This window comes from Sinorhizobium sp. 8-89 (assembly GCF_030124325.1).
Taxonomy (GTDB): domain Bacteria; phylum Pseudomonadota; class Alphaproteobacteria; order Rhizobiales; family Rhizobiaceae; genus Sinorhizobium.
Genome location: NZ_JASKLR010000033.1, coordinates 1 through 50,376 on the forward strand (window position 1 = coordinate 1; position 50,376 = coordinate 50,376).

Annotated in this window: 41 protein-coding genes and 8 pseudogenes; 11 read left to right on the forward strand and 38 right to left on the reverse strand. The window is 58.6% G+C overall.

What is annotated here, in order from left to right; genetic code table 11:
* Window positions 1-55 precede the first annotated feature (55 nt).
* The 25 genes and pseudogenes from QN219_RS30330 to QN219_RS30445 all read right to left on the reverse strand — a co-directional run bounded on the left by QN219_RS30330 (window position 56) and on the right by QN219_RS30445 (window position 20,518).
* Window positions 56-520: a ThiF family adenylyltransferase gene (locus tag QN219_RS30330; RefSeq protein ID WP_284004183.1), complete on the reverse strand. Its 465-nt coding sequence runs from the start codon at window positions 518-520 to the stop codon at window positions 56-58.
* A 33-nt stretch (window positions 521-553) separates the two neighbouring features.
* Window positions 554-658: pseudogene (locus QN219_RS34355) on the reverse strand (shikimate dehydrogenase); the annotation flags it as partial.
* Between the two features lie 179 nt (window positions 659-837).
* Complete coding sequence (locus QN219_RS30335) at window positions 838-1,680, reverse strand: sugar phosphate isomerase/epimerase family protein (RefSeq protein WP_284004135.1); 843 nt, start codon at window positions 1,678-1,680, stop codon at window positions 838-840.
* Window positions 1,681-1,700: 20 nt separating this feature from the next.
* Window positions 1,701-2,531, reverse strand: a complete 831-nt coding sequence (locus QN219_RS30340; RefSeq protein WP_284004136.1) for an IclR family transcriptional regulator — start codon at window positions 2,529-2,531, stop codon at window positions 1,701-1,703.
* Window positions 2,532-2,629: 98 nt separating this feature from the next.
* Window positions 2,630-3,482, reverse strand: a pseudogene (locus QN219_RS30345) (electron transfer flavoprotein subunit alpha/FixB family protein).
* A 92-nt stretch (window positions 3,483-3,574) separates the two neighbouring features.
* Window positions 3,575-3,943, reverse strand: a pseudogene (locus QN219_RS30350) (electron transfer flavoprotein subunit beta/FixA family protein); the annotation flags it as partial.
* A gap of 22 nt (window positions 3,944-3,965) precedes the next feature.
* Window positions 3,966-5,597, reverse strand: coding sequence for a N,N-dimethylformamidase beta subunit family domain-containing protein (locus tag QN219_RS30355; protein ID WP_284004137.1), 1,632 nt, complete (start codon window positions 5,595-5,597; stop codon window positions 3,966-3,968).
* A 600-nt stretch (window positions 5,598-6,197) separates the two neighbouring features.
* A pseudogene (locus QN219_RS30360) lies at window positions 6,198-6,642 on the reverse strand (acetyl-CoA C-acetyltransferase); the annotation flags it as partial.
* The gene (locus QN219_RS34360) at window positions 6,599-6,781 is read right to left on the reverse strand and encodes a hypothetical protein (protein WP_405052291.1); all 183 of its coding nucleotides are present in this window, start codon (window positions 6,779-6,781) and stop codon (window positions 6,599-6,601) included. The pseudogene QN219_RS30360 and the gene QN219_RS34360, both read right to left, overlap by 44 nt.
* Before the next feature lie 566 nt (window positions 6,782-7,347).
* Complete coding sequence (locus tag QN219_RS30365) at window positions 7,348-7,776, reverse strand: CopG family transcriptional regulator (protein ID WP_284004139.1); 429 nt, start codon at window positions 7,774-7,776, stop codon at window positions 7,348-7,350.
* A gap of 1 nt (window position 7,777) precedes the next feature.
* Window positions 7,778-9,796 carry a conjugal transfer protein TraG gene (locus QN219_RS30370; protein ID WP_284004184.1) on the reverse strand — a complete coding sequence of 673 codons (2,019 nt, stop codon included), beginning with the start codon at window positions 9,794-9,796 and terminating at the stop codon, window positions 7,778-7,780.
* Between the two features lie 131 nt (window positions 9,797-9,927).
* On the reverse strand, window positions 9,928-11,670 hold the full coding sequence (locus tag QN219_RS30375; RefSeq protein WP_284004141.1) for a VirD2 family relaxase/mobilization nuclease: 1,743 nt from the start codon (window positions 11,668-11,670) through the stop codon (window positions 9,928-9,930).
* A complete protein-coding gene (locus QN219_RS30380) occupies window positions 11,667-12,137 on the reverse strand; it encodes a hypothetical protein (RefSeq protein WP_284004142.1) in 471 nt (156 codons plus the stop codon). The genes QN219_RS30375 and QN219_RS30380 overlap by 4 nt, the downstream gene beginning before the upstream one ends.
* A gap of 89 nt (window positions 12,138-12,226) precedes the next feature.
* The gene (locus QN219_RS30385) at window positions 12,227-13,306 is read right to left on the reverse strand and encodes an IS110 family transposase (protein WP_284004143.1); all 1,080 of its coding nucleotides are present in this window, start codon (window positions 13,304-13,306) and stop codon (window positions 12,227-12,229) included.
* A gap of 177 nt (window positions 13,307-13,483) precedes the next feature.
* On the reverse strand, window positions 13,484-14,341 hold the full coding sequence (locus QN219_RS30390; protein WP_284004144.1) for a lytic transglycosylase domain-containing protein: 858 nt from the start codon (window positions 14,339-14,341) through the stop codon (window positions 13,484-13,486).
* A 150-nt stretch (window positions 14,342-14,491) separates the two neighbouring features.
* Window positions 14,492-14,818 (reverse strand): DUF736 domain-containing protein, encoded by a 327-nt coding sequence (locus QN219_RS30395; RefSeq protein WP_284004145.1) that lies wholly within the window; start codon window positions 14,816-14,818, stop codon window positions 14,492-14,494.
* Window positions 14,815-15,366 (reverse strand): S26 family signal peptidase, encoded by a 552-nt coding sequence (locus tag QN219_RS30400; RefSeq protein ID WP_284004146.1) that lies wholly within the window; start codon window positions 15,364-15,366, stop codon window positions 14,815-14,817. Before QN219_RS30400 ends, QN219_RS30395 begins: the two co-directional genes overlap by 4 nt.
* Entirely contained in the window at window positions 15,363-15,881 is a 519-nt protein-coding gene (locus QN219_RS30405; protein ID WP_284004147.1) for a DUF2840 domain-containing protein, read from the reverse strand. Before QN219_RS30405 ends, QN219_RS30400 begins: the two co-directional genes overlap by 4 nt.
* 301 nt (window positions 15,882-16,182) lie before the next feature.
* The gene (locus tag QN219_RS30410) at window positions 16,183-17,043 is read right to left on the reverse strand and encodes a replication initiator protein A (protein WP_284004148.1); all 861 of its coding nucleotides are present in this window, start codon (window positions 17,041-17,043) and stop codon (window positions 16,183-16,185) included.
* 17 nt (window positions 17,044-17,060) lie between these two features.
* On the reverse strand, window positions 17,061-17,324 hold the full coding sequence (locus tag QN219_RS30415; protein WP_284004149.1) for a helix-turn-helix domain-containing protein: 264 nt from the start codon (window positions 17,322-17,324) through the stop codon (window positions 17,061-17,063).
* Between the two features lie 166 nt (window positions 17,325-17,490).
* A complete protein-coding gene (locus QN219_RS30420; RefSeq protein ID WP_405052292.1) occupies window positions 17,491-18,036 on the reverse strand; it encodes a DUF2285 domain-containing protein in 546 nt (181 codons plus the stop codon).
* A gap of 31 nt (window positions 18,037-18,067) precedes the next feature.
* The gene (locus QN219_RS30430) at window positions 18,068-18,280 is read right to left on the reverse strand and encodes a transcriptional regulator domain-containing protein (RefSeq protein ID WP_284004151.1); all 213 of its coding nucleotides are present in this window, start codon (window positions 18,278-18,280) and stop codon (window positions 18,068-18,070) included.
* Window positions 18,281-18,434: 154 nt separating this feature from the next.
* Window positions 18,435-18,698, reverse strand: coding sequence for a DNA -binding domain-containing protein (locus QN219_RS30435; RefSeq protein ID WP_284004152.1), 264 nt, complete (start codon window positions 18,696-18,698; stop codon window positions 18,435-18,437).
* 152 nt (window positions 18,699-18,850) lie between these two features.
* Entirely contained in the window at window positions 18,851-19,063 is a 213-nt protein-coding gene (locus QN219_RS30440) for a helix-turn-helix transcriptional regulator (protein WP_284004153.1), read from the reverse strand.
* Window positions 19,064-19,336: 273 nt separating this feature from the next.
* Window positions 19,337-20,518 (reverse strand): DUF932 domain-containing protein, encoded by a 1,182-nt coding sequence (locus QN219_RS30445; RefSeq protein WP_284004156.1) that lies wholly within the window; start codon window positions 20,516-20,518, stop codon window positions 19,337-19,339.
* Window positions 20,519-20,937: 419 nt separating this feature from the next.
* Between QN219_RS30445 and QN219_RS30450 the strand changes: the two are divergent.
* Together QN219_RS30450 and QN219_RS30455 are read left to right on the forward strand one after the other, a co-directional pair.
* Window positions 20,938-22,041, forward strand: a pseudogene (locus QN219_RS30450) (IS5 family transposase).
* Window positions 22,038-22,382 (forward strand): hypothetical protein, encoded by a 345-nt coding sequence (locus QN219_RS30455; protein ID WP_284004157.1) that lies wholly within the window; start codon window positions 22,038-22,040, stop codon window positions 22,380-22,382. The pseudogene QN219_RS30450 and the gene QN219_RS30455 overlap by 4 nt, the downstream one beginning before the upstream one ends.
* 14 nt (window positions 22,383-22,396) lie before the next feature.
* Here the strand turns inward: QN219_RS30455 and QN219_RS30460 are convergent, their stop codons facing one another.
* The gene (locus tag QN219_RS30460) at window positions 22,397-23,884 is read right to left on the reverse strand and encodes a hypothetical protein (RefSeq protein WP_284004158.1); all 1,488 of its coding nucleotides are present in this window, start codon (window positions 23,882-23,884) and stop codon (window positions 22,397-22,399) included.
* Window positions 23,885-24,089: 205 nt separating this feature from the next.
* Here QN219_RS30460 and QN219_RS34095 point away from each other — a divergent pair, with 205 nt between their 5' ends.
* Together QN219_RS34095 and QN219_RS30470 are read left to right on the forward strand one after the other, a co-directional pair.
* Window positions 24,090-26,489: an AAA family ATPase gene (locus QN219_RS34095; RefSeq protein ID WP_284004160.1), complete on the forward strand. Its 2,400-nt coding sequence runs from the start codon at window positions 24,090-24,092 to the stop codon at window positions 26,487-26,489.
* Entirely contained in the window at window positions 26,486-27,535 is a 1,050-nt protein-coding gene (locus QN219_RS30470; protein WP_284004162.1) for a hypothetical protein, read from the forward strand. Before QN219_RS34095 ends, QN219_RS30470 begins: the two co-directional genes overlap by 4 nt.
* A 60-nt stretch (window positions 27,536-27,595) precedes the next feature.
* Here the strand turns inward: QN219_RS30470 and QN219_RS30475 are convergent, their stop codons facing one another.
* The gene (locus QN219_RS30475) at window positions 27,596-28,531 is read right to left on the reverse strand and encodes an endonuclease/exonuclease/phosphatase family protein (RefSeq protein ID WP_284004163.1); all 936 of its coding nucleotides are present in this window, start codon (window positions 28,529-28,531) and stop codon (window positions 27,596-27,598) included.
* A gap of 194 nt (window positions 28,532-28,725) precedes the next feature.
* Window positions 28,726-28,821, reverse strand: a pseudogene (locus QN219_RS30480) (DUF736 family protein); the annotation flags it as partial.
* Here QN219_RS30480 and QN219_RS30485 point away from each other — a divergent pair.
* Window positions 28,813-28,893: pseudogene (locus QN219_RS30485) on the forward strand (DUF736 domain-containing protein); the annotation flags it as partial. The pseudogenes QN219_RS30480 and QN219_RS30485 sit on opposite strands and share 9 nt — an antisense overlap.
* Window positions 28,894-29,035: 142 nt before the next feature.
* On the opposite strand, the gene QN219_RS30490 reads toward QN219_RS30485, so the two are convergent.
* The 3 genes from QN219_RS30490 to hisD form a co-directional block, all read right to left on the reverse strand.
* The gene (locus tag QN219_RS30490; protein ID WP_284004165.1) at window positions 29,036-30,496 is read right to left on the reverse strand and encodes a M81 family metallopeptidase; all 1,461 of its coding nucleotides are present in this window, start codon (window positions 30,494-30,496) and stop codon (window positions 29,036-29,038) included.
* A 249-nt stretch (window positions 30,497-30,745) separates the two neighbouring features.
* A complete protein-coding gene (locus QN219_RS30495; RefSeq protein WP_284004166.1) occupies window positions 30,746-31,837 on the reverse strand; it encodes an ABC transporter substrate-binding protein in 1,092 nt (363 codons plus the stop codon).
* A 774-nt stretch (window positions 31,838-32,611) separates the two neighbouring features.
* Window positions 32,612-33,910: a histidinol dehydrogenase gene (gene hisD / locus QN219_RS30500; protein ID WP_284004167.1), complete on the reverse strand. Its 1,299-nt coding sequence runs from the start codon at window positions 33,908-33,910 to the stop codon at window positions 32,612-32,614.
* 181 nt (window positions 33,911-34,091) lie between these two features.
* Here hisD and QN219_RS30505 point away from each other — a divergent pair, with 181 nt between their 5' ends.
* Together QN219_RS30505 and QN219_RS30510 are read left to right on the forward strand one after the other, a co-directional pair.
* Window positions 34,092-34,640 carry a cupin domain-containing protein gene (locus tag QN219_RS30505; RefSeq protein ID WP_284004169.1) on the forward strand — a complete coding sequence of 183 codons (549 nt, stop codon included), beginning with the start codon at window positions 34,092-34,094 and terminating at the stop codon, window positions 34,638-34,640.
* Between the two features lie 280 nt (window positions 34,641-34,920).
* Window positions 34,921-35,619 (forward strand): hypothetical protein, encoded by a 699-nt coding sequence (locus QN219_RS30510; protein ID WP_284004170.1) that lies wholly within the window; start codon window positions 34,921-34,923, stop codon window positions 35,617-35,619.
* Between the two features lie 58 nt (window positions 35,620-35,677).
* Here QN219_RS30510 and panC read toward each other — a convergent pair.
* The 7 genes and pseudogenes from panC to QN219_RS30545 form a co-directional block, all read right to left on the reverse strand.
* A pseudogene (gene panC, locus QN219_RS30515) lies at window positions 35,678-36,510 on the reverse strand (pantoate--beta-alanine ligase).
* A 245-nt stretch (window positions 36,511-36,755) separates the two neighbouring features.
* Window positions 36,756-38,111: a Glu/Leu/Phe/Val dehydrogenase gene (locus tag QN219_RS30520; RefSeq protein WP_284004187.1), complete on the reverse strand. Its 1,356-nt coding sequence runs from the start codon at window positions 38,109-38,111 to the stop codon at window positions 36,756-36,758.
* A gap of 309 nt (window positions 38,112-38,420) precedes the next feature.
* Entirely contained in the window at window positions 38,421-39,389 is a 969-nt protein-coding gene (locus QN219_RS30525; protein WP_284004171.1) for an ornithine cyclodeaminase family protein, read from the reverse strand.
* A 12-nt stretch (window positions 39,390-39,401) separates the two neighbouring features.
* Window positions 39,402-40,259 (reverse strand): pyrroline-5-carboxylate reductase, encoded by an 858-nt coding sequence (gene proC / locus QN219_RS30530; RefSeq protein ID WP_284004172.1) that lies wholly within the window; start codon window positions 40,257-40,259, stop codon window positions 39,402-39,404.
* 83 nt (window positions 40,260-40,342) lie between these two features.
* Window positions 40,343-41,884 (reverse strand): class I adenylate-forming enzyme family protein, encoded by a 1,542-nt coding sequence (locus tag QN219_RS30535; protein ID WP_284004174.1) that lies wholly within the window; start codon window positions 41,882-41,884, stop codon window positions 40,343-40,345.
* 7 nt (window positions 41,885-41,891) lie between these two features.
* Window positions 41,892-42,662 (reverse strand): enoyl-CoA hydratase/isomerase family protein, encoded by a 771-nt coding sequence (locus QN219_RS30540; protein ID WP_284004175.1) that lies wholly within the window; start codon window positions 42,660-42,662, stop codon window positions 41,892-41,894.
* Window positions 42,663-43,062: 400 nt separating this feature from the next.
* Window positions 43,063-43,905, reverse strand: coding sequence for an IclR family transcriptional regulator C-terminal domain-containing protein (locus QN219_RS30545; protein WP_284004176.1), 843 nt, complete (start codon window positions 43,903-43,905; stop codon window positions 43,063-43,065).
* A 279-nt stretch (window positions 43,906-44,184) separates the two neighbouring features.
* On the opposite strand from QN219_RS30545, the gene QN219_RS30550 reads away from it, so the two are divergent.
* From QN219_RS30550 to QN219_RS30565, 4 genes are all read left to right on the forward strand, one after another.
* Window positions 44,185-45,174 carry a succinylglutamate desuccinylase/aspartoacylase family protein gene (locus QN219_RS30550; protein ID WP_284004178.1) on the forward strand — a complete coding sequence of 330 codons (990 nt, stop codon included), beginning with the start codon at window positions 44,185-44,187 and terminating at the stop codon, window positions 45,172-45,174.
* 779 nt (window positions 45,175-45,953) lie between these two features.
* The gene (locus QN219_RS30555; protein WP_284004180.1) at window positions 45,954-47,723 is read left to right on the forward strand and encodes an ABC transporter permease subunit; all 1,770 of its coding nucleotides are present in this window, start codon (window positions 45,954-45,956) and stop codon (window positions 47,721-47,723) included.
* 12 nt (window positions 47,724-47,735) lie between these two features.
* Window positions 47,736-48,806, forward strand: a complete 1,071-nt coding sequence (locus tag QN219_RS30560) for an ABC transporter ATP-binding protein (RefSeq protein WP_284004181.1) — start codon at window positions 47,736-47,738, stop codon at window positions 48,804-48,806.
* 80 nt (window positions 48,807-48,886) lie between these two features.
* On the forward strand, window positions 48,887-50,376 hold a 1,490-nt coding region (locus QN219_RS30565), incomplete at its 3' end, for a UDP-N-acetylmuramoyl-L-alanyl-D-glutamate--2,6-diaminopimelate ligase (RefSeq protein ID WP_284004182.1).

A 50,376-nucleotide genomic window follows, 5' to 3' on the forward strand; every position in this document is an offset into this window, starting at 1 on the left:
AGCGGCCGCTCATGATCGCGTGAAATACCTGCTCACGATCAGATGAAATGAGCGCTCACCATCGCGTGAAATGGCTGCTCACAATCAGCGAAATGCGCAAAGCTTGACACCTCGCCTGAATGAACTGACAACAATCATCGCCTGCAGACCCCACTAAACAGGGGGCGAGATCATCCCGGAAACCGGGGGCGCAATCATCTCGGAACAAAGGGGCGGCTTCATCGGAATCGGCAGGCGAAGCATTGATGACTACGTCGTAGTCCCAACCTTCCGAAACGTCGGCCGCTCTCGCGCATTCTCTTCCTCGAACGGCGTTGAACCTCTCAAGCGTAAAAGCAAGCGAGGACCGTATGGGATCGATGATATCGAGCTGACCGACACCTTCCGCTGCAAGGGCAAACGCGATGGCACGGCCAGCGCCGCCTGCCCCCACCATGAGCACCCGGGCATCGCGCAAACGGCTCTTCGCTTCGCCCAAGCCGTCGACAAAGCCCTGCCCGTCGAAAAGCGCTCCGTGCATGCGCCCGTCAGCGCCGCGTTGGACCGCGTTGACTGCGCCAGCCGCCTTTGCTGTGGCGGTCAAAGTTGCACAGCGTGCGCACGCGGCTACTTTGTGCGGGACCGTCACACCAATGCCAGCGAGATTGGACACCGCGGAAAATGCATTCCATGCACCATCGAATGTTCAGCCGTGACATGAAGGGCACCGCGTAAAGGTTGGCGCCGGCTGCTGCAAAGATTGGATTGATGAGGCGCGGCGTCTGCACATGCGCGATGGGATCGCCAAAAACCGCATATACGCGCGAGCGGCAGTCGAGATTGGGTATGTGTTTCATTCTAATTGCTCCGGAAGATCCGCTGACAACGGCTGAGTGCGATATCCAGGACTTCAGCGGGATCGCGCGCCCACCAATCGGTCGAGAAGAGTTCCACTTCGACAGGGCCTTCGAACCCTGCCCGGCGCATCATCCGGTCGATGGAAGCGAGATCGATGATCCCATCACCCATCATGCCTCTGTCGGTAAGAAGGTGTCTTGTCGGGACGAGCCAGTCGTTGACATGAAAGCCTAAGAGCCGGCCAGCTTGGCCAGCACGGAGGATCTCCGCTTCCAGCCGTTCATCCCACCAGACGTGATAGACGTCCACGACGACTCCGATGCCTGAGCCGAGCGCTTCGCAAAGATTATTTGCGTGGGAAAGACTAGCAATCACGGTACGATCGCCGACAAGCATTGGGTGGAGGGGCTCGATCGCGAGCTTGATCCCCACGGGCCTTGCCATCTCAAGCAATTGGGCAATCCTGTCTTCAGCACGTTTTCGAGCGGCGCCAAGATCGTGCTCCGTCTCTGCTAGGCCGCCGGTAAACAGGAAGACGTGGTCAGCGCCAAACCTTGCTGCGCGCTCGAGTTCAAAGGGCGCCCGGGCCAAACCTTCGTCGGTGAAAGGACCAATCCGGTTGTAGCCTGATACGGCGATGCCATGCGTCCGAAGCGCAGCAAGCGCCGTGGCCTCACCGACCCTTTCAATCTCATCCCCCCAAATGGAAACAGTCTCGATGCCTCGTTCGGCGCATAGACGCACGAAAGTAGGCATATCAGCACGATCTCGTACTGTGGCATGATTGATGACAATAGATCTACGAACGCTTTTACTCACGGACATGCCGACCATGACCTTCATCTGTCAGCGGTGGTCACTTATCAGCCGGAGATCATCGACGGCACACGCTCTCTGGGTCGCGCTGCGTCGCGTTGACGGCTGCGGAGTGGCCAGATCTCGCTGAGCTCAGCGGCCGCACGATGAAGTGCGCTCGCCAGCTCTTCCCACCGGTCCGGCGTTATTCGAACTAGCGGTCCGGCCACCGAAATGGTTCCAGCGACTGCGGCACTGCTGTCGGCGCTCGCGCGAAAAGGAACAGCGATTGCCGCGGTGCCGGCTTCGGCCTCCTCCACCGAAGTTGCAAATCCTTGGCGCCGGGTCTCCGCAAGCCGAACGCGCAGTTCATCGATGTTGCGCGCGCTGTTCGGCCCGAGCTTCCGACCACCGCCGAACCCCCGCGAATACGCGATTGAAAGTGCTTGTTCCTCCGGTAAAGTCGCAAGCCAAGCCTTACCGTTCGCCGTCGCGTGCAAAATTATCTCCTGCCCCATGTCGGGATCATACTTCAGACCGTGGGCGGCACCTTGCGCCCGCGCGACCCAAACGAGATCCTGACCTTCAAGTATGGCCAGCCGGCAATACTCCCGAGTTTGTAACGCCAACCGATCCAGGATAGACTGCACAACGTCCGGAACGTTTCGTGCATCGAGATTGCGAAACGCCAGCGTGCTCATCCGCAAGGACAAAGCATACTTCTGGCTCGCAGTTTCCTGTACCACCCAACCATGACCAGCCAGAGTGGCAAGCAGCCGGTGCACCGCACTTGCCGGCATATCAAGTCGATCGGCCAGTTCTGAAAGTTCAACTGCCTCACTCTCTCCAGCCAGGATTTCTAACAATGATAGGCATCTCGATACCGCCGCAACTGTCATCTAACATTCTCCGCTGTACCCAATAATCTTTCCAAAACGGAATTAATTTCCAATACCATTTTGAACGAACCAAATCCATGGCTGTCGACGGCAGCCCGTTAAACCACAGCTACTGTTGCAAGCTGCTGTTGGAGGTGCGGAAGAACCTCGAACAGATCGGCCGCGAGACCGTAGTCGGCTACTTGAAAGATCGGGGCATCCAGATCCTTGTTGATCGCGACGATCACTTTTGAGTCCTTCATTCCGGCCAGATGCTGAATTGCTCCGGAAATTCCGACCGCAATATAAAGATCAGGCGCGACAACTTTTCCGGTTTGGCCAACCTGCCAGTCATTAGGAGCGTAGCCGGCATCAACCGCTGCTCGAGGCGCACCGATAGCCGCGCCCAATTGATCGGCTACCGGCGCCAACAATTGGGTGAAGTTCTCGGCACTCCCGAGTGAACGCCCACCCGAAATAATGATCCGCGCCGTTGTCAATTTCGGGTCGGCTACTCTCAGCAATCTCTTGGCGCACGAACCGAGAATTGCGTCAGTTGTCTGGACCGTCTGGATCGCATTGCCGGCATATATGGGTCGTTCGAAAATGTCTGGAGAGACGACCTTAATCACGTCTGAGACCTGCATCACATCCAGTCGTGCCGCAATGCGAGGCATGAGGCTTTTTCGCGGGGGCGGTCGCAGGCGCGACGAAGGCATTGTAAGACGCAGAAAGCGAAAGGACGAGTTCCGCCATCGGCTCCGCAAGCTGATGCTCATAAAGCGGATGGTCGGCGAGCAGGACCTTTTCCACGCCAATGAGCTGCGCGGCTGCTTCGGCCGCCGGCCGGGCATGCAGACCAGCAATCAGGATGTGCACAGGCGCCCCAAGTGCGGTGACCGCGGAAAGGGCCCGATGCGAGCTCTCCTTGAGCTCAGCATTCTCGTGCTCGGCGATAAGCAGCGCAGTCACGTTTCTTGTTCTCCTAAAGCAAACCGGGCTCGGCCCGCAGCAGTGCAATCAACTCGCTGACTGATCCAACTTTGATGCCGCTGTTGCGGGTGGCCGGCGTCTACCTCTCGCGTAACATTGGCCATTCCATTATCGACGAGGAGTTCCGAGGCAAAGGTGGCTTGAGGCCAGTCAAGCAAGCCTGCAAGCATCTGACCAGTTTGACTGCAGTCGTCATCGACGGCTTGTTCGCCCATGAGAACAAGATCTGGAGCTTCTTTCGCCACCAGGCGAGCGAGAAGTTTAGCTACGGATAGGGGTTCGACAAACTCAGCGGTCTTAACATGAATTCCGCGATCGACACCCATTGCAAGTGCTGCGCGGATCGTATCGGCGGACTCTCCAGGACTAATGGAGACAGCGATGACCTCTGCGGCCATCCCCCTCTCCTTCAGTCGCACGGCCTCCTCCACAGCGATCTCCAACTCCGTTGGGGCTAACCTTTTAGCCGCGAATAAACCGATCAAGTACATTGCGCGTCACAATTTCGGTGCCAAGTTCGCGCGCGGCAAGGCCCGCAACCCAATCAGTTACACCAGTGTTGAAAACCTCTCCCGCACCTCTGGTGAAATGCACGATCATGCCGGTACCGCGGGCCGCCCGCTCGAGGTTTTCTGGAGAATTGTTTCCATATCGCAAAATAGCCATGCCATCCACATCATCGTCGCTCGCAGGGGCCATTGCCAATATCTGCAGGTTCGCGGGTGCGCCATCGCTGAACGTTGGGACCGGCAGACCGTCCTTCACGATGTTGTCGAGACCATCAACCTCGTAGCCGAAAATGCGGGCACTCGCGCCAAGTACATCGCCATAGTAAAAGTTACCCCCTTGGAATGCCCAATGATCCGGGCGGTAAATGGTAAAACCTCCCGAACCGCGTGGAGCGTGTACCCCATAATTGGCGTAGACACCTCCCCAGGCAGCGCTGAGACCAAACGTAGCAGCGCCTGACCAGTTGACCAAGGAATCTTCCCATTCCACTGTAGCTCGTCGCTGATTTTCAGTCCCCACAACAGGGTCAAGATCCCGAGCAAGCGACTTGTAACACACTTGGCGTGTGCCTCCGCCCTCAATACGAATCTGCCAAGCAAAGTTTCCGCCAAAGCGGGCCACCCTGCCACCAGCTTCCACGTAGCGGTCGATCGCCTCACGCATCTCCCAAGACCAATATTCATCGTGTCCGACGATCACGACGCAGCGATACGGCGTCAAAATATCCGGATCGTTGTGCAAGTCTGTCTGGGTCGCAAAATCAAAGCGATATCCTTCGCGCTCAGCCCAGAGTGCAAAATGCCGCTCATAGTTCGCCCACCCAGCATTCGCATAATAGCGTGTGTAGCCATTCAAAGCAGCGAACTCCTCCTGGGGATAGCGCGGCGCTGCACCAGGTTCAAGCGACCACGCGTTACCCTTCATTGGCGCGCCCGGAGACAGCGACATGAAACCACGTGCCCATGGACGATGGATGGATAGTATAGGCGCGATCGGCAAACCTCGCGGCTCATTGTGGGCAAGATAGTGGCATGATCCGCCCCAATCATTATAGGCTGCCCACGTGCTCGTCGCCAACACGAACAGGATCGGAGCCTTCTCGCCAGGGGAAGCGGCAAGCACGGTAAAGCCATGCTCCTGCTCTTGAATATTGCCCTTTGCGTCGGTGCCGCGCGCGATCATGAGATAAAAACCGCTCGGAGCGTCCAACGGCACAGTCAAGCGCGCCGCAACTGGCCAATTACAGCCCTGCGCAGCAAAATCATCAGGCACGGCGGTAAAGGGCGCACTGATCTTCTGAATAGTCGCCAGCGGCTTGGAGGTGCCGTCATCGCGGCGTATTTCGAGAGAGAAGTTCTGGGTATTCGTGCTTGCATGCACAATTACTTCATCACCTGGCCGATAAGACAGCCGGTCCGTGTAGCAAAAGAGCTGTAGGCGATCAGGGTCATTAACTAGCGTCTCGTATGCGTGAATCCGTCTTGCGTCGAAGCCTTGGGGACGCCGGACGAATTCGCTCCGAGGCTGGGCAACTGCCCGGCCCGGGCTATTTGATTTTTCCTTTTTTGCCTCATTCTCGACCATTGAATCTCCAGACCGGTACGTAGTTATCGAAACGCGTTATTAATGACTGGCGAGGCCGGAGGGGCTCGCACCTATTAGATAGTGATCATGCGCGATCAACAGCTGGAGCAAAAGGTCCACTTTTTGCATCGAAGAGGGCCAATTCTCGCTTCAACCGACCGTTTAATTGTGAGCCTCGAAAAACCCCCGTCAGGTCGGGTAATTGATCTCGTACCAGGCCCAGCAGCATGTATTTGAACGCCCTGCATTCTTGAGCACACTTCGCGTCGGCTGCTTGACGCTGCGATGCAGGTCGGCGCCCTTTGCCTTTGGGATTTGAGCGCGCGGGCGTAGTACTTCTCCGAGGCATCAGATGATGGTGATTGACATTGTCCCTTCGATTACCAACGGTACGGCGTGCCCGGTCACCGAATATGCTCAAGCGACGAGGCCGGAACCCGTAAAACATGCCAGAATTGCGCCTCGAAGTTGGCTCCAGAAGGTTTTGGCAGCGCATTGGACGACGCGGTCGTTTTACGCGTGCAACCCGTGTCCTAAACGAGCAATCGAGTGCGAATCAGGGAGACTTATAGTCGGCGCCGGTCAGGACAGTCGCCTCCCTCACATCGCTTCCACGCACATCGCAACGCCCATGCCGCCGCCGATGCCCAGGGTGGCAAACCCCTTCTTCTAGCCTCGGCGCTTCATCTCGAACAGCAGCGTGTTGAGCACGCGGGCACCGGAAGCGCCGATCGGATGGCCGATGGCTATCGCGCCGCGCTTGACGTTGACGATCGACGGATCCCAGCCGAGGTGTTTGTTGACCGCGCAGGCCTGGGGAAGGCCTCGTTCGCCTCGACGAGTTCGACGTCGCCGATCGCCCAGCCGGCTTTCGCCAACGCCTTGCGCGAAGCCGGGATCGGGCCGGTGCTCATGACCTGCGGATCGACGCCGGCCGTTGCCCAGAAAACGATAGGGGCGAGCGGCTGGATGCCGCGCTTGGAGGCCTGCGCTTGGCGCCGTCATTGAGTCCGGAGGCGTTGCCGGCGGTGACCGTGCCTTCCTCCGGCCTGCAGGCCCTGTCCGAGGATCACCTCGTCCACCTCGCCCGCTTCGACGCCTGCGCGCTCGAGCACGCCCTTGATCACGGCGGCGCCGAGCTCATGCGCCGGCGTGTTGGCGAGCACCGTTGAAGGAGCCGACACGGCGACCTCGTCAAATTCTCGGACATCTCGGTTCTCGACAAGGAAAGCTATTTCCTGATCAGCAAGGCGGCCCGGCGCAAGGCAGTGGCTGCCTTCTGCGATTGGTTCCAACAGGGCCGAGATCGTATTGAGCTGATTCCAGAGCTGACGAGCCGGCGACGGCGTCGCTTGATGGGGATATGCCAAGCCCGACCAACCGTCGATCAAGCTGCAGTTTCGCGTCGCGCTGTCGCTGGGCGACTAGCACGTGCCGCGCGTCGGAGCCTCAGCTTTCCGGGAGGGCCTGCATCGCGAATATCTCTGCTTCCGTCCATTGTCCCTTGGCAAGAAAACGTACGTCGATGAGCCAGCGCACGCAAGCCTAGTCCGGGAACGCGAGATGACGTTCCTTAAACTCTCTCGACCGCGCGCGTGATCAGTCAAACAGGCTACAGGTTGGCGTGCGCGCGAACTAGAATGAAGATATCGAGTTCGAAGAAGACTGCTGTCCGGTAACTATACTCAACGGGCATAATGTACGCCGATCCGCGCGCCACCTCCGTGTAATACGCAGTCAAGGACAACGCTTAGCCCTTTCGATCAGACTCTTCCAATATCTCCTGTTGAAGCTTTTGACCTTGGGTTATACGCCTGCCAAGAGCGGTGATAAATCGATCATATCGTTCTCCGCCCTTAACTCTAGCCTCAACCTGCACTGCCTCTGGCAATGAAACTGTCGAGTTAAGCCAGAATCGAATGAAAAGCGCGAGCGCTTCGCTCGTGATTTCCAGGTCCCTCTCCAATCGCTGGACGTATCGTTCAATTCGATCCAGGCGCTTGACGATAGCCGCTTCCTTTCGCTCATCGGCATCCGGCGAGAGGAAGGACGCGATGGCAGCTTCCGCGATCAGCGAGGCCGACTGCTGCCGCCGATCGGCGAAGTCGGCAAGTCGGCGTTTAAGCTCCGGCTCAAGATACACAGACAGGCGCTGCTTCTTTTCGGGAGTCACAGCCATCTCAAAGTTCCACGCCGTCATTCGGATCCATGGAGGCTTGGCGTGCGACTTGGCGCATACGGCGCGCGAGCGTCCGCGTGGAGACAGCCTCCCGCTCGGGCTCGTCGCCATCCAGATCAAACTCGTTAACTGATGACGTTGCCGGTTCAGGTGCTATGTCTTTATGGGCCTCCAGCCCGGGCTCTCGACGGAGCCCCGCATTCGCCTCATCGTCGCTTCCGTTTCCGCGACCGGGCTGAACTGCTTCCGCACCAGCGGCACCATCGTCAGTCAGCGGTTTACCTGCCAACGGGACCAGATCGGACCAGTCGTCCCTGGCCAGCGGGTTCTCTGTGCCCTCGCCGCTTGTGGGTGCGGACATGACCCGCTCCGTCAACCGCGCATCCTCGTAGTATCGTGCCTTCCTCGTTCGTATCGGCGGAATGCCGGCCATCATGACGATCTCGTCGTCCGGCGGAAGCTGCATCACTTCGCCGGGGGTGAGCAGCGGCCGCGCCGTCTCGGAGCGGGAGACCATCAGATGCGAGAGCCAGGGCGCCAGCCGATGGCCGGCATAGTTTTGCATCGCCCGCATCTCGGTCGCCGTGCCGAGCGAGTCCGACACGCGCTTGGCGGTGCGCTCGTCATTGGTGGCGAAGCTTACCCGCACATGGCAATTGTCGAGGACCGAATTATTCGGACCATAGGCCTTTTCGATCTGATTGAGGCTCTGGGCTATGAGGAACGCCTTGATGCCGTAGCCGGCCATGAAGGCGAGCGCGCTTTCGAAGAAGTCGAGGCGGCCGAGCGCCGGGAATTCGTCGAGCATCATCAGCATGCGGTGCCGGCGCTCACGAGCGTGGAGATCTTCCGTCAGCCGACGGCCGATCTGGTTGAGGACGAGACGGACCAGCGGCTTGGTTCGTGAGATGTCGGAGGGCGGCACGACCAGATAAAGCGTTGCCGGTTGCTCCCCTCCGACGATATCGGCAATCCGCCAGTCGCAGCGCCGGGTGACCGTGGCGACGACCGGATCGCGATAGAGCCCCAGGAACGACATCGCCGTCGACAGAACACCCGAGCGTTCATTGTCGGACTTGTTGAGCAGCTCCCGGGCCGCGCTGGCGATGACCGGATGCGGCCCTTTCGGCCCGAGATGCGGAGTCGTCATCATCGCCGCCAAGGTGGACTCGATCGGCCGGCGCGGATCGGAAAGAAACGCCGCGACACCGGCGAGCGTCTTGTCTTTCTCCGCATCGAGTACAGGCAGGATCGCGCCGACGAGAAGCGAGTGGGAGGTGTGCTCCCAATGGTTCCTCTTCTCAAGAGAACCTTCGGGGTCGACCAGGACGTCGGCGACGTTCTGGACATCCCGCACCTCCCATTCGCCTCGTCTAACTTCCAGCAACGGATTGTAGGCTGCCGAGTTTGGATTGGTCGGATCGAAGAGCAGGACGCGCCCATGCCGCGCTCGGAAGCCGGCAGTGAGCTCCCAGTTCTCGCCCTTGATGTCATGGACGATGGCCGAACCCGGCCAGGTGAGCAGTGTCGGCACGACAAGCCCGACGCCCTTACCCGACCGGGTCGGGGCAAAGCAGAGAACGTGTTCGGCGCCGTCATGACGGAGATAGGCGTCATCATAGCGCCCAAGCACGACACCGTCGTCGCCGAGGAGGCCTGCCTTCTCGATCTCCTCGCGTTCGGCCCAGCGGGCCGAGCCATAGGTATGAACGTCCTTGGCCTCGCGCGCCCGCCAGATCGACATGGCGATGGCGGCGGCAATCGCGATCAGCCCTCCGGACGCGGCAATCGCGCCGCCTTCAACAAAGAGTTGCGGCGCATAGGCATCATAGAAATACCACCACCAGAAGAGCGCCGGCGGCGGGTAGATCGGCAGGCTTGCCAGCTCGAACCAGGGCTCTCCAAGCTGCGGCTGGAAGCCGAGCCGCCACGCCGTCCATTGTGTGGCCAACCAGACCATGGTGAACACGATCAGGAGGACAACGAGGATCTGGCTCCAGAGGACGCGCGTGGCCGGCAAGTCGGTGGTTTCCCTTACGAGGATGAAGCGGGCGGACAGTGGAAGGCAATTGCGCAGCGTGTTGCAACGCGCGCGCAAGCGAGCATCGCAGGCCGGCGAAGCGCATCGCAAAAATACTTGGTGCTTGCGGTTCAAAGACCGAGGCCGCGTTTGCCCCCAAAGCTCCAGTCGACGCTGTCGTCGGCGCGGGCTACACCGGAGACGTATTGGCCCTGGTGCTTCTCCATAGACGGGGTCCAGGGAACGAGCTTGAAGCCGAGACCGTTGTCGACCATGGCGAAGCGACCGGAGGCGAGCGCAAAACGCTGGCGATAGGTGCCGGCGACATAGTCTCCCTGCCCCGCCTGTTGGAACGGCAGGTTCAATTCGTGCGAGAGCTTGTCACCGAGCACATCGAGCTCTCGCCGGCGTAAGGTGCTGAGGAGGTTGCGGGCGTAGATAACCCTGCCTGCCTCTCGCCGGGCAAGCCCTTCTTCGATGAGATGCTCGGTCCGCGCCTCCATCGCTTGGCCGACCTCGAGTCCGAAACCGCCGCCGAGATTATGCGCGCTCCCGCCGATCAATTGGCGATCGAGCCAGGTCGCACCATCAGCCTTGATCTGTGCGTCAAGCGTTAGATCGGAACGGACGGCAAGCGCCGCCCTGTTCTCACCCTTTGCGTCCTGGAACAGACGCAGCTCGACGATCGATCCGGGCACGCTATCGCCGGTCGCCTCCAGGTCGGGAAAGCGGATGTGATGGATGCGGCCGTCGATGCCATCGACCACGGCATAGGCCGTGCCGTTCAGTTCGTCATCATGACCCCGATCGACCAGCCGGCCGATGATCGGCGAAGCATGCCGCTCGCCGGCGAGCACGTAATCTGCCGGCCCGCGCTCAATCCCCTGTTCCGATAGCGCCCGGTGCATCCGCTTGATGATGTCACCGCGGGTCCCGAGTTCCCGCAAGATGCTTTCGGCCTCCTCGGCAAGGGCCCATTGCCCGCCGCCGATGCTATGGGCGAGGCCAAGCCGCTCCAGGTATCGAAGGCGTCCGACCTTCTGGACCAGATAGGCATCCGGCTGCCGGTCGGGCGATGGCGCCACATTGATGATACCGTTCGGCCGGGCGTCGGTCAAAAGCTGGCGATCGAGCGCGGTCCAGCGGTCCGCCTCGACCTGGCGCTCCAGCGAGCGGCTGATGTCGAGCTCGGTTCGGGGGCCCAGTTCCTGCGTCACGAGATCCTGGGCACGGTCGCGCAAACCGGAGCGGATATAGTCGCGGTCGATGACGAGGTCCTGGCCGTCGTCGGTGCGCCCGCGCAGGATGACATGAACGTGAGGATTGTCGGTGTTCCAGTGATCGACGCCGCTCCAGTCGAGCCTCGTTCCGAGATCTTTCTCCGCTTGGCCCATAAGTTCGCGCGTGAAGCGCTTTAGATCCTCCATGTCGACCGCATCTTCCGGCGAGACGATGAAGCGGAAATGATGCCGGTCCTCCTTGCAACGATCGGCAAAGTCATTCGCATCGACATTGTCGCTCTCGGGCCCGAACAGCCGCGCCTTTTCGCCGTCGCGGGTGACACCGTCGCGGCGGAGATAATCGAGGTGCCGCGAGAGAGGCGCGCGCTGTCCCCTGTTGCGCACGACACGCGCCTTGACGGTGCAAAGCCGCGTGCGGCTGGTGATCAGCCGGTTGGCGCGGACGCTTGCGACACGGCCACGCGCGAAACTCGGGCTCCGGCCTTTGCCCCTGCTGATCTTGCCGGATCGAGACACACGCCCGCCTGCCTTTGCGATCGCCGCGAGCGCCTGGGCGATGAAGGGCCTCGCCCTCTGGCTCCTAGAGGAACGGATGCGCCCGGGCCGGACACGGAAATCATCGTCCTTGTTCATCGCGAAATCCGGCGCGAGGTGCCAATTTCGTTGAAAGGCAACGAGAATTCAGAGGCGTACACATCGCGTCTTGTGCGGACGATGTGCGCAGATGGCCAGAAAACCCAATCAAAACAACCGACCGTCCAAGCCGCGATGTGCGGCCTTTTATCTTGCCGTCCTAATCGGTTGTGCTTTGGATGAACTGTCGAGCATCGTCGTTTCTCCTTGTCGATACTGTAAAATACACTGGTCTTCGCCACAATACGCTGCTCCCACCTGGTTTCGAGTTCCGGTGCGCCGTGCAGTCCTCCGCACTCGGCGATGGCGGTTTCGGGCCGCGGCACGGCGGCGCTTTTGCCATCGCGGTGCATTTTTCCATCGGATTCACGGGGCAGCATCACAGGCAATCCAACGCGGTCCGGCCGTCTTTCGATCGGCGCGGCCGCAGGCAAGATAACGTGCGTCCCGTCGTTCCTGGTCTGCACCAGTCCTCATCCGCCAGAGCGGAGCTCCCGTGTTCAGATCGCGTCCGTTGTCCTGCGGACGCTTTGCGTTTCGGCTGTCGTTACTCTGCTCATCGATGCGCGCCGAGAAGCTTGCGGCGCTTCAGATGCGCCTGCGCGGCGGCATCGCTGGCGCTCGCCATCGGGTCGCCGACATAGACCGTGCCGTCGCACCACATCGCATGCATGATCACCGCCAGCTTGCGCGCCACCGCGACCGTCGCCTTGCGATGGCAGCCGCGCTTGGCCAGCGCCTGGCCCCATGTCTTGAGCTTGTCCTTGCCCCGGAAGCGCGTCATCAGCGCCGAGGCCGCCTCGTACAAGGCACGCCGGACATCCGCGTCGCCGGCCTTCGAGATCCGCCCCTGAACGTCGATCGAGGTGCCCGACTGCCATCGTCGCGACGTCAGGCCGAAATAGGCCGCGACGTCACGCGAGCGGCGAAACCGCGACGGATCGTCGATCGCCGTCATGAACGAGAGCGCCGTCACCGGCCCGACGCCCGGAATCGCCAGGAAGCGCCGGCAAAGTTCGCTGCGGGCGACGATCTTCACCACCAGATCGTGCAGGCGGCAATACTCCTTCCACAGCGCCGCCCGCGCCGTCAGCATCGCCTCCATCAGTTCGCTGGTCAGCGCATCGTCCGCCACCGCGGCGCGCACGGCGGTGTCGAACGCGCCGCGCGAGGTGCTGCCGAGCTTGATGCCGAACGCCTTCAGCGAATGGCGGATGGCGTTCTCCAGATCGAGGAACTTGCGCTTCAGGTTGCGCCGGTGCGTCAGCAACAGCCGCATCCGGTAGCAGCTTTCCGTCTTGATATGCGCCTGCCGGAACCAGCCGGTGCGCATGATGTGGGCGATGCCGAGTGCGTCGGTCTTGTTGCGCTGCGCCGACATCGCCGCGCGCACGTGCTGGGTCTCCAGGCACACCGCCGGCAGGCCGAGTTTCTTGAGCTCCGGATGCAGCCACGGCGACAGCGAGCCGGCCTCGTGGCCGACGCGCCGCAGCCGCGGCAGAAAGGGTTTGAGGAGCGCCAACAACGCCTGCGGATCGGTCACCGCCACCGCCCGCAGATGCACCTCGCCCGCATCATCAACGACACAGACCGCCGTCTCGTCCATCGCCACGTCCAGTCCGCAAAAATACTCCATCAGCCGCCTCCTGCGTCGTTTCGAGGCGGCGACCATACCACCGCTCGGAGCCTCGGTCGGCGCCGCGGGCACGCCCTGCCGATTACGGGCGGCAATACCCGGTTGCCTCTGCCGCTTCCCCGCCTCCACCCGCTGCCGCTACTAGCCGGTTCGCCATAGCACCAAGGGCCACACTTCTCATGGCTGCCCCTTCTCATCGGCTATGCGCCGGACGAATATGCCGTCGGACACCGGAGCGAGAGCCGAGAGATCGATGATCGCGGTTCTGTTCCCCGACCGTTTCGACGGCCTGTCCGCCGAGGCATATTCTGCTTGATCCGCATCGGCGCGCTGCCTGAAGAACAGCGGCGCATCCGCCCAGTCAGTGCGCCGGGAACGGGCGGCAATCTGCATTACCTGAACTGCTTGCTCATCGATCATCGGCGCTATGCTGGCCACGTAATCGGCCGTCTCTCGGGGCAGCGGAGCGCCCGTCACGAGGTGTTTTTCGTAGCGACCGGGGCCGGCGTTGTAGGCAGCGAGAAAGCCCGGCGAGCCGTAGAGATCGTGCAGTTCGGCGAGATAGGCAGCGCCCGCAAGAATGTTGTCGCGCGGGTCGAAGGCGTCGTCGCCGAGGTGATGACGCGCGCGCAATTCCGCCCAGGTTGCCGGCATGATCTGCATCAGGCCCATCGCACCTTTGGGCGAGATCGCGGCCGGATTGCTCCTGCTTTCGGCATGCATGACGGCGCGTATCCAGCGCTCTGGAATGGCGAAGCGTTTGGCGGCTTCGGCGACGAAACCGGGATCGGGATCGGACGACACGGTGACGGATGCGCGGCTCGCGAACCGGTCGCTCGATGGCGGATCGGCTGAAGCGACGCAGGGCAGTGCGACGAGCATTGCGAGTGCGATCGGCAGCGTCCTGACCGCTGGGATGACAGCGCAAGCAACACCGTCCCGAACAGCAGCGAGCCTGCCATCGTGCTCACTGCGGTCAAGGGCAAGGCTCCGCCGCCGGCCCAGATTTTCCGGACGGGCAGCGCTGGAAGGCATGCCTGCCTCCCGGAAAATCGGCCGCCGCCCTTGACCTTCGCTGCGCGCGACGGCTGTGGGATAAGCGATCGGGTCGAGGGGATTGATCGGCGCATAATCGATCAACGGGATTGGCCTGGAAGAGCCACGGGAACGTTGTGCACGCATGGCTCAGCTCTGTTCGTCGCGCCGGACTTTTCGCGTCCAGTGAAGGTTCCAGACATCCTTTTTGGTGTCCGACTCGAACATCCGGGCGCGGATCGGTTCGACGAAGGACGGATCGTCGATTGCGACCGAAAGGTAGCTGCCGGCGCGCTCGCCTGTGCGGTCCCAAGCCGCGCCGACTTCCTGACCGGCGGCAAAGACGCGGTGGTTCGGTGCATTCTCGGCGTCCGTCTCGTCGGCCGGCAGGATTGCCACTTCGATGTCGAGGGTGAGCGTGCGGATGCGACCGAAGAAGCCGTGATCCTTGCGCGTGAAGGTACCAATCTGGCTCATGGAGATTTCCTTTGTTGGGTTGGGGAGGTGGAAGTTGGTGGCTCGTCATCGGTCCACAGGGGAACGGCGCGTCCTATCACGGTGGACAGCGGAAGTGCCCCGAAGTACCGGCCGTCGAGACTGTCGGGCACGTCCCAATTCATGAAGAAGGCTTGGCTCTTTTTGATCGTGATGCAGCCCTGCCAGACGGGCAGCGGGCGACCACGGCTGTCGCGCTCGAGCGCCTCGCCATAGACCATGTCGTAGGCGATGATCGCCTTGCCGGTGCGGCAGACTTTCGTGCCTGCAATCGCCAATACGCGCTTGAGGAGCGGCACGCCCTTCGGCAGATAGCCGCGCTGATCGAGGAAGACCGCAAGCTCGTGGGGCGGCCACACCACGGCAAGATCGGTGACATTCAGTTGGTCGACCGGCTCTATGCGGTAGAGCCCGATTGGTGCGCTCGCGGAAGCATTCCAAATGAGCTTCATTTGCGGATGGAAGAAGATCAGCCCCGCGGTGAAGAGAGCCGAAACATAGGTCGCGCTACACCAGGCGAAGCGCGTCATCGCCCCTCTCCTTCGTCACCGGGATCACCAATCGCCGCCCGCTTCAGCCAGGCGCGATGCTGCTCGCGCGAATAGGTGTGGAAGGGTTCGTTGACGCTGAGGCGGTGATGAAGATGCCGCCAATGGTCGGGCGAGACATCCGTGGGCTTGATGCCGAGCGCCTCGATCGCCTCGATGGCGAAGAGCACGGTTTCGACCTTCGGCCAGCCGTGGAGCCTGAGCAGGATTTCGCCGCCGGGGCGGACGAAGGGCAGCGTCTGATAACTCTCGCCGGCGCGGACGGCGCGGACGATGTCGATGCGCGAGATCACCGTCCCGTAATCGTTGGCCGCCCAGCGGACGAAGGCGAAGAGGCTGCCGGGCGCAAAGCCGACGATGCGTTTTTCGCGGCCGATCCGCTGCTCGGCGGTGATTTCGCCAAAGCGGATCCAGTGCTCGATCTTGCCTTTGCGCCAGGTGAGTTCCACGACGGTCGCATCGGCGGGAAAGCTGTCCGGTCTCTCAAGCGTGCTCATGGCCCAACTCCCCATGAACGGACGTGTCGGCTCTTCGTCCGACCAGCCCGCCGTAGGGTGGCGGCGAACGGGCCTTCCACAGCAGCGATTTTGCGGGGTTGCGTTAGGCAGAATCCGAAGGATTCTGTGTTAGGTAAGTTAGAAGGGGCCAAATTTGACCTGATCAGCCAATGGGTTACGGCCCGTTTGCGTTCCCGATAGCACGGGGATCGCGTCCCGGATAGCACGGGCTTTAGCGTTCCCGATAGCACGGGCCCATCCACAGCTTGTCCACTGCTGGCGAGATTGGAAGAGCGGACAGTCATGGCGCCACCCGTCGCTCGCGCTTGAAAGCGGCTCTCTGCGGCGGCGCCGGACGAAATGTCAGCCGCTCTCGCCCGTCCGGGTCGAACGAAAGTGCCAACCGGTAGCCGACCAATGGCTGTCGGGCGACAATCGCCCTCACCTCGAAGCGGAAGCGACGGAAGGGTGAGAGGCTGCCGGACTTGAGATGCAAATGCTCGAGATCGAAGCTCCAGCCCCAGGTCTGGCGGCCGCCATGCTTGCGCACGAGGCGATAGAGCCAGCGCTCCAGGCCGCCGGTCAAATCAAAATAGGCGTCGTCGATCGTCAGGATCAGTGCATTGTCGAGAACACCGGCATAGAACCAGTCCGGCAGGATCATCTCGATGCCCAGTGGCCTTCCCTTGTCGTCCAGCCGCTCCTTCCATTCGGCAATCCACGAGAAGCGATGACGGCGCCGTTCCGACGGCTGGCGGATCGAGGTGACGACGGTGGTCGATTGCAGCCGGTCGAGCGCCGCCTTCAGCCGCTCATAGCTGCGGGCGGAGTCGTCGCGATTGATGAAGGTGAGGATTTCGTAAGGGGTCGCCGACATGAAGCGGGAGGTGCGCAAGCCCTTGTCCCGCGCCTCGACGATCTGCGAAGCCGCCCATATCAGGATGTCCGCATCCCAGATGGTCGCCATGCCATGTTCGGCGGTCGCCTCGACCCGGATGGAAATGTCTCCCATCCTGAAATCGATCGGTCGGACACGGCGGGATTTGGCGAGCGAGAAGAACGGCCAGGACATCAGGTCCTGTGCATCTCTTGCCGCGATATCCCCGCCCCTCGCCTGGAAGAGTTCGAGCTGCTGGCCCTGGTAAGTCCGATGCGTCGTCATGGGAGAAACCGCGACCGTCATCGCGCCGTGCCGGCGGCGGGAATGAGGGCCGGTGTCGGCCGCACTTTAGCGGCTTGAGACGTCGAATGCCGTGCAGCCGCTTCGATCCAGGCTTCGAGATCGGCGACCGAATAGACGACGCGGCCGCCAAGCTTGCGATAGATCGGGCCGGTGCCCTCGCAGCGGTGCTTTTCCAACGTGCGTGGAGAAAGATCGAGCAGTCGCGCGGCTTCGGGGGTGCGCACGAAACGCGGCCAATCGGGATCGGTTTTCTGTGGCATCTTGGGCCTCCGTCACAACCGCCACGGAATTGGCGGATCGGTTGCGAGGATGGCGAAGGTCAAAGGGCAAGGCGGAGTGACAGAATTGCCGGCCTCCTGCGAATGTCCCCCCGGGTGGGGACATAGGGATGGCCGGCGTAATGCTGTCGGCTTTGAAGGAATTGGATTATTCGGAATCTGGCCTGAGCAGGCGGCGATAGCCGCCCTTGATCAAGTCGCGAGCAGCTTTGAGCAAGCGATGGAGCCTACGACGCTCCGGGGTGTTCTTCCAGTCGATGGAGCGCATCGTCTTGAGGCGCGGATTCAGAAGGACGCTCGCCACCTGCTGACGGGATGCGCCTTCGGTGACCCCATCCCAGGCGCGCAGCATCAGGCTGAAACGATGGATGCGATAGGGAGAAAAGCGCTGCCAGCGCGGCGGTGGACCAGATGCCTGGCTCGAGAGCCAGCGATGCCATCGCTGCAGGCTTTGGAGGCGTTCGGGGAGATGGGCGTCGAGCGGGATGAGAACAGCCGCTTTGAGCGGCGCCGTGCCACCTGGAAACCATAGCCTATGCAGATCATCCGCATCCCGGATGTGGACATGGAAACCGTTGCTATGGATGGCATTCTCAGCCGGCAGGGCGTCGGGCTCGAGGAAAAGGCAATCTTCGAAGTCCGCAGGTGCCGGCGTTATGACAAGCGTCGCCGGAAAATGTTGGGGCAGCCAGATGGGATGGGATTTGGTGGCTGGTCGGTAAGGATCAGCTGGGAAACGTGAGACCCCACTGCCGGGTCAGGCCCTCCCTCGCCGCAATTACTGTGTCAGGATCCTTGGAGCTCTGGTCCATTACCGAGTTGTAGTGAGATCGATATTCGTCATCGCGTCTCAGGAACTCGAAGCTGACCCCGCCCCGATCGAGACGGCCGAGGTCCTCTTCGAACTTCGGCGAGCGCCAGTCCTCTAATGGTTCCATCGGCAAGTCCCTTTCCGGATGCGAACATGAGAGAGGCGGTCATGTATTCATCGCTCCGGGGCTGGGACAACCCCCGATTTTGGAATGGACGCCTTCGCAATTCACTTATTGCGAGTGCGCGCATGATGGCAGCAACGTGGCGTAAAGGACGGCCCTACTGCATGGGCGGTTCGAGCAGATGGCGATAGCCGACCTTCGTCATCCAGCGGGCGCGGGCAAGATGGGTGTCGTGGATACGCTTTGCTCGTTCAGGATCGGCCCCCGGATCAATGCCGAAGATGATCTGGACCGCCTCGCGCCAGTCAGCGCCTTCCGCGTCGGCGTCGAGCAGCCGCAAATAGGTTGCGAAGTGAGCTTCATCGTAATCGTTCACCCTGTCCGTCAACGGCGGGCCATCGTCCCGCAAGGGCTTGCTCATCGATCACTCCTCACTTTACAAGCGCCGGTTCCCCTTGAGCCGTAACCCGCCGGCGGCCCAAGAGTTTCACAAGGATTAGTTTCCAGCAAGACTGCAAAAGGATTATGTCGGCGGCTGGCACGCTGCCGAATCGCACAACCGAACAGGCGGCCTCAAAGGTCATCGCGCAGCAGTTCGACCGGGTCGACCCCGAGAGCGACAGCGAGCTTTTCGAGCATATCGATCGACGCCGCGAATTCTTCGCGTTCCAGCATGCCGACATAGTTGCGATTGACATGAGCACGATGGGCAAGCTCTTCCTGCGACAGGGATTTCTCCTGTCGTACACGGCGCAAGTTCCTGGCGACTCTCTCCCTCAGGCTCATGCGGGAGAAGTCACCGGATACCTAATATACTACCACCCAATATATTAGGTATTCGTCTCAGTAGCCAGTCGTTTGTCAGAGAATTTGCGGCGTGAATCCGCGAGCCGGGCGTAAGCCCGGCGAGCGCGCGCACGAAACCGGCATAGCGCTATGCCGCAAATAGGGGTTCACGGCACGCGCACAATACGGCAGGTTCCAGCGCGTCGACTTGACGCGCGGCGGGCCAGCGGACCGGAAGCGAAATCCTCCCTCGCTTCCGGTCCGTTGTTTTGATCAAGCCCGCTCAAGCAGGTTCTTTGCCTTCGCCTCGAGATCGAGCCGCGCATCCTGATGCGATTTGGTTCGGGCATGCGCCGTCATCCCCTGCACGAAGTCGAACACGCTTTCCGGTGAGCGTCCTTCCTCCTGCAAGACGACATCGATGATCTTTCCGGTCTCGGCCTTGCTGAAGCCGCGTTTGCGCAGGAACGCCTGCCGGTCCTCGTCGGTGTGGGCTACGATCCGTTCCCGCGCCGCCTTGATGCCGGCGACGAACGGCGCGGGGGACGAATTGGCAAACGAGAGCAAGGCGGGTGCTGCCTCATGCGCGAACCGCTGCGCCGCAAACTTCGAGTGCCTGATGGTGATCTCCTCGAAATTTTCGCAGCCCCAAAGATTGCGGTTCATGCACACGGCGCGGAGGTAAAAGCTCGCGATGCCGAGCGTCTTGCTGCCGACTTCGCTGTTCCACGCATAGAAGCCGCGGAAATACAAATCCGGCTCTCCGTTCGGCAGCCGTCCGGCTTCGATTGGATGCGTATCGTCGACCAAAAACAGGAAGACGTCGCGGTCGCTGGCATAAAGCGTCGTCGTGTCTTTCGTCACGTCCACAAATGGGTTGTGGGTCATGGTCGCCCAATCGAGCACGCCCGGCACCTTCCACATCGTATCGCCGACGCCATCGCCGGCAATCTTCATCACGGCGCTGACAAGTTCATGATCCCAGATGCGGCCGTAGTCGGGACCGGTCACGGCGCGCAACTCAACGCGACCGTCTTCCGCTTCGAGTGTCTTGATGAGTTCCGCTCGGTGGGACAGCAAGCCGTGCTGCAGATTGATGCCCGCCAATGGCGCGGGAAGCTGGCGCATATAGGTTGCCGGTGCGCCAACGAGGCTGCAAAGCTGGCCAAAACTCCAATGCGTCGGGGCGATGGGTTCTTCCTGTCCGGGAACGAGAAGCGCAAGCCGCTCGGCATTGTCGCGGCTCGCCTCAACCCGTACGGCGCGGCTTTCCACGGTGCGGGCGGTAGCGCGATCCGCCCTCGCCTTCACGGCGTCGTAAAGCTCCGTCAGCGAAAGATACCGCTCGTCATCCGGCCGCGAAAACCATTCCGACGAAACCCGACCGATCCGCTCGCCGCGCGAGATGTCAACGCGGAAACCCTGCTCGACCTGCTGATTGTTCATGATGTTCATATCCTTGCTCCTTTTCCCTTAGATGCCGGAGGCATGTCCCTCGACATGCTTCCCGGGGGCGCGCGAGCGCGCGGGGATGGAGGGGGCAAATGCCGGCGAGCATGGCCGGGCTGCCAGCGTGAGCGGGACCAGATGGAGACGTTGAAAAGCGATGGCCGTGGTCAGTCCTGCGAACCGGCGGACCTGCCATGCGCAGGCGGCGTTTGCGGGGAGCAAGGGGGAAAGTCTCCCTTGGCTCCCCAATTTAGTTCATGCATGTGCTGGAGATGAGACCGACTCCGCCATCAGATTGCAAGGCCGCACAACTGGGCTCAAACGTGCGTTTTCCTGGTCTCGGGGCCTAGCAGGCTGTTGAAAAAGAAGCTGGCCTGGAGGCTTTCGCCGTGATTCATTCGCTTCGTCGAGTCTTGGAGTGATGGATGCGCGGCGGCGATGTGAGGACGGGTGAACTCTTCAGCTATGTCGATCTGGAGGATCGGGTTCGTCGTGATCATCCGCTGCGGGCAATCCGGCGGATCGTGAACGACGCGCTCGTTTTGCTGGAACGGGAGTTTGCAGCGCTCTATTCGCCGATCGGGCGGCCGTCGATCGCGCCTGAGAAGCTTCTGCGCGCCATGCTTTTGCAAGCCTTCTATTCGATCCGCTCTGAGCGGCTTTTGATGGAGCGGCTGGAATACGACCTGCTGTTCCGCTGGTTCGTTGGCATTGGCATTGACGATCCAGCTTGGGACCATTCGGTGTTTTCGAAGAACCGCGACCGGTTGCTGGAGGGCGACATCGCCGCGAAGTTCCTCGGTGCAATCCTGGCGCAGCCCAAGGTAAAGCGGCTGCTGTCAACGGACCACTTCTCTGTCGATGGCACGCTGATCGAAGCCTGGGCCTCGATCAAGAGCTTCAAGCCGAAGGACGGCCCAAGGGGCGATCCTGGCGAACCACCGTCGGATGGCGGCGGTCGGAATGTGTAAGCAGACTTTCATGGCGAAAGGCGTTCCAACGAGACGCATGCTTCAACGACCGACCCAGACGCAAGACTTTACAAGAAGGGCAAAGGCAAGGAGGCCAAGCTGTGCTTCATGGGGCATGGGCTGATGGAAAACCGCCATGGCCTGCTGGTCGATGCCTATCTGACAGAGGCCAGTGGATATGCCGAACGGGTCGCGGCGCTGCACATGATCGAACCCTTCGCCGACCGGCCACGAGCGATCACGCTGGGTGCCGACAAGGCCTACGACACAAAAGACTTCGTCCAAGATTTGCGGTCGATGAAGGTGACGCCCCATGTGGCGCAGAACATCAATGGTCGCCGCTCGGCCATCGACGGGCGCACGACGCGCCATTCCGGCTATGGGGTCAGCTTGCGCATCCGCAAGCGCATCGAGGAGGCGTTCGGCTGGATCAAGACCGTCGCGGGGCAGGACAAGACCAAGTTCCGTGGCCGCGACCGCGTCGGATGGGCCTTCACCTTCGCGGCCGCCGCCTATGATCTGGTGCGGTTACCGAAACTGATAGCGGTGTCGTCATGAGTGCGGCGTCGAATTGCCGCCTGATTGGCCGCTGGCGAATCGTCGAGGCCGATCTGTGGGATCGGGACTATCTCGACCTGGTCGAGCCCGCCACAATCACCATCGAGGCTAACGGTCATGGCGAGATCGCCTTCGGTGCGATGCAAGCGGGCCTCGATCTCGGCTACAGCACGTCCATGGTTTCCTTCACATGGGCAGGATGCGACGAAATGGACGAAGTCTCGGGTGACGGACATGCCGAATTGCTCGACGATGGCACCATCGAGATCACGTTCGCATACCACAACGGCGACGAGGCCATACTCACAGCCAAACAGGAGACTTCTTCAACAGCCTGCTAGAGGTCAATCCTGACTTAAGCGTCGAGAATGTTCATTACATTACGCAGCATTTTCAGCCGTTGCGGCGATGCGGTCTCTTCCCAGTAGAGCGTATGCGTAAACCCCTTCGACTGTCCGTCGAGGTCAGCCAGGTCAATGTCCTCAATCGCAGGACCGAATGAAGGGCCGAGCGGCCCGCTTATGAGATCTCCTTGAAAGACATATCGGCTGCGGTCAAACACGTTCGCCCAACGCACGACTGCGAATGGGGCGCCGTGGTGAAGTGACCACTCTGGCGGGTTCTTCCAGGTCGGAAACGAGAGCAAGCGCGAAGCCTTCTCGTTCGTTTCGATCGGAAAGCCCCCTAGTTTCTTGGCGAGTGCCAGCGTTCTCGGCTCCAGTTCCTCCCGGACAGGAGGAGACGTTGGTACCTCACGTTGCCTTTGGCGCGACAGGAGATCCGGCCAGTCACGAGCCAGAAGGAATTCCGCATGTGTCAAAGGACTCCCCAGGGTTATGAAGTCGCTGATAAGCCAATTGGCAGATGGTTTCGCTGGTTCCCGCATCGTGCGGCGCAGTTCGGTTTGCGCTTGGCGAAACCCCGAGAACTCCTCGCTCGTCCGAATTGTGTTGCACTGTGCGACGGTCAGGCGAGCGGTCGAATTCGCAGCCAGCGCTCTGGCAATGACAGCATCCAACGCGGCGGCGGCAAGCTCGAGCTTTTGAAGTGCGGCAAACGCGGCGGAACTCGTTGGAAAGGTTCTTGCTTCTTCTCGCTCGGCCCAGAAATAGGAAATAAGATCGTAGGCCAGGATCGTTCCGAGGCTGTGTGCCACAAGGATAACGCGGTCGTACTTGTCGTCCTTGTGAAGGGCGCGCAACAGCGCGAGGCCGCGCTCGCGCACGGCGGCTCTTGCAGCGATATTGTCGGGCTGTGCCCTTGTATAGCGCACGACGCGGCCGAATGACTTTGTCGCGAGATTATGGACTGTCGCGGTGAGAGCGGCCACCACCGCCAGAACCACTCCACGTAGCCAATCAGGCCCAATTTTGCTCCAGATCGATTCCGGAAGCACTGACAGCAATGCAAGCCCCACCGCTAACGCAGAGAGAACCCAAAGCAAGAACCAAGCAGGGCGCACTGCTTCAGGAACTTTGGACAGGGGTCGAAACAGAAGATATCGAACCCACGACACGAATTGCTCCCAGGTCGAACCGGCAGTGAGGTCTGCCCAATACAGTTCGTAAAAATCCGTGCGCACACCGTTGGGGTAATTTCCGCCTTGAGCGGACTTGCGAGTGGTCAGCCGGCGCAATTCGAGTGAACCAGTCACGGGATCTGGCTTGCTCCAGATTTCGTTGGCGTCTTCGCTTGTTGGCGACCACGGCAACTCGCGCCAAACGGTCCGCGCAAATCCCTTGATCGTGTCCATCGGGATCTGCTCACCCATCCCGTGAACGAGGACGATGGCCTGACGCCCAGCGCGATGTCCTTGCCGCGCTCGTTTGTTCTCAGGCGCCATTTGTCTCTCACTCGACGCTTTCTCATCCATGACGGCACCCGCTGGGTTAAGTTGATGGATTGATCGGCTTGGAAATCCCTTTGAGCTTGCGAATTTCCATTATCTAGTCATATTTCAACCTAGGCGCTAGTGGGGATCGCTGGGCAGCACGAGTATAAAAGAGTCCTCTTTTTACGCGCTGTCGGAATCGCGAGGGGGAATTACTGTGCTCTTTTTCGACCATACAAGGCGAGGTGATTTCCACCCGCGCTCGCTGCTTGAAGGCAAAGTGGCGGAGTTAAAGCGCGACATCCAAGGCTACCTATCGCGAGACGCCGTCGAGAGCGCGCAAACGGATGTTCCCAACGTTTGGAAATATCCCCTCGAGCCCGATGTGACTTCCGGCCTGATGGAACTCAGCAAAGGTCGCTGCGCCTTCTGCGAACAGATGGGCTCTAGGCTCTCGCCCTACCGCTTTCGCCCGCCTGCGCATGCACTTTCGGACGGAGGTGCCACAACGAAGTCTTGCTATTTGTGGCTTGCCTTTCACTGGGAGAACCTGTTTCCCATCTGCGACGATTGCACGCCGTCGCGGAAGAACTATTTTCCTGTGATCGGCAAGCGGGCTGAGATACCGGAGTTCAGCCAGGAGTTCGACGCGTTCCAAGGACCTGCGCTCGACTTGGACGAAGACCCCGTACTGTACTACCCGGGTGAACGACGGATCACTCAAGCCTTCCAGATCCGCTTGGATGGGCGCCTCACCGGGAACAGACGTGCTGATCCGACGATTGCCCATTTCAGTTTGAATAGATCGGCGCTCGTTGAAGAGCGCAGGAATTTCCTGAAGCAGCTGATCAAGGAATTGCTCGCCCGCCCCTCAAGCGACCATACCTATCCATCGCTTCAATCGTCCGCCTTGTATCCCGGCGCAGCATATCTTTTGGCATTGCGTATTGGTCGCGAAATCCGAAGGCAGACGAAGCGAAAGCTAAACCTTGCACCGCCTACGATTGGTTCGGCCATCGCGCGGCTATGGCGCGACGGCGATGCTTATCCGATCATCTTCAGCGCCATTGAGGAAGTTCGCCGGCAGGACGAGAACCGCGGACTTCCGCATGCTGTCGCGATTGAGGAAAAGCTTCCCAAACCCGAGATCGACCTCAACCAGCCACGTATCAAGCACGTCCGGATCCAGAACTTCAAGTCATTGGAGTCCATCGACTTCAGCATGAAGGCGCAAATGCCGGAAGTGGCCGTTGCGATGTCGGTGCCCAACGAATTCAGCGACGTGCCGGATGCTCCATGTCTGTTGATCCTCGGTGAAAACGCGACTGGCAAGAGTAGCATCCTCGAGGCGATAGCGCTGACGTGCATTCCGACGCACCTTCGCAATCAACTCGATGAAAGCCCTGCCGACCTTCTCCTCGACCCCGAGTACATGGGAAGCGCCGGCCATGATCCAATAAATCGCGGATCGATAGAGGTCGAATTCCACAACGACGCCCCCACGTTAAAGCTCGTGCTCGACCGGTCGAACGGCATTTTCAGCGATGACTCCGACGCACATCATCCCCTCGTCTTCGCCTACGGCGCGCACAGACTATTCGACAAAGAACAACGCGATGACGTGGTTCGCCATATCGACACGCTGTTCAGACGGGATCAGGTGATTTCAAATCCAGAGCCCTGGCTGATCGAACTATCTAAAAGGTCTCCGGCGTCGCTCAACGAGGTCGTCAGTGCACTTCGCCACATCATCCAGATCGACGGTCATTTCCGAAACATCGACGTGGGACGTGACCAGGACGGAAAAGAATATTGCGCGATCAACATCGAACGCAATAATCCGGATGGACTTCTGAGGCAGCGGCTGAGCGTGGTCTCGTCCGGTTATCGAGCCGTTCTTGCCGTGGTCTGCGACATCTTCTCCAGGCTGTTCCAACTATCGAATTATGATCCCCGGGCGGCGCGTCACGCCCGCGCCATCATTCTGATCGATGAGATCGAAGCCCACCTGCATCCCCGTTGGAAAATGCAGATCGTCTCGGGACTGCGCCGCGCGTTACCACGCTCGACATTCATCCTCACCAGTCATGACCCGCTCTGTCTTAGGGGAATGTTTGCCGGAGAGGTCATGATGCTGAACCGTTACAGGAACCGCGACCAGACGGCCGACAGCAGCATGAATGAAGTCGTTGAGCAAATCAGCGACTTCGCGAACATCGAAAACCTGACGATTGACCAACTCCTAACATCAGACATTTTCCAGTTGTTCTCCACCGATGACCGACGCATCGAAGCGACCTTCGCCGAGGTACCAGCCATCCTCAAAAAGGAAGAAGAATTCCTCCGGATGAGGGAAGAGCGCTGGCGCCTGTCGGAGCGGGAGCAAACCATCCTTCTCGCGTTTCGCGACGAGATCGGCAATGGTTTGCCTTATGGAAGGACCGAAGTAAGTAGGCTCGTGCAGGAGGCGGTCGCGGAATATGTTGCGAGCCGCAGGGTACAGGACAAGAGCCTCAACGAGGAAAAGCGCAAACGCGCCAAGGATGCCGTCAAGTCCCATCTCGCAGATCTGCTCGGATTCGGGGATCTGCTCGGTTCCGGGGATCCGCTCGAATGAGGCGCGTCGAACGTTCGCAAAGCACAGAGCCCTCCATCCTGCACAAACCCGACAAAGCCGGAAAGACCGAACTCGATCGCGTGATCGAGCACATGAACGGACCCGATGCGGCAAAAGCGTTCGATTTCGCGCGTTACAAGGAGAGTGCTGTCAAGTTGGAGCTCGAGCGGCTCTTTCACGGAAAATGCGCGTATTGTGAGAGCTTTTACGGAAGCACGCAGCCTGTCGATGTTGAGCATTACCGACCGAAGGGCGAGGTTGAAGGCGTGCCCGGTCATCGCGGCTACTACTGGCTGGCCATGGACTGGAACAACTTGTTGCCAAGCTGCATCGATTGCAATCGCCGCCGCGAGCAGAAGGCGCCGAGCGCCCTCATTGGCAGCATCGTCAAGTTGCTGTCGAGCGGCGAATTCGATCGAACCAGAAAAATGTCTTTGGGCAAATCCTCGGCGTTTCCACTGGCGGCGGAAGCGGGCCGGGCCCACGGCCCCGGAGATTCTTTGCTGGGTGAACAACGGCTGTTGCTGGATCCGACGCGTGACGATCCGCGCAAGCACATCACATTCTACGTCGATCGCGACAATCTCATCGGGCTCGTGCTTCCGAAGTTGGTCGCGCCGGCGGCTCCGGCGCTTGGTCAGCCGCCGAACGGCCAGCCCGGTAACTTGGTCGCCCTGGCTGCTCAAGCCGGTGTCAGCCCCATGGGTTTGGTGTCCATCCAGGTGTACGGTCTTAACCGTCTGAGCCTAGTCCAAGCACGGACGAAAGTGTTGCGCGACCTGGAGTTCATCTTGGAACTCAGTATCGGCCTCGCCGAGATCATCGATGAGATCAACGACGAAACTGCTCGCAAGACCGCCCTACTTGGGGGGGCGGCGGGAGCTCTGGCACAGCAGCTCCGCAATGACATCGCTTTCTATGCAAAAATCAAGAGCCGGATCGAAGGTTTCAAGCGAGACACGCTGGCGCAGCTAAAGCGCATGGCGGACCCAAAGGAACCCTATTCCGAGTTGGTTAGAGCTTGGATTTCAAGGTATCTAAGCTGAGCTGGTCCGTTGAGCGGCGCCGACCTTCTTGAAACAGACGAGTGGCAGAGCAGCCTTCAATCACCTCGGGTCCGCGTTGTCGACATAGTCCTTGACACTGATCTTGATCATGTAGTGATCGGACAGGAATCGATCATGAGCCGTCAGATCAGACGAGCGCAACACGTACTGCCGGGTATATCGGAACTCGGGACGATTCGAGGCCACGAACGCTCTATCGAACGGAGCTTCCTTGTATTGCAGGCTCCAATAGGTCGCGCTGTCGTTGTTGTTGAGATCCAGAAAGCCCCCATCGATGAAGGCTTCGATGGCGGGTTCGGCGTTGTTCAGAATGTTTGTGTCGCCGATCAACACCAGCGTCTGATCGACCTCGGCCCGAACGCGCTCTATCGCCGCGCACAGGCTGGCCGCTTCCTTGCCGCGTACCCTGCGGTTCTGGGTGACGCCACCATAATTCGACTTCATGTGCAGCGGAACTAGACTGAGCCCCCGCTTCTCTGGAAGTTGCTCCCACTCACCAGCCTCGGAACGCCGCCAGACCAGAATTTCCGAGCTGAAGCTGAAGAGATGCGGTTTGCGATCCCAAAGCACATCCCCGCCGTCCTCGTGGTTAACCTCCAAAGCCGTGACCTTATCGAGGCTTAGGCGCGTGGTATTCCACATGACAGCGCACAGCTGCGTTCTGTCGCCTGCTTGCCGGTTGGGTACAATTTCGTAGGCCCAAGGGTCATCGAGATGTTCTTCCAGCAGATAGCAGACAACATCGAGATCGGCGTTCCGGCGTTCCGTTCTTGCTCGGCTCGGTATTGGCGGTTGCCCTGGCCCCAGCCTTACTTCCTCGTCTGCCGCCGTGAGATACACTTCTTGAAGGGCGATCACGTCGATGCCGGACATTTCAATGTGGTCGGCGAGCGCAAAGGCACTCTGGCGGCGATCGGCGCGCGGCGCCCCGCTCAGATGTTCAATGTTCCAGCTCGCAATCTGCAGAAAACCCATCGCCCTCTCCCTAGGTTGGTTGCGCTGCAATCCATGAACGAATCTATTTACACGACTTCATATTATTGGTGTGACAGGTCCGCCTTGGGCGAGCGCGCGCGCCAAGCCGGGTTGCCCCTAGTCAGGTGGTATTATCCCGGGCGACTCCAAGCCGAGTTCGACAGGGCCCCGCCAGCGGTGCCCTGTCGCAGTTCTCAGTTCGCGGCGCGGCGACGCGACCAGATGAGGGCCAGTTCATCGCCTTCGGTCTCGACCAGGCTAGCGGAGATCGGGGCGGCGAAGCTCGGGTCTACGCGACGCTGACGGAAGTCGAGGGCGAGGACGGCTACCAGCTGATCTGGTCCCGCCCCAACAGGGACTGAAGCGCCACCGGCCCCGCCTTGGCAGGCGGGGCCGACCTCAATGTCAAGAAGCCGAAAGCAGGCATTGAGCCGGCCGCGGAGATCGTTGAAACTTTTGGACTGCCAAGTAAGATTGCCAAGCACCTTGCCGGCTTTCATCGGGCTAATAAGTTGCTTGTGGATCTAAGGGCCAAACGGGTCTGAGTATTTGTCTGTAAAGATGGGTTTTTAGGTCCCTGCTCATAATGCCGGGGCTGTCGGCCAAGAAGTCACGTTTGACAATACCGGCGAAGCCCGCCCGCCAATGGTTTGTGCATTTGAGGGCAACAATTCGGTAGCGGGACACATCGATACCGTGCAAGAGGAATATCTCCGGGTCGATAGGCTGGTGCCTTTCGGAAACGACGACAATATCAATGGCGCCGATCTGCAATCGAACTGTCCGGCCCACTGACACTTGGCTGCCCCTGCCCATTGGTGACTGACAAAGAAAATTTCCGTCAGTGAGCGCTTTGATGTAAGCCGAACTGGCAACGGGCGCGCCGTGTCTCGGATCTATCTTGCCTCCGAGTTCGATCTCGATCGTTGCACCCACACCCGCTTCGTGTGCTTGTGCCACGACAGATGGGTCAAACATCGCCGCGAAGCAGGCGTCGACAAGGTTAGCTTCGAGCATTGCGCGTAACAGATATGTTCCATCCCCCGGACAACCGCCGCCGGGATCGTCACCTCCGTCAAGAACCGCCACCGGCCAGTCACCAGCATCGAGAGCGGACGCGATTGCCTCTTTCGGGGCGAGTGCATTGGGACGGAATTTGTCTCGATTATCCCAAACAAAGCGCGCGACCCGCCGAGCGGCCTCCGCGGCTTTCTCAATATTTCTGTTGGAAACTGCGAGTACCGATGGACCGGTGTCGGGGGTGTCTGTCCAGACAAAGCCGTGGAAAAATGTGCAGGCAATAATGTCGGGATCGTCCTCGATTTGCCGGCACAATTTCTCTACCTCGGCCGCCGGGCCATGCATCGTAGTCGAGGTAACCATCAGGAATGGCAGCTTTTCGATATGGATCCTCGGCACGACCGTGCCATCGAACAATCCAGGAAGGATGTTTATGGCATCCTGGCCTCGCTCAAACATGTCCGTATGGGGATGGTAGTTGGTTCCGAAAATCGCATCGACATATTCGGAGATCTGCCGATCCAGATTTCCGTGAAGATCAAGCGTGACTACAATCTTAGTTGTGGGACCGACCAGTTGGCGGACTTTTCGGCAGATGTCCACTTCAATGTTACCGACGCCGCGGGCAATGCCTGCACCATGGAGCGCCAAACCAACGGCATCAATCGGCAGAGCCGTTCGGATTTCATCGAGCAGATTATCGACCATGCCGGAATACGCTCGTTCCGAGATGGTACCACCAGCTTCGGCGGACGCGAACATCGCAGGGAGCACGGTTGCGCCCATCGTCGCGGCTGCATTTAGCATCCCGCCGATGTAGGAACGAACTCCCTGATGAGCCGCAATAAGCGACTCGCCGCGAACGATGTCAAAATCAGAAAGCTGTGCATCCTCATTCCGAAACGTGTTCGTCTCGTGCAGGATACCACCGAGGGCAATTCTCATAGATTTCTCCATTCTCTCGGTTTAGGAAAAATCCCAAAAAGAGATTCTTGCTCTTGTCACTTGAGGACGCAAAGGGTGCAGGGTTAAACAGGAGCTGCACTTCTTTTGGAGAGTGGGATCAGTCAGGGCATCAATCGAGAGTGCGGCAAATAGGTCTCAACAGATCACGCCTTTGAAACTCTCAGCAGAATACGTCCCGTTCTGTTTGGCTGCTGCTGCGGGCAAGGGACCCGCAGCAGCACATAAGAGTTATTGCGTCAGCAACGCAATGCAACGTTCCATCGCAACATCATAGTTGGTGCGGCCATCCGCGCCTCGCGCTACCCACCATTTGTAGTCCTGAACGATCTGCTTTTTCACAATGTCAGGTCCACCGGGCAGGACGTCAACCAGTTCCTTCGGAAGAAGCTTGAACGCATCCTTGTTGACTGGGCCATAAGGGATCGCTTCGGCGAATGCCGCCTGTGCTTCCGCACGCGAGATATACGCCAGTAGCTTGGACGCGTTGTCTTTATTGGGCGCGTTTTTCAGGACGATCCAGTCATCATACTGCAGCAATGACTGATCCCAAGAGAGCTCCAACGGTGCGCCTTGCTTTTTTGCGGTGATGATGCGGCCGTTCCACGCTGCCGCCATGTCGACTTCGCCCCCGATCAAGCTTTGTGGAGCGTCGGCGCCTGTTGCCCACCAGCGCCCTACATTAGGCTTAATCGCTGCAAGTTTGGCGAAGGCGCGATCCATGTCCAGCGGATACAGCTTTTCGGGTGCGACGCCGTCACCGACCAGCGCACCTTCAAGCAGGCCGCCGTAAAGCATGAGGTCACAATTTGGCAGGGTCCGTTTGCCGGGGAACTTCTTGACATCGTAGAAGTCGACCCAATTCTTGGGATGGTCTCCCGAGCTTTTCGTCGAATAGGCAACGACGACCGAGTAGAAGAACGACCCAAGGCCGTATTCTTCCTTCATGAAATCCGGCAAGCCGGCCAAGGTGTCCTTCGAGAAATAGCTGTAGTCGATTTTTTCAAGAGCGTTATTGGCGATCCAGCTCGGCACTTCGCCGCCGTTGATATTGCTGATGTCAGCTTCAGGCTGGCCGAGCTTAGCCGAAGCGAGCAGTTTCGGACTCGATGGAATGGTTACGACCCTGATGCCGGTGTCACGTGTGAATGGCTCGAACCAGGCTTTCCGTTCCGCTTCCTCAAACGCTCCGCCTGCCGTCGCTACCACAACCTCGCCGGTTCCCTTGAGGTTTTCGGGGATCTCTCCGGCCTGAGCAGCAACTGGCAGTCCCGACACTAAAATCGCAGCACAAAGTGCGATCGTTTTAGCTGATGTAGTCATCCTTCTATTCCCCTTTTCAGAGCTCGCATTTCTGAGATTGCCGGCGTCACGAAGACCGAGCCTGTCCTCTGACATGCGTTGCAATACCTCCCTGCCTAAGCGCGAAACGAATATCGCATAGCAATATGACGTATTGTATAATTCGCCATGCGAACGTCAAGAGAAATGTTTTGCATGCCTGCTGATTGCCCCTGAGACCTGACCCGCATCGCCCCGATGATGCCATTGAGAGTTGGCCCTGGCCCAGCTTCAGGCGATGTCTTGCTGCCTCATGGGACAATCAGTGAATGCAGCATTGGTGTCAGCACGAGAAAGGTCGGAGGTGTCCGCCCATGCGGCAAGGACACTTCGAAGACCATCCCGTTCCGGACACCTTCCAGCTTTCCAGTACTCGGAGGGTATTGAGAAGGTCTATAATGAGCGTCTCCATCGCCAGTTCTGCAACAAGCGGAGGAGGCGATTCTGCTCGCGTTGATGGATAGATATACAGTATGCAATCGGGTGAAACGACGTGTTCGCCATTATTCGAGCTCTCCTCCGTGGAAAAACTTCACCGCTTTTGTAATCCGGAGTTAGCGCTCGAAAACTCAGGCGAAAAGCCGTGTTCCACCGTAGGAAGTCCGCTGTATTAAGGCATGCCAACGCGGGAGAGACAAAGGACATCATCTGCGTTAAAGCAGAAGTTGACATTTCCACCGCGTACTTTCTAAAGAGAAAAACCGCTGAGTGCTCCGCGGTTCTTCCATTTCGGCACAGTAGCTTGGGAGGATCAAATCATTCTGCTACCAGTTGTTTCGGGCTAAGACGCAGCGCAGCGGCGCGGCGGTGGCCTTCCAGCTGTTCAGTCGCGCTCTGACGAACGGCTGCGGGAGCTACTGCAGCAACACCGCGCTCATCGAGCCACTGGTGGGTGGCAATCTTGAGGTAGGAACCGACCCAAAGACCGCCCGTGTAACGGCCTGCAGCCATCGTCGGCAGGGTGTGGTTCGTGCCGCAGCACTTGTCAGAGTAAACGACGCTGGCCAGTTCGCCGATGAAGATGGAGCCGTAGTTGCGCAGCTTCTTTGCCGTTGCCTGCGGGTCACGGGTGTGGACCTGAAGGTGCTCGGTAGCGATGTAGTCGGAGTAGGCGATCATCGCTTCTTCGTCGGCGACAACGGTGACTTCGCCGTAGTCCTTCCAGGCTACGCCGGCCACGGGAGCTGTGGACAGGGTTTCGAGCTGCTTCTCGACTTCCTTGATGGTCTCTTCGGCGAGCTTGCGGTCGGTCGTCACCAGACCAACGCGGGTGCGGACGTCATGCTCGGCCTGGGCCAACATGTCGGTTGCAAGGGTGGCCGGGTTGGCGGTTTCGTCGGCGACGATGAAGATTTCGCTCGGGCCTGCGAGTTGATCGATGCCGACCTGACCGAAGACCTGACGCTTAGCTTCGTTGACGAACGCGTTGCCCGGACCGACGATTTTATCGACCGCTGGAATGGTCTCGGTTCCGTAAGCCATTGCGGCGATCGCCTGGGCTCCACCGACCCGGAAAATGCGGTCTGCACCAGCGAGTTGGCAGCCAGCAATCATCGCCGGGTGGGCATTCGGCGGCAGACAGGCGATAACCTGGTCACAACCAGCGACCTTGGCCGGAACAATCGTCATGACCGGGGCCGAGAGGAGGGGATAACGGCCTCCCGGAACATAGCAGCCTACGATTTCAATCGGGATGACGCGGTGGCCGAGGTGCAAGCCGGGCAGGCTCTCGATTTCGAGCGGGAGAATGGTGCCAAGCTGGGCTTCGGCGAAACGGCGTACGTTTGCGATGGCGAACTCGGTGTCTTCGCGGGTCTGCGGATCGAGATCGGCCACAGCCATGAGCTTCTCTTCTTCGGTAACTTCGAAGTTGGCGACGTCAGCCTTATCGAAGGCAATGGAATATTCACGAACGGCAGCGTCGCCGCGTTTGCGTACATTCGCGATAATGTCCTTCACGGTCTTTTCGACCGGGGCCGTATCAGAGACGGCGTCTCGGGTCGGTTCCTTGATCTGGGTGAATTTGCCTTTCAGCGCTTCGAGACGCGACTTCATCAAGACCTCCTGTGTGGAATGATGGGCGTCATCATCTTCCAAGGTTGGCTGTACGACAATTGCTCACAAACCAGCTGTTCATTATATTCACCAATGCGAGTGGTATGCGACCAATCCCGGTATCCCGCTAGTGCAAGCGATGCCATTGTCAGCGTGTCACAGGTAACAGGGGAACTGACTAATGCCAAAAGTTGGCAGCAAGCTTCGTGAACTTCGCCGTCGTCGAGACCTTGGTGTGCGAGAGTTGGCCGCCCGCTCAGGGATATCCCATTCTACTATATCGCTAATTGAGCGCGATCGAATGAGCCCGTCGATTGACACGCTCGGTGCAGTCCTCGACGCGTTGGGAACAACCCTGCCCGGCTTCTTCTCTGACCTTCAGTCCAGCTCGCCTTACTCGCCTTTCTACTCGTCAGCCGACCTGGTCGAAATCGGTAAGGTGGATACCATTTCATATCGAGTTATCGGCCTTGACCATCCCAATCGGGAAATGTTGATGCTGCACGAGCGCTACGCGCCTGGCGCAGACACCGGGGAGGAATTCACGCATTCGGCGCAGGAAGCGGGCATGGTGCTCTCGGGCTCGGTGGAGATCACAGTCGGAAACCAAAAAAAGGTTTTGAAGCCGGGAGATGGCTATTATTTTGACAGTCGCCTGCCGCATCGCTTCCGAAATGTCCACGACGGGCAAAGCGAGATTTTGAGCGCGATCACTCCGCCTACTTACTGACTTCTGAGGCGTTGTGCAGCTTGGTGAGTATAGTAACCAGAGCGGTTAAGCGTCTTCCCAAAGCTATCGAAACGCGCTTTTTTAATAAACACTCAGATTTCCGGGCGACGGCAATGCTGGCCACCCAAAAATCAAAATTGGCCGCATGGCACCGGTCCACACCCACCATGACGGCAGACTGCGTCGACAATTTCCCTGGTAGCACGCACGGCCACTAGACAGGATCAGATATGGCCCCCATCAAGATTCTCTCGATCGCAGCTCCACGGAGACCGCGACTATGATCTCGAATATGTCTCGGTCACTAGGCGTCCTCACAACTGAAGGCGGTGAAATGTTGCCGCGCGGTTACGTCGGAAATCCTGAAACTTTTGACTTTCCGATCATCACAGAAACAGTTGCGGGAGCTTATATGGACAGACTATGGGCGCGCGATCCATCGATTGAACCCGCGCTGATCACAGCTGCCCTAAGACTGGTCGCTCGGGGTGCCATAGCGCTGACTTCAGACTGCGGTCTGCTGACGTGGCACCAAGCTCGAGTTGCGGCTTCCGTCCCTGTGCCTGTAGTACTTTCAAGCTTGCCTCTTTTGCCTCTCCTGCTTCGCCAGCTGCCGCAGATGGCAAAAGTGGGCGTGCTAAGTGTCTCATTGCCGTCGCCGTACGACAATGAGGCGCTAGGAATCAATGATCCAGCAGATCGCAGCCGAGTGGTATTCGGAGGCTGCGAAGGCGCTTACGAGCAAAGCGTGAAAACGCGGTTTCCGCTGAAAGAAACTGGTTCCCACCGTTTGGCCAGTCTCGAGGCGGATGTTGTAGGGGGCGCCGCGCGCCTGCGAGCTGAACATCCAGAAGTAGCGGCGATCCTACTAACATGTGCTGCCTTTCCATGCGTAGCGCCAGCGCTGCGGCAGAAGGCGGATTTGCCTGTTTACAGCATTACCGATCTCTGCCGGTTAACGATGGCATCGCTCTCCTGAGGTGCCCCAGATCGCATCCTCTAACCGCTTGTGGCAAGCTTCGGTAGCGGTTTAACAGCTACGTTGTCGATAAGGCGCGTCCCCCTACCGTGGCCGCGGCTAGCAGGCGGGCTGGACGGTCGAGCCGATCGAGAGAGGAAAGCTCCGCTTCAGAACGTAATTCAAGGTAGTCCACGCCAGCAAAACCGGCTGTTCGAAGCCGCTGCTGTGCTTCCGCGATTGCCTCACGAGGTTCAAGTCCGCCCGAGAGTTTCTTTGCTGTTTCGAAGAGAATTGTGGGAAGATGGGACGCGATTTTGCGCTCTTCGGCCGACAGGCGCGTGTTGCGTGACGACATGGCCATCCCGTCCGCGTCGCGGATGGTGGGGCAGGCAACGACCTCAATGGGAATGTCGAGATCGTGCGCAAGCCGGCGCACGACGTGTAGTTGTTGGAAGTCTTTTTCCCCGAGATACACAATGTCCGCTCCGGTCTGGAGGAAGAGCTTTGTGACGATTGTCGCCACCGCATCGAAATGCCCCTCGCGATGCGAACCGCAAAGGCCCTGCGACACGCCTCCCACCTGTACTGTCGTGGCAAAGCCTGGCGGGTACATGTCCTCCAAGTTGGGGGCGTACAGAACGTGAGCGCCGGTTGTCTCGCTCTTGGCGAGATCCTCATTTTCTGTCCGTGGATAGGTCGTAAGGTCGTCGGCGCTGTTGAATTGGCGCGGGTTCACGAAGAGTGTCACAATTACCCAATCCGTGCCCGCAAGTGCGGCCCGAACGAGGCTCAAATGGCCTCGTGCAAAGCCCCCATCGTTGGCACGACCGCTACGGGTCCTCCCATACTTCGCCAGCGGCTTACGGTTTTGCGTAATTCTTCGATGGTCCGGATTATCGTGGTGGTCATCGTGATGCCCTTCGAATCGAAATGTTCTGTCGACGTAAGTTGTTCAGGTTTGGAGAGCGGTCATCTCCCCGTCCCCAGTAATGTGAGGAAGCGCAAAAGACACGGTGCGCTAGCCGGCCCAACTCTCGGCACGCTCGCCTCAGAGCTTTCCTCACCGTGCCCGATCCCCGGCCTCTGCAATCATCGTTCTGTAAGCTGCCGCACCGGAAACTAGCGTCCCCGCTGCAGTGCAAAGTGACGCTTGGTCATATTCCGATTGCCTCGTAGGCCTCCGCAACCTGTCGGATGGATGCGACATAGGCGGCGGTACGGTAATCGCCGAGCTTCGGTTGCTGTTCGATCAGATCGGCAATGCGCGCCCAGGTGCTGCGCATGACGTCTTCCAGACCTGATCGCACCAGGTCGATCTCGGCGCCACCTTCAAGGAATTCGTCGCGCATGTCGGCGGGGAATTCCTTGCCCGTCATCCGCTCGAGGACGGTGGCGATGGCATGGTTGCGCCGCTCACGCCGACGCCGCTCCATCAGGCCGAACGGGATGTGCGTCAGGTTCTTCACCCACTCGAAATAGCTGACGACCACACCGCCGGCGTTGACATAGAGATCGGGAAGGATCGTCACGCCGCGGGCGCGTAGGATCTTGTCGGCATCGAAAGTGATCGGCCCGTTGGCAGCTTCGACGACGAGATGCGCCTTGATGCGCTCGGCGTTTTCCGCATGGATGGCATTTTCCATCGCCGCCGGGATCAGCACGTCGCAGGGCTGTTGGATGCCGGTCATGTCACCGGCGAACGAGGTGCCGCCATCGAAGCCGAGGATGCTGCCGGTCTTGGTCTGATGCCGCTTCAGTGCCTCGATCGCCAGACCGTCAGGATTAGTGACATAGCCGTCGCGTTCGGCTACGACGGTGATACGTGCACCATCCTCTTCCGACAGGAACTTGGCGGCATGGTAGCCGACATTGCCGAAGCCTTGAACAATCACCGCGGCGCCCTTCAGATCGCGCTTGCCGTTCAGACCGACCGTCCTCAGATCGCGCAGGAAGCTCTGGATGGCGAACTGGGCGCCACGACCGGTTGCCTCGGTGCGACCGGCAATGCCACCCTTCGACAGCGGTTTGCCGGTGACGCAGGCGCGCGCATTGACGACATCGGTCGGATTGGCGCGGCGGAATTCGTCCATCATCCAGGCCATTTCCCGTTCGCCGGTGCCGATATCGGGAGCAGGAACGTTGACGCCGGGGCCGATCAGGCCGCGCTTGTTGAGTTCCTGGGTGAAGCGGCGGGTGATGCGCTCGAGCTCTTGCGGCGTCCATTCGCGCGGATCGATTTTCAGCGCGCCCTTGGAGCCACCGAAGGGCACGTCAACAAGCGAACATTTGAGCGTCATCAGGGCTGCAAGCGCCTCGACCTCTTCGGCATCGGCATTGGGAGCGTAGCGAATACCGCCCTTCACCGGTTCGCAATGCTCGCTATGGACCGATCGCCAGCCGATGAAGCTATACATGCGGCCGCGCAGCCGCACGCCAAAGCGAACCGTGTAGGTCGAGTTGCACTGGACGATGCGCTCGGCCAGTCCGTCCGGCAGATCGAGGAACGACATCGCATGGCGGAAGTTCTCGTCGACACTTTCCAGAAAACCTATGGAATCTGATTGCACGATTTGCCTCTAAGTTGGCAGCTAGAGGCATAGAGGTAGCCCCGGCCGGTGAAGATTTAGAAAGTGGCTGCCGCCGAAGTTCATCGACGACAGCCAAGGTGCCTCGGGAGGAGGCTGGGGATCTGTGGAGCTAACTTCGCGATTACAGCTTCTTGGGGACTACGCGAAATCTGGTCTTCCGCTCTTAGGTTACGACGAAGCGACGCTGCCCGCTCAACTCTCCGGCGCAGCTACGGAGAGGTTGCAGGGCTATCAGCGCGGCATTCTTGTGCCGACATTTGCTTTGAGAGCTCTCACATACAACTCCCCAGCAACAGCCAGATCAGCCAGTGCAAATCCAGGATAGATAAACAACACTCGCTCTGCCGCATCGGTACGACCCACGGCAGTACCACAGGCAAGTTCGGAGAGATCGGCTCCAAAAGGCCCCGGATAAGCAAGTTTAGAACGAGTGTCAGGATCTTGGGCTTGCGCCCTGTCGTCGACGATGTAGGAGCCAAAGGCGGAAAGGCTCTCAGGCAGCCACGACCGCCCCATGTCGATGGAAATCACGAAACTGCCCGGTCTCAGTTTCCTTGCATCCAAGAACGGTTGCATGCCTGCGACACTGGGCACTGTTGAAACGATTACATCGCATTCAAGAATTTCATCGGCGTTTTCGGTCGCGTGGCCGAAAATACCCTGACTTGCGGCATGTCTGGCGAATCCGGTTGCCGAATCTCGCCGGCGATCGAAACACACGACATTTGTGAGGTTCGGCAGTACTTCTCGTAGCGCTGGTAAATGCCCGTACGCTTGCGCTCCGCATCCAACGAAACCGAGCGAGGTGCTCGCTGGATTTGCAGCGTACTCCGAAGCGAGTGCCGACATCCCGGCCGTCCGTAGGATAGTGAGACGATTGCCGTCCACAATGGCCAAGGGTTGCCCCGTATGAAAGTCGCCGACAACGATAAGCCCGTTGACATTTGGCAGGCCCTTTTGGGCGTTCGCTCCGACAACGCTCACCCACTTTACCGCGGCAAATGGCGGTTCGGCACAGACAGCGGCCATGGTTTGAAAGTATTGCTCCGACGTCACTCGCACAGTCTGCTTCGGTGGAATGCGGAGATCGCTCGATCCATACACTTTGAATGCTCTCCGAAGCAGCGACCGCAGGTCTGACTGCGTCATGTCAAGGCGATCGATGTCAGATGCATTCAGGTACAAGATGTAATCGCTCATGGCGCTTTTCCTCTAATCTCGTTCCCGCTGGTGTTCTTGCGCCGGCGCTGCGAGTTCCTTAGACCTGTCGAAAGCCGCTTTTGTGGTCCGCGCAATGAGTGAGGACAGCGCATTTTCGTGCATCAATTCGGCCAAACCCGCAGCGGTCGTTCCGTTTGGGCTCGTCACCTGTCGTCGCAGCTCTGCCGGAGCGTCCGGCGACTCAATCGCGAGAGCGGCGGCGCCATAAACAGTTTCCCTGGCCAAGTTGCTGGCGATTGTTTCGGGAAGCCCGAGCTGACGGGCGGCGTCGGTAAGGCACTCAAGAAGATGGAAGATGTAAGCGGGCCCCGAGCCGCTGATCGCGGTCGCCGCGTCCATCAGGACTTCTTGCGCAACCTTATGCACGGCTCCTCCTGCTTGGAACAGAGATACCATCTTGTCGAGGTCGGATTTTGAAACGGTGCTGGCGGCAAAAACGATCGTGGAGCCCTTTCCGATTGCTGTGGGAGTGTTGGGCATCGCACGCACGATCCGCGGAGAGCCAAGAAGAAGTTCCAATACCTCAGTTGGCACACCGGCAGCGATGCTAACGAAGAGAGCCTGGCCGGAAAAGGACCGGTAAGTCGACAACTCCGCTTGGAGCACTTGGGGCTTTAACGCGATGACGACGAGATCCGCTTTCGCCGGCAGAGTTTCGCTTGCCTCGTGCGTATTCACGCCGAGTGACGCTGCTCGGTCGCGCAAACTGTCCACCGGCTCAACAACGTGCACATTGCCAGGCTCGACGATCGACGACTTAAGCCAGCTACGCAACAGCGCATAGCCCATGTTGCCGCAACCAACAAGAATAAGGGGATTTTCCCATTTGCTCGACGCTGCGGCAATCATTCGTAACCTCTCCTGCTTCACTTCCGGCATTTTTCCGACGAAGCCTTCGGGGATTTACGAAGGCGATCGCAATGGCCCAAATTTCACGCGCGAGCCGGCTCTTCCAGCCTGTCCCAGCAATCGTTCAGCTCCCTGGGAAGAAGATGTTTCATGATTCTCTGGCTGGGTGTCCGTTCGAAATCGGCGACAATGGCGATGTATCGAGGGATCTGATACGAGGCGAGGCGCTCAGAGAGCCAGCGCGAGAGCTGGTCCGGGTCGATAGAATTTCCGCTCTTCGCTTTGACAAACAGCTTGATGTCCTGCTCGCCGACGTCAGCTGCCACACCTATCACTGCGCAGTCTTCGACGGCCGGATGAGCCGCTACGACATGCTCAACCTCCCAAGCCGAGACATTCTCGCCCTTGCATCGAACGCTGTCCGTCATCCGCCCGTGGAACCAGAGATTGCCATTAGAATCCAGAGTTCCGGAGTCACCTGTCCGCAGAGCACCGTTCACGAGGGCTCGATCGGTAGCTTCCGGGTTGTCGAGATACCCTTTGAAAAGGGCCCCATCCAAAGATGACCGGACGACGATCTCCCCTCGATGATCGGCGGGAAGTGGATTGCCGTTTTCATCCTCAATGTCGATTCTATACCAAGGCATTGCCTTCCCGACCGAGCCGACGACACCTTCTGTGTTGCAGGTTGTGATGCTGGATGCCTCAGTCATTCCGTAGCATTCTCGGATCTCGACACCGAAACGATCGCGGAATTTCGGCCAGATGTCATTTAGGCATCCAGCTCCCCAAGCAATGCGAACCTTGTGTTGACGATCGAGTGCCGTTTCCGGCTGCTTTAGGAGGATCTGCAGAATGCCGCCCAGGTAGTGAATATGCGTCGCGCCGGAATTCCTGACCTGCTCCCAGAAGCGGGTGGCGCTGAAGCGATCGACCATAGCGAGCTTGACATCTTCAATGATCGGCAGAACCAATAGCTGAGCTCCGCCGATGTGGAAGAATGGCTCCCATACGAAGAAGACGTCCGCCGGCTTCATAGCTGTGAGTGTACGCACCGCCTCACCTGCCAAGCGCAGCATCCCGTGGGTGACACGAACGCCTTTTGGTCGTCCGGTGGTTCCGGACGTGTACATGATTGCGAAAAGTTCACTTGCATCAGGGGCCGTTTCAGCAAACTCGAGATTCTTTTGTAAAATTGATTCCAGAGATCGCTCATCGCGGCAGTCGCCGATTGTGATGACAGCCTCGGCGCGAATCTTGGCGCCGCAATCGGCGAGCACGGGAACAAAGCCTTGTTCGCAGACAACAAGCTCGGGCCTACTATGCTCGAGAATGTAGCGCAAACCATCCCCTTTTTGCTGCGCATTGATCGGTACCCAGGCGGCGCCGGCTTTGGCAATGCCCAAAAGAAGGGAAAGCGTCTCCGGTGAATTTCGCATCATGACCGCAACGCGGGCGCCGGCTTTCAGCCCCCGAAGCCGAAGCTCTGCAGCGAAGGAGGCGGACTCGTTCTCCAACCTGCCGAAAGTAATTGCTTCATCATTGAAATCAGCAAAGACCCGCTCAGGGAAGTTGCGAGCTTTGGCAGAGAAGTCGGCTATGAAGCCCCTAATATTATTAATCATCACAGTGTCAGGCCTTCCTGGAGGCCCGCTCGGCCAAAAACTTGTCCATCATCTGAGCTGTCTCGCCTGAAGCGTAAGCTTCTCGATGAATTCGGACCGCGGCATCCAAGCACGCGCGGAACTCGACTTCAGTCATCTCGCGAAGCCACTGCTTATCGAGGCGCATGGCGACTGGAGGTTTGGCCCCAAGCTCGCGCGCCAGTGATAAAGAGGTTTGCAAGACGTCTTCTGGCGCGACGATCTTGTTGATAATACCAATCGCATGGCACTCGGCCGCATCCATCAATCGACCGGTGAGCGTCAAATCAGTCGTGCGAGCCAAGCCAAGTATTCCTCGCATGATCCACGGTCCAGTGACGCTGGCGATGCCGGAATTGATCTCAGGCTGCCCCATTCGGACTCCCGCGTGGCCGATCCTGAAGTCGCAAAGCAAGGCCACCTGAAATGCGGAGCCCGCAGCCACGCCGTTCAGGGCGGCTATGAGAGGCTTTGTCAGCGACCTGATGGCTCCGTACAAACGCTCCCACTCCGCAATCCAGGCGGAACCCGTGTCGCCGTCGAAGGACTTGGCCTCATTCAGGTCTTGACCCGCACAGAAGGCGCGATCTCCTGCTCCGGTGAGAATGATGGCACGCACTGCCTTGTCGTTCTCGAGTTCGAGAATGGCATCAACCAACTGACTGCGCATTGGTGCATGCCACGCATTCAGGATTTCCGGCCTGTTCAGAGTCACGATAGCGATTTCATCTTGTCTATCGATGAGAATAAAACGATCCACGATTTGCCTCAGCATTGGAATGCAATATAGCATATCGTATAGTGTGACGAAGCCGTGCGGGGAAGTCAAGTGTATTTGTCGGGTGAAAGGCACCGCGATAGTTGGGGCTGGCGGCTTAGACGAATTGAAGAGCTGCGGTTGGACGGACGGCGGATGCGCCTGGCAGCTCACACGTGACAAAAATAGCGGCACGCTCTTGTGCTGCCGCTCATCTCGGGGCCGGCCACTTGAGTTCGTCTCACGGGCGGCAGAGATGGTCTGCCGGTGCTGGCAATCAAAGCAGGGTCGAATTCAGCGGCATGCCGCTGATCAAGATGGCGCGGTCGACTAAAGCGCTAAAGCGATTCAACAGCCGGCATCAACGGCTTTCCGGCTCGAAGGACCGCTGATGCCGGGCGTTTCACGGCCGCCGATACTGCGATGCAACTTTGGACATTTGCCGCGCAATTTCAACGGTTATGGGACTGAGTTCCGCCTGGACCTTCTCGGGCGTCCAGTTTGCGGTTGATACTGCAATGTTTACAGCCGCAACCACTCTGTTGTCATAACCGAATACGGGCGCCGCAGTTGAAATGTCGCCCAACATCGCCTCTTGATTCGCCAGCGCAAAGCCGCTCTTTCGCACTGCCTCCAGTTCTTCAAAAAGCTTCCGCCGATCAATAATTGTGTGTTGGGTCAGCGCGTTCAAGCTCGATCCATCGAGGATCTCTTCTGCCGCAGCCGGATCAAGGTTCGCCAAGATTGCTCGGCCGGGCGCCGTCGCAAATGCGGGCAAACGAGTACCTATTGTAACATAGGAACTCATCACACTCCTGCTTGGAACGCGTGAAATAAAGACTATGTCAGAACCGTCGAGTTCTGTCAGATTAACCGTCTCCTGGGAGCGTTTGTTGGCCTCCAGTAAATAGGGATATGTCGCCTCGACGATTGGATTGCTGCGCAAGTAGGCATTTCCAATGTCCATCGCCCTGACGGACAACGAATACTGTCGGGTGGTTTCGCTATGGGTCAAATAGCGGAGTGCTCTAAGGGTGTAGAGAACCCGCTGCGTCGCGCTCTTATTCAATCCGGAGGCCGCGGAGACCTCAGCCAATGTCATCGGTCTTGGGTTGGCGCAAAACGTATCGAGAATGAGCATTCCTTTTTCGATTGTGCCCAAATAGAGACGCTCATCGATATTGGATTTTTCGGGTACCGTGGGAGAGTTAACTCCGGTCCTGCCTTTACCACCGCTGTCGAGCATTGTGCCTCTCATTTTCTGCAGATCGCGGTATTGAATATTGCTATTCAATGCGGGTGTAAAGATCGCAAGTGGTTGCGCGCAGCTGCGCAAGCTGCAAACGTCTCGGCACCGGTGAACACACAAGCCGTGGCGTATCGGTCGACTCGAGCCATAACTTGACATACAGCTGCGACGTATTCAATGTTATAAATTACTATGCAATTGACCCTTCTGGCCTGCTGCGTGCGCCCGCTGGAGGCGTACGCCCACCTTGAGCACTCCAAATAACAGAGATGAACTATGAAAGTGACCGCTTCAGATAAAAGCTGTGCGTATGGTGACCCCGGCGTGTTTCGGGGCACTTTTCGCTTCGAAAATCCCATTCTCGCGGACTACGTCTGGCCAATCTGCGAAATTCGCGGCAAGGTGCCTGGGCCTCGCCTTTGTATATCAGCCGGGGTGCATGTGAATGAGGTTTCGAGTATCGAGGCAGCGGTGCGGCTTCAAAACCTGTTCGATCCCGAGACGTTGAAAGGCACCGTCTCGATCGTCCCGCTAATAAATCAGCCTGCAGCATACAAGTACTGCGAGTACGTTTGCCCAGTCGATGGGAAAAACATCAACCACACTTTCCCGGGAAAGAGAGATGGCACCTTTTCAGAGGCCCTTTGCGATGCGGTTCTGAGAGAATGGACCGCCGGAGCAGATTGCTACATCGATATGCATGGGGGCGATCTGAAGGAAAAAGTCTCAAAATTCTCAATTTTCCAGAAGACGGGCGAAGCTGAATTCGATGATTTGGCACGACGGATTGCGATGTGCTTCGACAGCGAGATCGTACTTGCCCTCACCCCCGAATATATGAGCAAGCCCGGCAGACCTCCTACTGCCTGTGCCTTGCGAAAGCAGGTCGGGATAATGACCGAAGCCGGATCAAACGGACTCCTGAGCGAAGACGACATCGCTTTCCACGTGGAAGGCGTCCTGAACGTTTCCCGCTTGCTGGGCATGACTGACTCAGCCGTGACATTGCCCACTAACGCCCGAAAGGTCTGCGACACATATATATGGGTGGATTGTCCGGCAGACGGAGAATTCCACGCCAAGGTGGAACCCGGCATAAAAGTGGAAAGGGGTCAACGGCTCGGCTTATTGCGCAACCTTTTTGGCGATACGCTTGCTGAACTTACGGCTCCAGTGACAGGCTTCGTCTTGTGGCGAATCACGCATCCGTCAATTCGCAAAGGCGAGCCAGTGCTGACAATCGTGGAAGAGGAGCGGCCGGGGTAAGCCATGTTTCCGGACGCCGAATACATGATTTTGGGTCGTGACAACGTTAAACAGACGTGGCGGAAGCCGTCGAGCCCGGGAGCAGTTTCTCGATAGAGACAACGTCTCCTGCCTAGGGTTTTTTCTGCGCTCTCGAACGGAGCGCAGATTCGCATGGCGGCTTGGGGGTGTGCTCGACTAAATTTGAGTCCACAAGGAACACTCATTCAAGAAGCAATTGGCGCGCTTAGCTCTGCCTGAGCGCCGCCGCCGCCGGCTCCACGCGAAATGCCTCTTTGTCTGTTCCGTAAGACGGAACAGACTGCGATGGAGAATCTCCGATTAGGCGCTTCGGAGAAGCGTTGAACAACACGCTTCCCAGAAATACCTTGACCCTCGCATTTTTCCAATATACGATATTGCATAACAATAATCGGTGACGGATCTGTCCCTTTCGGAGCCGGCCAGCGCGTCATTGGGAACATTTGAGTGCTAAGCTCGACAACGTTGCGATCGGAATTGACCCCTCGAGGTTCTTTGCCTGTTGTGAAGGACGAGTCTGACAAGGCTTGCGACTTGCAGATCAAATCGTTGCTGAGGTTGTGAGTAATCGGATGTAGCGTTCGTGCGCTGCGTCGATCGCGGCAGTCGCCATGGCTTAGACCGGGCAAATGCCGGCAAGCAGAGTTATGTCGCTGTGGCCCCTTCGGCGAGCAGCGCGGGAGTGAGATGTTATGAATTTCGCACAGGCAAGAACCGCTGGTTCCGCAACTGAGCAACCGGCGAAGAGGCTAGCATATATGAACAATCTGCTGGAAAATCCTTGGATACGGGGAGCCATTGTTTCTGCTCCACTCCTTATCCTTCTCGTCGGATTCCTTGCGGTTCCACTGTCGTACATCGTTTGGGGCAGCTTCGAAGGCTCGAAGTTCAATTTCAGCCATTATGCTCGCGTCTTCGCCAGTGAGACAAATCTGAACATCCTTCGCTACACGCTCAGAACCGGTCTGATTGTCACCTTGGTTTCGCTCGCCGCCGGCTACCCTGTTGCCTACCTGTTGACCAAGCTCAAATCACGTGCGCTGTCCGTTGTCAGCGTCTTTTTGTTGATTCCATTGTTTACCGCCTTCCTGATCCGCACTTACGCCTGGATGGTGATTCTCGGGCGCGAAGGCATCATCAACAACGCGCTTATCTGGCTTGGCATTACCAAGGAGCCCTTGACCCTTCTCAATACAACATTCGCAGTCGTCTTGGGCATGTCTCACGTGTTCATTCCCACGGCCATCTTCACGATGTATTCGGCTATGGTAAGGATCGACCATGATGTTGCTCGGGCAGCCCAGATCCTCGGCGCGAAACCTGTGCAAGCTTTTCTGCGCGTCTATTTTCCTTTGACGCTTCCGGGGGTCTTTTCCGCCGGGATTTTGATCTTCATCTCTGCGATCGGATTCTACATCACCCCGGCTCTGCTCGGAGGCCCGAGCGACACGATGATTTCGCAGCTCATTGTCGCGCAGATGACGACATTGCTCAACTTCGAGCACGGCTACGCTTCGTCGATCGTGCTCCTCCTTGTCACCATCGCCGTCCTGTTTATAGCCAGCCTGTTCATCCCGCTGGAAATGATCTGGTCATCGTCGACGGTTGCAGCTTCTGACGAAAAACCCCGTTTGGCTGCACGCCTGTTCAAGAAGGTGAAGCGAGCCGTTGATCCCGTTCTGTCCGTTACCGAGACAACGGTGCACGCCGCTACGAGGCCGCTTCTCACGCGCAGCGCGGCATGGCTATGGGCATACACCATCGTCGTCCTTGTATTTTTGACTGCCCCGCTGATCGTGGTCGTCATACTTTCGTTCAGCTCTTCGCCTTTTGTTGTCTTTCCTCCGCCTGGCCTGTCACTGCAATGGTGGGAGAAGCTCGCCAATGCGACCGATTGGCATCGATCGTTCTTCTTCTCGGTCCAGCTAGGCATTGCGGCGGCATGCGTAGCAACGATCATCGGAACCATGGGCGCGTTCTGGTTGGTGCGTACAAGATTTCCTTTTAAGAAGATGCTCTTCCTTTTTGCGCTCTCACCTTTGATGGTGCCGGTGGTTATCATCGCGACGTCGCTCTATGTGTTCGAGGCGCGTCTTCATATCCTCGGGACGTTTGGCGGGTTGGTGATGGGACATGTTTTGCTGGCAGTACCCTACGTCATCGTGGTCATGGCTGCAGCCCTCAGAAATTTTGATCCATCTCTTGAGCCAGCAGCTGCAGTTCACGGAGCGCGTCCTCTGCAAACGCTTCGGCTTGTGACATTGCCCATTCTCAAACCAGCTCTTTTGACCGCAGGCTTGCTGGCATTCCTCACGTCCTTCGACGAGCTCCTGGTAGGGCTCTTCCTGCTGGGACGACAGACGCCGACGCTACCGGTCAAATTTTGGGGAGATATCGCCTATCAAATCGATCCGCTGCTAAGCACGGCTTCGACCTTGATTGTTGTCCTCGTCACAGCATCAATCATCACTGTGCAGTTTATCAGGGACCGGCATAACACGCGCATCTCCCAACGTATCGCCGAATGATCGGAGGCAGACATGTCCACAAGCCTTGAGATGAAAAACATTCAGAAATTCTATGGTCCGCTGCATGTGGTCAAGGATTTCGATCTCCATATTCAACCTGGTGAGTTCGTCACCTTCCTTGGACCATCGGGCTCCGGAAAAACAACCGCATTGAAGATGATCGCCGGCTTTGAAACGCCAACATCTGGAGACATTTTTCTGGGGAAGCAATCCATCGTAGATCTTCCCGCCTATGAACGCGGCATCGGTATGGTGTTCCAGAACTATGCGCTGTTTCCTCACATGACTGTCGCCGAAAACGTGGCGTTCCCTCTAACTGTTCGTAAAGCGCCACGCCAGGAAACGAGAGAAAAAGTCGATCGCGCACTCCAATTGGTCAAGATGGAGCAATATGGCGGGCGCTATCCCAACCAACTGTCGGGTGGTCAGCAGCAGCGTATCGCACTGGCCCGCGCCATCGTGTTTAACCCGAGCATTTTGCTCATGGATGAACCGCTTGGCGCTCTGGACCGGCACCTGCGGGAGCACATGAAAATTGAAATTATGCGTATTCAGAAAGAGCTGAACGTGACTGTTGTTTTCGTCACTCACGACCAGGATGAGGCTCTGACAATGTCTGACCGAATTGCTGTTATCAACGAGGGGCGGGTGGTGCAGGTGGACGACAGCAAGAGTCTTTACGGCAAGCCGAAGAACCGCTTCGTTGCCTCGTTCGTCGGTGAATCAAACATGCTTCCCTGCCAGGTGGAACGCGTCGAAAACGGCGCCGGGAACGTGACTGTGGCGGGTATCGCTCCGGGGGTAGCTCAATTGACCGGGCAGTCCGGTGGCGATCGCGGATGGCTCTTCGTGAGGCCGGAACACATCGATATTGGCCTTAGGCGACCTTCTCCCGGTCCGGTAAACGCTCTTGACGGCGTCGTCGAAAATGCACTTTTTCTTGGGGAGATGACGCGGTACCTGGTTCGATGCGGCGACGAGACTATCACCGTCAAGCAGCAAAACCGCGGTCTTGGGCATTTCCCCGGCGGAACACAAGTTACAGTGTCCTGGAAACCGCAAGACTGCACCATTCTAAACTAATAAGACTTGGCTTTTCGGCTGCCGGCGAGGAGTCGCCGGCACCAAATCGACTTTGGATATCGTCCGAAGGGCGTTGAAGTATGAAGTTAAGAGATTTGGTTGTCGGGGAATTCCCGGAGGTCGCCCATCGGATGACGGGATCAACCGGCGATATCGAGATTGACGAGCTATCCTGCGACAGCCGTGCGGTAAAACCCGGAACGCTTTTTGTGGCTTTGCTCGGATCGAACGTCGATGGCGCTCACTATATTCACGAGGCGACCACACGAGGTGCAGCAGCTGTAATTTCGGCTCACCAGGTCCACAGCACGGTCCCAGTGCTCGTTGTCGCCAATCCGCGGCAATTTCTGGCTCGTGCTGCGGCTCGCATGTCTCCAGGACAGCCCCACACATTTGTAGCCGTCACAGGCACAGCGGGTAAAACGTCGGTCGTTTCTTTTACAAGACAAATTTGGGCACTTGCCGGTTATGAGGCCGCACAGATCGGCACAACAGGAGTCGCGGCGCCCCGGCGGAACGAATATGGTGTTCGAACTACGCCAGATCCCATCAAGTTGCACCGCATCTTGAGCGATTTGAGGCATGATGGGGTCACACACGCCGCGATGGAAGCATCGAGCCATGGGATTGATCAATGTCGCTTGGACGGGGTTCGCCTGACTGCCGGAGGCTTCACCAATCTCGGACGCGACCATATGGACTATCACCCCTCAATCGAACATTACATGGCGGCCAAGATGCGCCTTTTCGATGCGCTGTTGCCGCGAGGCGCCCCAGCAGTTGTTTTTGCCGACGGAGAGGCGTCCCAAAAAGCAGCTTCGACGGCCAAGAAGGCAGGGCTGGATGTTCGGACAGTCGGTCGCGGAGGGACCTACCTTCTCCTTGAAGATCTGAAGCCGGTCCGGCAAAAGCAAATAGTCCGGATACGTTTTCGCGACCAGATTTTGAATGCCAGCATTCCCCTCGTTGGGGAGTTTCAGGTTGCTAACGTGCTTGTCGCCTTGGGATTGGCAATTTCGACTGGTGTTGCGCCTGAGGTTGCCATTGCGGCGACCGAAACTTTGATCGGGGCTCCGGGGCGCCTTGAGTTTATTGGTGCTACAGCGGGTGGCGCACCCGTCTACGTCGACTATGCCCATAAACCCGAGGCGCTGGAAGCAGTCTTGAGTACGGCTCGCGTCTTTACTACGGGACGTCTGATCGTCGTGTTCGGCTGCGGGGGAGATCGTGACAGGGGCAAGCGACGTAGCATGGGCGAGGTAGCTGCGAAACTGGCTGACATCGTGATTGTCACCGATGACAACCCTCGCTCAGAGAGACCGGAGCAGATCAGGTCGGCGATCATCGAGGCTGCGCCTGGAGCCATCGAGATCGAGGACCGTTCCATCGCTATAGCGGAAGCTATTCGGATGTTGCGGCCCGGCGACGCTCTTATCGTGGCTGGAAAAGGACACGAGGAAGGGCAAATCATCGTAACCGCCCGGTTGTTACCGCGGAGATTTCGCTTTGATGCGAGCGATGAGTTCCTGGTCATCGACGAAGTCTTCGAGGAAGTCGTTCCATTCGTCAG

Bases quoted from the DNA above. Each gene is read 5' to 3' on its own strand.
- QN219_RS30330 (WP_284004183.1), bottom strand. From the start codon at position 520: ATGCACGGAGCGCTTTTCGACGGGCAGGGCTTTGTCGACGGCTTGGGC.
- QN219_RS30335 (WP_284004135.1), bottom strand. From the start codon at position 1,680: ATGAAGGTCATGGTCGGCATGTCCGTGAGTAAAAGCGTTCGTAGATCT.
- QN219_RS30340 (WP_284004136.1), bottom strand. From the start codon at position 2,531: ATGACAGTTGCGGCGGTATCGAGATGCCTATCATTGTTAGAAATCCTG.
- QN219_RS30355 (WP_284004137.1), bottom strand. From the start codon at position 5,597: ATGGTCGAGAATGAGGCAAAAAAGGAAAAATCAAATAGCCCGGGCCGG.
- QN219_RS30365 (WP_284004139.1), bottom strand. From the start codon at position 7,776: ATGGCTGTGACTCCCGAAAAGAAGCAGCGCCTGTCTGTGTATCTTGAG.
- QN219_RS30375 (WP_284004141.1), bottom strand. From the start codon at position 11,670: ATGAACAAGGACGATGATTTCCGTGTCCGGCCCGGGCGCATCCGTTCC.
- QN219_RS30385 (WP_284004143.1), bottom strand. From the start codon at position 13,306: ATGGAGTATTTTTGCGGACTGGACGTGGCGATGGACGAGACGGCGGTC.
- QN219_RS30390 (WP_284004144.1), bottom strand. From the start codon at position 14,341: ATGCCTTCCAGCGCTGCCCGTCCGGAAAATCTGGGCCGGCGGCGGAGC.
- QN219_RS30395 (WP_284004145.1), bottom strand. From the start codon at position 14,818: ATGAGCCAGATTGGTACCTTCACGCGCAAGGATCACGGCTTCTTCGGT.
- QN219_RS30400 (WP_284004146.1), bottom strand. From the start codon at position 15,366: ATGACGCGCTTCGCCTGGTGTAGCGCGACCTATGTTTCGGCTCTCTTC.
- QN219_RS30405 (WP_284004147.1), bottom strand. From the start codon at position 15,881: ATGAGCACGCTTGAGAGACCGGACAGCTTTCCCGCCGATGCGACCGTC.
- QN219_RS30410 (WP_284004148.1), bottom strand. From the start codon at position 17,043: ATGACGACGCATCGGACTTACCAGGGCCAGCAGCTCGAACTCTTCCAG.
- QN219_RS30415 (WP_284004149.1), bottom strand. From the start codon at position 17,324: ATGCCACAGAAAACCGATCCCGATTGGCCGCGTTTCGTGCGCACCCCC.
- QN219_RS30430 (WP_284004151.1), bottom strand. From the start codon at position 18,280: ATGGAACCATTAGAGGACTGGCGCTCGCCGAAGTTCGAAGAGGACCTC.
- QN219_RS30435 (WP_284004152.1), bottom strand. From the start codon at position 18,698: ATGAGCAAGCCCTTGCGGGACGATGGCCCGCCGTTGACGGACAGGGTG.
- QN219_RS30440 (WP_284004153.1), bottom strand. From the start codon at position 19,063: ATGAGCCTGAGGGAGAGAGTCGCCAGGAACTTGCGCCGTGTACGACAG.
- QN219_RS30445 (WP_284004156.1), bottom strand. From the start codon at position 20,518: ATGAACATCATGAACAATCAGCAGGTCGAGCAGGGTTTCCGCGTTGAC.
- QN219_RS30455 (WP_284004157.1), top strand. From the start codon at position 22,038: ATGAGTGCGGCGTCGAATTGCCGCCTGATTGGCCGCTGGCGAATCGTC.
- QN219_RS30460 (WP_284004158.1), bottom strand. From the start codon at position 23,884: ATGGCGCCTGAGAACAAACGAGCGCGGCAAGGACATCGCGCTGGGCGT.
- QN219_RS30470 (WP_284004162.1), top strand. From the start codon at position 26,486: ATGAGGCGCGTCGAACGTTCGCAAAGCACAGAGCCCTCCATCCTGCAC.
- QN219_RS30475 (WP_284004163.1), bottom strand. From the start codon at position 28,531: ATGGGTTTTCTGCAGATTGCGAGCTGGAACATTGAACATCTGAGCGGG.
- QN219_RS30490 (WP_284004165.1), bottom strand. From the start codon at position 30,496: ATGAGAATTGCCCTCGGTGGTATCCTGCACGAGACGAACACGTTTCGG.
- QN219_RS30495 (WP_284004166.1), bottom strand. From the start codon at position 31,837: ATGACTACATCAGCTAAAACGATCGCACTTTGTGCTGCGATTTTAGTG.
- hisD (WP_284004167.1), bottom strand. From the start codon at position 33,910: ATGAAGTCGCGTCTCGAAGCGCTGAAAGGCAAATTCACCCAGATCAAG.
- QN219_RS30505 (WP_284004169.1), top strand. From the start codon at position 34,092: ATGCCAAAAGTTGGCAGCAAGCTTCGTGAACTTCGCCGTCGTCGAGAC.
- QN219_RS30510 (WP_284004170.1), top strand. From the start codon at position 34,921: ATGATCTCGAATATGTCTCGGTCACTAGGCGTCCTCACAACTGAAGGC.
- QN219_RS30520 (WP_284004187.1), bottom strand. From the start codon at position 38,111: ATGTCGTTCCTCGATCTGCCGGACGGACTGGCCGAGCGCATCGTCCAG.
- QN219_RS30525 (WP_284004171.1), bottom strand. From the start codon at position 39,389: ATGAGCGATTACATCTTGTACCTGAATGCATCTGACATCGATCGCCTT.
- proC (WP_284004172.1), bottom strand. From the start codon at position 40,259: ATGATTGCCGCAGCGTCGAGCAAATGGGAAAATCCCCTTATTCTTGTT.
- QN219_RS30535 (WP_284004174.1), bottom strand. From the start codon at position 41,884: ATGATTAATAATATTAGGGGCTTCATAGCCGACTTCTCTGCCAAAGCT.
- QN219_RS30545 (WP_284004176.1), bottom strand. From the start codon at position 43,905: ATGCTCGACAGCGGTGGTAAAGGCAGGACCGGAGTTAACTCTCCCACG.
- QN219_RS30550 (WP_284004178.1), top strand. From the start codon at position 44,185: ATGAAAGTGACCGCTTCAGATAAAAGCTGTGCGTATGGTGACCCCGGC.
- QN219_RS30555 (WP_284004180.1), top strand. From the start codon at position 45,954: ATGAACAATCTGCTGGAAAATCCTTGGATACGGGGAGCCATTGTTTCT.
- QN219_RS30560 (WP_284004181.1), top strand. From the start codon at position 47,736: ATGTCCACAAGCCTTGAGATGAAAAACATTCAGAAATTCTATGGTCCG.